49 protein-coding genes and 1 riboswitch (2 of these 50 only partly in view) are annotated in these 57671 nt (G+C 63.4%); of the genes, 28 read left to right on the top strand and 21 right to left on the bottom strand.

The features are described 5' to 3' along the window. The 7 genes from B9N93_RS01465 to B9N93_RS01495 all read left to right on the top strand — a co-directional run. Positions 1–77 carry the 3' portion of a paraquat-inducible protein A gene (locus B9N93_RS01465; protein ID WP_085210236.1) on the top strand. 571 nt of this gene lie to the left of the window's left edge, so the window shows 77 of its 648 coding nt (coding positions 572–648); the start codon falls outside the window, past its left edge; it ends in the stop codon at positions 75–77. Beyond that, positions 61–1761: a PqiB family protein gene (locus B9N93_RS01470; RefSeq protein WP_085210238.1), complete on the top strand. Its 1701-nt coding sequence runs from the start codon at positions 61–63 to the stop codon at positions 1759–1761. Before B9N93_RS01465 ends, B9N93_RS01470 begins: the two co-directional genes overlap by 17 nt. Next, positions 1758–2360 (top strand): PqiC family protein, encoded by a 603-nt coding sequence (locus B9N93_RS01475; RefSeq protein ID WP_125468787.1) that lies wholly within the window; start codon positions 1758–1760, stop codon positions 2358–2360. Before B9N93_RS01470 ends, B9N93_RS01475 begins: the two co-directional genes overlap by 4 nt. Before the next feature lie 385 nt (positions 2361–2745). Then, on the top strand, positions 2746–3285 hold the full coding sequence (gene fabA / locus B9N93_RS01480) for a 3-hydroxyacyl-[acyl-carrier-protein] dehydratase FabA (RefSeq protein ID WP_085210242.1): 540 nt from the start codon (positions 2746–2748) through the stop codon (positions 3283–3285). A 14-nt stretch (positions 3286–3299) separates the two neighbouring features. Then, positions 3300–4517: a beta-ketoacyl-ACP synthase I gene (fabB, locus tag B9N93_RS01485; RefSeq protein WP_085210244.1), complete on the top strand. Its 1218-nt coding sequence runs from the start codon at positions 3300–3302 to the stop codon at positions 4515–4517. Continuing rightward, a complete protein-coding gene (ttcA, locus tag B9N93_RS01490) occupies positions 4507–5382 on the top strand; it encodes a tRNA 2-thiocytidine(32) synthetase TtcA (protein WP_085210245.1) in 876 nt (291 codons plus the stop codon). Before fabB ends, ttcA begins: the two co-directional genes overlap by 11 nt. A gap of 993 nt (positions 5383–6375) precedes the next feature. After that, a complete protein-coding gene (locus tag B9N93_RS01495) occupies positions 6376–7275 on the top strand; it encodes a TIGR01777 family oxidoreductase (RefSeq protein ID WP_085210247.1) in 900 nt (299 codons plus the stop codon). Positions 7276–7358: 83 nt separating this feature from the next. Here B9N93_RS01495 and B9N93_RS01500 read toward each other — a convergent pair whose 3' ends face one another. The 4 genes from B9N93_RS01500 to B9N93_RS01515 all read right to left on the bottom strand — a co-directional run bounded on the left by B9N93_RS01500 (position 7359) and on the right by B9N93_RS01515 (position 12607). Next, positions 7359–8828, bottom strand: a complete 1470-nt coding sequence (locus tag B9N93_RS01500; RefSeq protein ID WP_085210249.1) for a phenylacetate--CoA ligase family protein — start codon at positions 8826–8828, stop codon at positions 7359–7361. A 109-nt stretch (positions 8829–8937) separates the two neighbouring features. Then, the gene (gene potA / locus B9N93_RS01505; RefSeq protein WP_085210251.1) at positions 8938–10023 is read right to left on the bottom strand and encodes a spermidine/putrescine ABC transporter ATP-binding protein PotA; all 1086 of its coding nucleotides are present in this window, start codon (positions 10021–10023) and stop codon (positions 8938–8940) included. Then, on the bottom strand, positions 10020–11213 hold the full coding sequence (locus B9N93_RS01510; protein ID WP_176225085.1) for a glycosyltransferase 61 family protein: 1194 nt from the start codon (positions 11211–11213) through the stop codon (positions 10020–10022). The genes potA and B9N93_RS01510 overlap by 4 nt, the downstream gene beginning before the upstream one ends. Positions 11214–11245: 32 nt before the next feature. Then, positions 11246–12607 carry a hypothetical protein gene (locus B9N93_RS01515; RefSeq protein ID WP_085210255.1) on the bottom strand — a complete coding sequence of 454 codons (1362 nt, stop codon included), beginning with the start codon at positions 12605–12607 and terminating at the stop codon, positions 11246–11248. 86 nt (positions 12608–12693) lie between these two features. Here B9N93_RS01515 and B9N93_RS01520 point away from each other — a divergent pair, with 86 nt between their 5' ends. The 4 genes from B9N93_RS01520 to B9N93_RS01535 all read left to right on the top strand — a co-directional run bounded on the left by B9N93_RS01520 (position 12694) and on the right by B9N93_RS01535 (position 15954). Next, entirely contained in the window at positions 12694–13281 is a 588-nt protein-coding gene (locus B9N93_RS01520) for a hypothetical protein (protein ID WP_176225086.1), read from the top strand. Next, on the top strand, positions 13278–13808 hold the full coding sequence (locus tag B9N93_RS01525) for a hypothetical protein (RefSeq protein ID WP_085210257.1): 531 nt from the start codon (positions 13278–13280) through the stop codon (positions 13806–13808). Before B9N93_RS01520 ends, B9N93_RS01525 begins: the two co-directional genes overlap by 4 nt. A gap of 134 nt (positions 13809–13942) precedes the next feature. Beyond that, positions 13943–14653 (top strand): response regulator, encoded by a 711-nt coding sequence (locus B9N93_RS01530; protein ID WP_439897111.1) that lies wholly within the window; start codon positions 13943–13945, stop codon positions 14651–14653. Then, positions 14650–15954, top strand: a complete 1305-nt coding sequence (locus B9N93_RS01535; RefSeq protein WP_085210261.1) for an ATP-binding protein — start codon at positions 14650–14652, stop codon at positions 15952–15954. The genes B9N93_RS01530 and B9N93_RS01535 overlap by 4 nt, the downstream gene beginning before the upstream one ends. A 71-nt stretch (positions 15955–16025) precedes the next feature. Here the strand turns inward: B9N93_RS01535 and B9N93_RS01540 are convergent, their stop codons facing one another. From B9N93_RS01540 to B9N93_RS01555, 6 genes are all read right to left on the bottom strand, one after another. Continuing rightward, positions 16026–16358, bottom strand: coding sequence for a DUF5615 family PIN-like protein (locus B9N93_RS01540; RefSeq protein ID WP_085210263.1), 333 nt, complete (start codon positions 16356–16358; stop codon positions 16026–16028). Further along, the gene (locus B9N93_RS01545; protein WP_085210265.1) at positions 16355–16579 is read right to left on the bottom strand and encodes a DUF433 domain-containing protein; all 225 of its coding nucleotides are present in this window, start codon (positions 16577–16579) and stop codon (positions 16355–16357) included. The genes B9N93_RS01540 and B9N93_RS01545 overlap by 4 nt, the downstream gene beginning before the upstream one ends. 178 nt (positions 16580–16757) lie before the next feature. Then, a complete protein-coding gene (locus tag B9N93_RS24365) occupies positions 16758–17087 on the bottom strand; it encodes a hypothetical protein (protein WP_125468788.1) in 330 nt (109 codons plus the stop codon). 163 nt (positions 17088–17250) lie between these two features. Then, the gene (locus B9N93_RS25210) at positions 17251–17571 is read right to left on the bottom strand and encodes a hypothetical protein (RefSeq protein WP_139826508.1); all 321 of its coding nucleotides are present in this window, start codon (positions 17569–17571) and stop codon (positions 17251–17253) included. 95 nt (positions 17572–17666) lie between these two features. Further along, positions 17667–21011, bottom strand: coding sequence for a FecR domain-containing protein (locus B9N93_RS01550; RefSeq protein ID WP_085210267.1), 3345 nt, complete (start codon positions 21009–21011; stop codon positions 17667–17669). Positions 21012–21025: 14 nt separating this feature from the next. Next, on the bottom strand, positions 21026–23293 hold the full coding sequence (locus tag B9N93_RS01555) for a CHASE2 domain-containing protein (protein ID WP_085210269.1): 2268 nt from the start codon (positions 23291–23293) through the stop codon (positions 21026–21028). Positions 23294–23671: 378 nt separating this feature from the next. Beyond that, a riboswitch (TPP riboswitch) is annotated at positions 23672–23774 on the top strand. Positions 23775–23852: 78 nt separating this feature from the next. Between B9N93_RS01555 and thiC the strand changes: the two genes are divergently transcribed. From thiC to B9N93_RS01570, 3 genes are all read left to right on the top strand, one after another. Beyond that, the gene (gene thiC / locus B9N93_RS01560) at positions 23853–25727 is read left to right on the top strand and encodes a phosphomethylpyrimidine synthase ThiC (protein WP_085210271.1); all 1875 of its coding nucleotides are present in this window, start codon (positions 23853–23855) and stop codon (positions 25725–25727) included. A gap of 140 nt (positions 25728–25867) precedes the next feature. Then, positions 25868–26554, top strand: coding sequence for an O-methyltransferase (locus B9N93_RS01565; protein ID WP_085210273.1), 687 nt, complete (start codon positions 25868–25870; stop codon positions 26552–26554). A 106-nt stretch (positions 26555–26660) separates the two neighbouring features. Further along, positions 26661–27182, top strand: a complete 522-nt coding sequence (locus B9N93_RS01570; protein WP_085210275.1) for a hypothetical protein — start codon at positions 26661–26663, stop codon at positions 27180–27182. 49 nt (positions 27183–27231) lie between these two features. On the opposite strand, the gene B9N93_RS25270 is transcribed toward B9N93_RS01570, so the two are convergent. Further along, positions 27232–27381, bottom strand: a complete 150-nt coding sequence (locus B9N93_RS25270) for a hypothetical protein (protein ID WP_176225087.1) — start codon at positions 27379–27381, stop codon at positions 27232–27234. A gap of 156 nt (positions 27382–27537) precedes the next feature. Between B9N93_RS25270 and B9N93_RS01575 the strand changes: the two genes are divergently transcribed. From B9N93_RS01575 to B9N93_RS01605, 7 genes are all read left to right on the top strand, one after another. Beyond that, positions 27538–28434 (top strand): LysR substrate-binding domain-containing protein, encoded by an 897-nt coding sequence (locus B9N93_RS01575; protein ID WP_085210277.1) that lies wholly within the window; start codon positions 27538–27540, stop codon positions 28432–28434. A 123-nt stretch (positions 28435–28557) separates the two neighbouring features. Next, positions 28558–29322, top strand: a complete 765-nt coding sequence (locus B9N93_RS01580) for a hypothetical protein (RefSeq protein WP_125468789.1) — start codon at positions 28558–28560, stop codon at positions 29320–29322. Between the two features lie 68 nt (positions 29323–29390). After that, positions 29391–29993 (top strand): DUF2238 domain-containing protein, encoded by a 603-nt coding sequence (locus B9N93_RS01585; protein ID WP_085210280.1) that lies wholly within the window; start codon positions 29391–29393, stop codon positions 29991–29993. A 102-nt stretch (positions 29994–30095) separates the two neighbouring features. Beyond that, on the top strand, positions 30096–31076 hold the full coding sequence (dusB, locus tag B9N93_RS01590; protein WP_085210282.1) for a tRNA dihydrouridine synthase DusB: 981 nt from the start codon (positions 30096–30098) through the stop codon (positions 31074–31076). Continuing rightward, positions 31073–31366 (top strand): helix-turn-helix domain-containing protein, encoded by a 294-nt coding sequence (locus B9N93_RS01595; RefSeq protein ID WP_085210284.1) that lies wholly within the window; start codon positions 31073–31075, stop codon positions 31364–31366. The genes dusB and B9N93_RS01595 overlap by 4 nt, the downstream gene beginning before the upstream one ends. 32 nt (positions 31367–31398) lie before the next feature. Continuing rightward, on the top strand, positions 31399–32961 hold the full coding sequence (purH, locus tag B9N93_RS01600) for a bifunctional phosphoribosylaminoimidazolecarboxamide formyltransferase/IMP cyclohydrolase (protein WP_085210286.1): 1563 nt from the start codon (positions 31399–31401) through the stop codon (positions 32959–32961). Positions 32962–33046: 85 nt separating this feature from the next. Continuing rightward, positions 33047–34282, top strand: coding sequence for a (Fe-S)-binding protein (locus B9N93_RS01605; RefSeq protein WP_085210288.1), 1236 nt, complete (start codon positions 33047–33049; stop codon positions 34280–34282). A 120-nt stretch (positions 34283–34402) separates the two neighbouring features. Here B9N93_RS01605 and B9N93_RS24370 read toward each other — a convergent pair whose 3' ends face one another. From B9N93_RS24370 to B9N93_RS01630, 3 genes are all read right to left on the bottom strand, one after another. After that, a complete protein-coding gene (locus B9N93_RS24370; protein WP_125468790.1) occupies positions 34403–38041 on the bottom strand; it encodes a beta strand repeat-containing protein in 3639 nt (1212 codons plus the stop codon). A 502-nt stretch (positions 38042–38543) separates the two neighbouring features. Then, complete coding sequence (gene speD, locus B9N93_RS01625; RefSeq protein ID WP_425515941.1) at positions 38544–39338, bottom strand: adenosylmethionine decarboxylase; 795 nt, start codon at positions 39336–39338, stop codon at positions 38544–38546. A 109-nt stretch (positions 39339–39447) separates the two neighbouring features. Next, a complete protein-coding gene (locus tag B9N93_RS01630) occupies positions 39448–39864 on the bottom strand; it encodes an OsmC family protein (protein WP_085210292.1) in 417 nt (138 codons plus the stop codon). A gap of 124 nt (positions 39865–39988) precedes the next feature. Between B9N93_RS01630 and crp the strand changes: the two genes are divergently transcribed. Next, entirely contained in the window at positions 39989–40645 is a 657-nt protein-coding gene (gene crp, locus B9N93_RS01635; protein WP_085210294.1) for a cAMP-activated global transcriptional regulator CRP, read from the top strand. Between the two features lie 279 nt (positions 40646–40924). Here the strand turns inward: crp and B9N93_RS01640 are convergent, their stop codons facing one another. From B9N93_RS01640 to B9N93_RS01665, 6 genes are read right to left on the bottom strand one after another with little or no spacing between them, the layout of a single operon-like run. Next, positions 40925–42034: a glycosyltransferase gene (locus B9N93_RS01640; RefSeq protein ID WP_085210296.1), complete on the bottom strand. Its 1110-nt coding sequence runs from the start codon at positions 42032–42034 to the stop codon at positions 40925–40927. Next, positions 42031–43080 (bottom strand): glycosyltransferase family 9 protein, encoded by a 1050-nt coding sequence (locus B9N93_RS01645; RefSeq protein WP_085210298.1) that lies wholly within the window; start codon positions 43078–43080, stop codon positions 42031–42033. Before B9N93_RS01645 ends, B9N93_RS01640 begins: the two co-directional genes overlap by 4 nt. After that, on the bottom strand, positions 43077–43760 hold the full coding sequence (locus B9N93_RS01650; RefSeq protein ID WP_085210300.1) for a sulfotransferase family 2 domain-containing protein: 684 nt from the start codon (positions 43758–43760) through the stop codon (positions 43077–43079). The genes B9N93_RS01645 and B9N93_RS01650 overlap by 4 nt, the downstream gene beginning before the upstream one ends. Before the next feature lie 6 nt (positions 43761–43766). After that, positions 43767–44918 carry a glycosyltransferase gene (locus tag B9N93_RS01655; protein ID WP_085210301.1) on the bottom strand — a complete coding sequence of 384 codons (1152 nt, stop codon included), beginning with the start codon at positions 44916–44918 and terminating at the stop codon, positions 43767–43769. Between the two features lie 14 nt (positions 44919–44932). Beyond that, positions 44933–45898, bottom strand: a complete 966-nt coding sequence (locus tag B9N93_RS01660; RefSeq protein ID WP_085210303.1) for a glycosyltransferase family 2 protein — start codon at positions 45896–45898, stop codon at positions 44933–44935. Further along, a complete protein-coding gene (locus tag B9N93_RS01665; protein ID WP_176225089.1) occupies positions 45885–47072 on the bottom strand; it encodes an O-antigen ligase family protein in 1188 nt (395 codons plus the stop codon). The genes B9N93_RS01660 and B9N93_RS01665 overlap by 14 nt, the downstream gene beginning before the upstream one ends. A gap of 225 nt (positions 47073–47297) precedes the next feature. Here B9N93_RS01665 and clpB point away from each other — a divergent pair, with 225 nt between their 5' ends. From clpB to B9N93_RS01680, 3 genes are all read left to right on the top strand, one after another. Continuing rightward, positions 47298–49880, top strand: coding sequence for an ATP-dependent chaperone ClpB (gene clpB, locus B9N93_RS01670; RefSeq protein ID WP_085210307.1), 2583 nt, complete (start codon positions 47298–47300; stop codon positions 49878–49880). Between the two features lie 818 nt (positions 49881–50698). Further along, complete coding sequence (locus B9N93_RS01675; protein WP_176225090.1) at positions 50699–52066, top strand: sigma-54 dependent transcriptional regulator; 1368 nt, start codon at positions 50699–50701, stop codon at positions 52064–52066. Positions 52067–52365: 299 nt separating this feature from the next. Next, positions 52366–53928, top strand: coding sequence for a hypothetical protein (locus B9N93_RS01680; RefSeq protein ID WP_085210311.1), 1563 nt, complete (start codon positions 52366–52368; stop codon positions 53926–53928). Positions 53929–53953: 25 nt separating this feature from the next. Here B9N93_RS01680 and B9N93_RS01685 read toward each other — a convergent pair whose 3' ends face one another. Continuing rightward, on the bottom strand, positions 53954–54433 hold the full coding sequence (locus B9N93_RS01685; RefSeq protein WP_085210313.1) for an MEKHLA domain-containing protein: 480 nt from the start codon (positions 54431–54433) through the stop codon (positions 53954–53956). Between the two features lie 383 nt (positions 54434–54816). Here B9N93_RS01685 and B9N93_RS01690 point away from each other — a divergent pair, with 383 nt between their 5' ends. From B9N93_RS01690 to B9N93_RS01700, 3 genes are all read left to right on the top strand, one after another. Beyond that, positions 54817–55641, top strand: coding sequence for a spermine/spermidine synthase domain-containing protein (locus B9N93_RS01690; protein ID WP_254899318.1), 825 nt, complete (start codon positions 54817–54819; stop codon positions 55639–55641). Positions 55642–55997: 356 nt separating this feature from the next. Continuing rightward, on the top strand, positions 55998–56795 hold the full coding sequence (locus B9N93_RS01695) for a hypothetical protein (RefSeq protein ID WP_085210315.1): 798 nt from the start codon (positions 55998–56000) through the stop codon (positions 56793–56795). An 80-nt stretch (positions 56796–56875) separates the two neighbouring features. Then, positions 56876–57671: the 5' portion of a tubulin-like doman-containing protein gene (locus tag B9N93_RS01700; RefSeq protein WP_085210317.1), read on the top strand. The gene runs 2414 nt beyond the window's last position; 796 of the gene's 3210 nt are visible here — the first part of the coding sequence; the start codon lies at positions 56876–56878; its stop codon lies off the right edge, out of view.

Raw genomic sequence — 57671 nt, forward strand, 5'->3', positions numbered from 1 at the left:
CCATGTTCGCGGCCATGAGCTTCGATCCCCGTTTGATTTGGGACGCCCTGGAACAATCCGATGAGCCAAAACCATAACGAATCTTCCCCTCCCTCCACCGATACCTCTCCCGAAGCCCTGGTCGAAGAATCCCGCAGCCTCCCCCTGGTGTGGTTGATCCCGCTGGTGGCGGGTTTGATCGGCTTGTGGCTGGCTTACAAGACCCTCAGCGAGCAGGGGCCGTTGATCTCCATCACTTTCAAGGAGGCCGTGGGCCTGGAGGCCGGCAAGACCAAGATCAAGTACAAGGATGTCGAGGTCGGCCTGTTGCAGACGGTGGAACTGAGCGGCGATTTGTCCAAGGTGGTCGCCACCGCCCGCATGAGCAAGACCGTGGCCTCGCACCTGGGCGCGGATAGCCGGTTCTGGGTGGTGAAGCCGCAATTGGGCCTGGGCGGGGTTTCCGGCCTGGATACCTTGATCGCGGGCAATTACGTCGCGGTGGAGTTCGGTTCCGGCCAGCCCGGCAAAGATTTCATCGGCCTGGAACACGCCCCCAAGATCAGCGCCGACACGCCGGGACGCTCGTTCATCCTGGTGTCCTACGACGCCGGTGCCTTGAAGGAAGGGGCGCCCATCTATTTCCGCAATATCCAGGTGGGTCGGGTGGTGGAAACCCGGTTGGCCGATAACAAGCAAAGCGTCCGTACCGAGATTTTCATCGACGCTCCATTCGATCAACTGATCCACGACAAGACCCGGTTCTGGCTGACCGACGCCATCGACATGTCGATGGACGCCCAGGGCTTCAACCTCAAGGTGGGTTCCTTGTTGTCCATGTTGGTCGGGGGCATCGCCTTCGATACCCCGGACGTGGCCGATCCCAACGGCCATGAAAGCGTGGCGGGCACCGAATTCACCCTGCATCCCAATTTCACCGACGTGGGCGAGGGTGCCCATAGCCATAAGCAGACCTTCCTGCTGTATTTCGACGATTCCGTCCGTGGCTTGCAGCGCGGTGCGCCGGTCGAGGTGCGGGGGATGCGGGTCGGGACCGTGACCGATGTGCATCTGGATTTGGATTTCCAGACCAAGAAATTCCGCATCCCGGTCACCATCGACCTCGACCCGGAGGATTTCGCCAGCGGCGAGGCGGTGAGGAAATATATGGCGGCCTACCAGGACCAGATCGCCCAAGGCCGGCGTCCGGTCATCGAAAGCCTGGTCGCCCAGGGCATGCGGGCGCGGCTCAAGACCGGGAGTTTCCTGACCGGGCAGCTATATGTGGATTTGGACCTCTATCCCGATGTTCCGCCCAAGACCTTGGTTTATGGCGGTCCCTACCCCGAGATTCCCACCCTGCCGTCCTTGAGCGACGAATTGCAGAAGTCCGCCATGGATATCATGGCGAGCCTCAAGAAGATACCGTTTGAGAAGATCGGCAACGAACTCCTGGGCACGGTCCAGGGGGCCAACCGGCTGACCAACGCCCCCGAATTGCAGCAGACCATCCGCGACCTGGACGCGGCCATGAAGCAGGTCCAGTCCTTGGCCAGGACGGCGGATACCCATGTCGCCGCCCTGGCCACCGGCATGGAGCAGAGCTTGGGTTCGGTCAAGAAGGCGCTGGGCCAACTCGAACCCGGCGCGCCGATGACCGTCAACCTCAACAAGGCGCTGGAGGAATTGTCCTCCGCCGCCCGTTCCCTGCGTAATCTCAGCGATTACCTCGACCGCCACCCCGAAGCCTTGTTGAAGGGCAAATCCGGAGCCACACCATGAGACGCAGCTTCCTGATCCTGGCCTACGCCGTTTTGTTGTCCGCCGCCGGTTGCGGCAGCACGCCGCCGACGCGGTTCTACACCCTCGCGCCCTTGCAGGCTTCCGGGGCGAAGGCCGAGGCCGCCGGCCTGGGCCTGGCGCTGGGCCTGGGTCCGGTGGAACTGCCCAAATCGATGGACCGGCCCCAGATCGTCACCCGCAGCGGCGCGAACGAATTGCAACTAGCCGAGTTCGACCGCTGGGCCGAGCCGGTCCAGGACAACGTGGTGCAGGTTTTGGCGGAGAACCTTTCGCTGCTGCTGCCTGGCCAGAAGGTGGTGATCTATCCCTGGAATCGTTCGCAGGAGATCGATTACCAAGTGGCGGTGCGGGTGGTCCGCTACGACCGGGCGGATTCGGGCGATGTGGTGTTGAAGGCGCGCTGGAGTGTGTCGAGTCCCACCAACGACAACGAGTTGCTGGCGCGGGAAGCCAGCTACACGGCGCACCCGGCGGGACCGGACTACCGGGCCACGGTGGAGGCGATGAACCACGCTTTGAACGATCTCAGCCGCGATGTGGCGGCGGCGGTGAAAGGCTTGCGTGGTGCTCCCTTGTGAGGATCGACCGTCCAGGCCGGGGCGTTGTCGGGCCGGACGTTCTGGGTGGGGGTGGATTTTAGGCGCGTAAGCGATGGCCGCGGCCTAAAAGCCGCTCCCACATGATTTTGGGATATTCTAGGGGAGGGGGGTTGCGCACGGCCTAGTGCCGTGTCATCAAGCGGGTTTTTTCCTGGTACAATAGAACGTTTAACAAAAACTCGCTAATAACAGCTGGGATTTACGGATTCTCCGCCCGCGTCGGTTCGGATTATTATATTGGTTCGGACGATGGGGAGGGTTTCCGCTGCGGCGGCATCGGCTGATCGTCAAGGAATGCGGGAGGCCGTCCGCGCCGGGGGATTCCGCACTATAACACGGTATAGAGGCAACATCGGGCAATATCATGATAAGCAAGGAACCAGAATTAAAGCAAAGGCAGCATAGCTACACCCGCGAGGAATTGATCCAATGCGGACGGGGAGAAATGTTCGGTCCCGGCAACGCCGAATTACCGCTCCCGCCCATGCTGATGTTCGACCGTATCACCCATATCAATTCCGAGGGCGGCCTTTACGAAAAAGGTTCGATCATCGCCGAATTGGATGTGCATCCCGACCTGTGGTTTTTCGATTGCCATTTCATGAACGATCCCGTGATGCCCGGTTGCCTGGGACTCGATGCCATGTGGCAGATGATCGGTTTCTATCTCGGTTGGATGGGGGGGAAGGGCCGGGGCCGGGCCTTGGGCGTGGGCGAGGTCAAATTCCGCGGCCAGGTGTTGCCCACGAACCGGCTGGTCGTCTACCGGATCAATTTGAAGCGGGTCATCATGCGCAAATTGGTCATGGGGATCGCCGACGCCGAATTGGAGTGCGATGGCAAGGTCATCTATGAAGCCTCCGATCTCAGGGTCGGCCTCTTCACCTCCACGGACGCCTTTTGACGAGGTTGCACGATATGAAGCGCGTAGTTGTAACGGGTATCGGGGTGGTTTCCAGCCTCGGGAACAATCGCTCGGAAGTGACCGACGCCTTGCGGCAGGGCCGGAGCGGTATCCGCTTCAGCGAGGAATACCGGGAAATGAAATTCCGCAGCCAGGTCCATGGCCCGATCAAGCTGGACCCGGACGAGTTGATCGACCGCAAAATCCGCCGGTTCATGGGCGATGGCGCGGCCTACAATTATCTCGCCATGCAGGAGGCCATCGCCGACGCCTGCCTGGAGGAATCCGAGGTCTCGAATCCCCGCACCGGCCTGGTGATGGGTTCCGGCGGGCCATCCACCTCCAATCTGCTGTTGGCTTGGGATAGCTACCGCGAGAAGGGCGTTAAGAAGGTCGGTCCCTACATGGTGCCGCGCACCATGTCCAACACCAATTCCGCCTGCCTCGCCACGCCGTTCAAGATCAAGGGCGTGAATTACTCCATCAGTTCGGCCTGCGCCACCAGCGCCCATTGCGTCGGCAACGCGGCCGAATTGATCCAACTGGGCAAGCAGGATGTGATGTTCGCCGGCGGCGGCGAAGAAGTACATTGGACCATGACCGTGTTGTTCGATGCCATGGGAGCCTTGTCCGCCAAGTACAACGACACGCCGGAAATCGCTTCCCGCGCTTATGATGCCGACCGCGATGGCTTTGTGATCTCGGGCGGGGCCGGGGTGCTGGTGCTGGAGGAACTGGAACACGCCAAGGCGCGTGGGGCCAAAATCTACGGCGAATTGATCGGCTATGGCGCGACCTCCGATGGCTATGACATGGTCCAGCCCTCCGGCGAAGGCGCGGTACGCTGCATGAGGCAGGCCATGGAAAGCGTGAGCGGCCCTATCGATTATATCAACGCCCATGGCACCAGCACCCCTATTGGCGATATCCGCGAATTGCAGGCCGTCAAGGAAGTGTTCGGGGTCGAAATCCCGCCGATCAGTTCCACCAAGTCCCTGTCCGGCCATGCGCTGGGCGCGGCGGGCGTCCACGAGGCGATTTATTCGCTGTTGATGATGGAGGGGCGTTTCATCTGCGCCTCGGCCAATATCGACACCCTCGACCCCGGCGCGGACGGCGTGCCCATCGTGCGGCAGCGGATCGACAATGCCCGCATCGATATCGCCATGTCCAACAGCTTCGGCTTCGGCGGCACCAATGCCAGCTTGGTGTTCCAACGCTATGGTGGATAGCGCGACGGCCGCGCTTGGCGAAAAGCAGCGCTACGAGTTCAACAAACTGCAAAAGCGCCTGCGCCGCCAGGTGGGCGAGGCGATAGCCGATTATCGGATGATCGAGGCGGGCGACAAAGTGATGGTCTGCCTGTCCGGGGGCAAGGATTCCTACACCTTGCTCGACATCTTGCTCAGCCTCCAGGCCAGCGCCCCGGTGCGCTTCGAGATCGTCGCCGTCAACCTGGACCAGAAACAACCCGGCTTTCCCGAGCGGGTCTTGCCCGAGTATCTGGAAAGCCGGGGAGTGCCCTTCGACATCATCGAGCAGGATACCTATAGCATCGTTAAGCGGGTGGTCCCCGAGGGCAAAACCACCTGCGGGCTATGCTCCCGGCTCAGGCGCGGCGTGCTGTACCGCTACGCCGCCGAGAACGGCATCACCAAGATCGCCTTGGGCCACCATCGCGACGATATCCTGGAAACCTTCTTCCTCAACCTGTTCTACGGCGGGGCGCTCAAGGCCATGCCGCCCAAACTCCTCAGCGACGACCGGCGGCACGTGGTGATCCGCCCCTTGGCCTATTGCAAGGAGCGGGATATCGCGGCTTATGCCGAGGTCCGGGATTTCCCCTTGATCCCCTGCAACCTGTGCGGTTCCCAGGAAAACCTCCAGCGCCAAGCCATGAAAGCCATGCTGGCCGAATGGGAAAAGCGCCATCCAGGGCGGGTGGAAACCATTTTCACGGCGCTGGGCAATGTGGCCCCTTCGCAACTGGCCGACCGCGCCTTGTTCGATTTCGCGGGTTTGGAGCGGCTGCGCGGGACGGCGGGCGGGCCCGCCGGGGAATCCGGTGTGGCGGGTTTGGAGGTGTTGTCCTTATAAGCCTGGATGCGTTCTCGGCGAGGATGCGGCGGGCGTGGCGGGCGAAAAATAAAAGCCCCTCTTGCATTTTTGGGAAATCTTCTTTATAAAGTCGCCGTGCTATCGGCACTACCAACTATAAATCTTAGAGCTTTGTAATTGAGGAGGATCTTATGAAAAAGTTGCTTTGCGTTGTTAGCGTTCTCATGATGTCTCTGGTTGTTGTTGGCTGCGGTAACTCCCCGGACGGCGACAAGCAGAAGCTGGAAGCCCCGGTTTCCATGAACTAAGTTATCCGGTAATTCAAGCCTGAAGATTCCCGTCCTTGAAAGCAGCTTTGTTTAAGCCAAGTAAAGCGGCGAAATCAAAATAACTTTTTCAGGCACCGAATCCTAGCCCAGATGATAATATCCTCTGGGCTTTTTTGTACCCGGATTAATTGGCCTGCGGCGTTTTGTCGCGTGGTTTTCATGGTTAAATTTGGCGGCGGTGGAGCCTGTTGACTTGACAGGGGCCGAGCGTAAGGTAAGAATAGTCGCCGCAATAGCGTTCGTTGCTATTTCAAAAGACACCCAATAGAACAAATTTTAAGTTAAGAAGGTAGGTTAAGAATGGGAGCCATACTAGATCTGGTTGAAAAAATGAGATCCCCCGTCGGTATCGTGGTCACCATCGTGATCATCGCCGTTGGCGTGTTCTTTGTTCGTTGGGTTTTCAACGACGAAGAAAAAAAGTAAGTATTTCGATTCGCGGTGGGTATAGGCTTCTCTCGAAAACGCTTTTCACCGTGTTATGAAAAGCCTATATCCGCCGTAATCGGCCAGTGAAAAGACTTTTCCTCTCCCCCACTCCCCACCCATAATCTGTTCCAGAACCCTGGTTCGCCTGAAATAAACAGGTTCCAGCGGTCTTCCTCCCGCCTGTACGCCAGCCTAGGACGCATTCCACGATGCCGTTCGGTTTTCCCTCTATCCTTGGGGCGGGTTTGCCACAACATTTTAGGTTGCAAAAGCCATGCGGATTTTCGTCACGGGCGGTACCGGCCTGATTGGTCGGGCGCTGTGCAAGGCGTTATCGGAAAATGGGCACTACCTTACCGTCCTCAGCCGCGATACCGCCGCCGCCAAGCTTAAATGCGGGCCGGGTGTGGAGCTCGTGGATAGCCTGGAGGTCTGGACGCCCGCTTCCCGGTTCGATGCGGTCATCAACCTGGCGGGCGAACCCATCGCCGACCGGCGTTGGTCCGAAAGCCGCAAGCGGGCTTTGTGGGAGAGCCGGGTCGATTTGACCCATCGGTTGGTGGAGGCCATGGGCCGGGCCGATCAGAAACCCGCCGTGTTGATCGGCGGCTCGGCCATAGGTGTTTATGGCAGTCGCGGCGACGAGACGCTGGACGAGGCTTCGACCTGCCAGGGCGAAGGCTTCAGCGAGCGCCTGTGTGCGGCCTGGGAAGCGGAAACGCTGAACGCCACGGCCCTGGGCGTCCGGGTTTGCCTACTGCGCACCGGCTTGGTGGTCGCTCCACGCGGCGGATTCCTCGCCAAGATGTTGCCCTTGTTCAAGTTCGGGCTGGGCGGGCGGATCGGCGATGGCGGGCAATGGATGTCCTGGGTCCATCTCGACGACCATATCGCTTTGACCCGCTACCTCATCGATTCCCCGCAACTCGTCGGCGTCTTCAACGCCACCGCGCCCCGGCCTGTCACCAATGCTGAATTCACGGCCCGTCTCGCGGCGGCGTTGAAGCGGCCCGCTTTATTGCCGGTTCCGGCGGGGCCGCTCCGGTTGGGTTTGGGAGAAATGGCGGAATTGCTCCTGGGCGGTCAGCGGGTCGTGCCCAAGCGGGCGCGGGAAGCGGGATTCGAGTTCCGCTTTGAAACCCTGGAGTCGGCCTTGCGCGATGTTTTGGGATAATCTGGGTTTGGCATTTCCATATGCCGCCAAAACCGGCTGATAAACCCCACACCGGGGCGCGGTCCTGGGTTTTCATCCCACCGTTAGCGCCGGGTATAGCGGTGTTTCACGCCCACCGGGAAATACTCGGCATCCCCGAACGGTCTGAGTTCCATCCGGGGCGTTTGCCGTTCCGGCGGGGTGTAATTGGCGAATTCGCTGTTCAGCCTGAGCAATTGCGCCCGGATCGATTCCGCCAGCCGCGCCGCTTTCCCCATATCGGCGGCGATGCCCGGTAATAATTCCACCGCCACCCTCAATTCGCTGTCGCCCGCCGGGGTTTCCCGCACTTCCAGCACGAATTTCCCCGTTGCGAAAGCCTGGATATCCGGTTGCTCCAGGCCCACGGCGATATTTTCCGGGTAGATATTGGCCCCGTAATACGACACCGTGAAATCGGCCCGGCCAAACACATAGGCGAAGGGCAGGGCGCGGGTGGGCCGGGCCGGGTCCAGCCCGTAATCCGCCAGCTTCGCGCCATGGTCGGCCAGGAACGCCAGCAATTCGGCATGGCCGACGAGTCCACCCTTGTCGGCGATGTGGTAGCGGAACAGCGGCAGGCCGTTGTCGCCGGAAACCACCAGGGTGCCCTCGTGCAACTCGAAATAACGGCTGAGGGGGTCGTATTGCACCAGGGTCGGCAGGCGCGACTCGCCGAACAATTCGCGGGCGGCCTGGGGGTGTTGGGCCAGGAAGCGGCGGATGGCGATGCTCAAGGGCGTTTCGTTGCCCAGGACGCCGCCGTCGGCGGTGCCGTAGAGCGAGGCCGAGTCGTAGCACATCGCGGTCGAGCCGGTCCTTTGTCCCACCAGGCTGCGCCATTCCTCGCTGAACACCTCGCCCGCGAACACCAGTTTGATGCGGTGTTGTGGCCAATCGATGCCTTCGGCCAGTCCGGCGTCGATCACATCCTTGACGAAGGGCGGATAGCCCAGCAACACCGTCTGTTCGAAATGCGGGGCGAGTTCGCGCACCACGCGGAAGATTTCTGCCTTATTGTTGCCTGGGGTCGCCACCAATAGCGGATAGCCCTTTTGCCCCAGATGCCAGAGGCAGGACGCGGTGTAGAGTCCGCCCACCCAATTCCCCAATGCGAAGCAGACCACCGCCAGGGTGGAGCGTTCGTGCGCTTGGAAACTGTCGCGGAACACTTGTTCGAAGCGCAGGGCGATGTCGAATTCGTGCCGGACCGAACGCGGCCAAAACGTGGGTTGGCCGGTGGAACCCGAGGATACCGCCACCCGGTCGCAATCCAACAGGCTCCCGCCCCGGCAGCGTTCCGGCAGGGGGTAAGCGTGCATGTAGTTGGGTTTGTCGGTGAGCGGCAGGCGGGCGAAGTCCTCGTAGGTGGCCACGTTTTCGGGCGCGAGGCCATGCCCGGCCAGGAAGTGGCGGTAGGCCGGGACTGTTGCCGCGGTGGCGCGGAACCAGTCGATGAGGGCGGTTTGACCGTCTAGGGCCGCGTGTTGGGCGAGGCGGTCGTCCAGGGAAGTGTCGAGGAAAGGGTTCGGCATGGCGGTGTCCTGGGTGTGGAATGACTGGGAAATTGTCCAACGCGCACCGGGCTTGCGGAAGGCTTTTTGACCGTGGACCTGGATTGCCCGATCCTGCGGATGTTTGATCCTATGCCCCGGCGGGCAACACCGTCTCCGACCCTTCCGCCCAAGCCACCGCCACCCGCTGTCCGACCCTGTAATCCTGGTCCGCCCCGCCGCAGAACCCGCTCGCCAGCACGGTCTTGCCGCCGTCCAGTTCGACCACCGTATCCAGGCCCATGCCTTTATAGGTCTGCGCGGTGATGGTGCCCCGCAAGCGGTCCGGCGCGGCGGCTTCCGGTTCCAGCCGCAGATGTTCCGGCCTGAGCAGCACATGGATTTTATCGCCCACCGTCCAGGGCCGCCCGGAGCCGAACACGCGGTCCAAGCCTTCGACCCGCGCCGCGATCCGGCCCGGCTCCGGCAGCGCGGTGACGACCGCGTCGAGCCGGTTGCTCTCGCCGACGAACCCGGCCACGAACAGGCTGGCGGGATGTTGGTAAATCTCGCGGGGCGTGCCGATTTGCTCGATCATCCCATTCCGCATCACCGCCACCCGGTCGGACATGGACAAGGCTTCTTCCTGGTCGTGGGTGACGAACAGGAAGGTCAGGCCCAGCCGGGCTTGCAGGGCTTTGAGTTCGCGCTGCATCGCCTTGCGCAGCCGGTGGTCCAGGGCGCTCAAGGGTTCGTCCAGCAACAGCACGCGGGGCTGGTTGACCAGGGCGCGGGCCAGGGCCACCCGCTGTTGCTGCCCGCCGGACAACTGGTGCGGTTTACGTCCGGCCAAATCCTCCAACCGGACGCCGGCCAGGGCTTCCGCCACCCGCAGGGGGATTTCGGCGCGGGGCGTTTTGGCCATCCGCAGTCCGAACGCCACGTTGTCGAACACCGTCATATGCGGGAACAGGGCGTAGCTCTGGAATACGGTATTGACCGGGCGGCGGTGGGGCGGCCAGGTATTGACGCAGTTGCCGTCGAGCCGCACTTCCCCGGCGTCGGGCGTCTCGAACCCGGCCAGCAACCGCAAGGCCGTGGTCTTGCCGCAGCCGGAAGGACCGAGCAAGGTCAGGAATTCGCCCTCGTTCACGGCGAGGTCCAGGCCGGGCAGGATGGTTTTGCCGTCGTAGCGTTTGACGACGGCTTGGAAGTGGACAATGGGCGGTGGGTTCATCGGATTGGCGGAGTGGGCGCGTCGATGGCCGGGGCGAGGGCGGCGAAGCCGCAAGCGGCGAGGCAGGCCAGGATTCGCTCGCGTGAACCGGGCACGGCTAGGCGTGGACTTTGAGCGAAGCTTACCAGCCATTCCCGGATATCGTCCGCGCAGGCCGCCTGATACTGGGCGCTGTCCCAGTACCGCCGGAGCGGGATGCCCAGCCATTCCAGGCGGTCCAGCAACAAGGCTTCGTCCAGGACGGTGAGGGCCCGGCTATCGGCGATCCTGCCCGTCGCATCCAGGCCATAAATCAGCTGGGCTCCGCAATCCAGGTATTCGAGGCTTTGGGCGCGGGCTTGGACGAAAACCTCGGCCAGCCTGGAACTCGGGCGGCGGCACAGGACGCTGACCCGGCCCAGCGCCCGCCCGAGGAGTTGGGTGCCGTGCAAGGCCGAGCCTTCCGCGAAGATCACATGCTCGGCGACGGCGTAGCGCCTGAGTTGCTGGGCCAGGGCCACCCTTTCCGGGCGGAACACCGCCACGCCCGCCGCCGCCAGGGCGGTTTCAAGATAGCGCTCCCCGGCGAAGCGGGCGCTTTGGCCCGCCCTGGAGACGTATAGCCGGCCCCGCCGGCCCGGACGGCCCAGGCGCTTCCGGGTGAGTGTATCCAACAGGTCGAGGTAATCGGGCGCGGGGCCGATCCGGCCCAGTTGTTCGGCTTGGGGAGCGACGCGGAGGCGGGCAGCCAGGGTCGGTTTGACCAAGACCCGCGTCCGCTCCGGGGCGACGCCGAACCAAGCCAGGATTTCCCGGAAAAAGCCGGGGGCCGTGGCCAGCGAGGTGATTTTGCGCGGCGGATTGGCCGCGAAGGCGAACACGGCGTCCGGCCATTCCGCCAGCGTTGGCAGGATACGCAAGGAGAACTCGGCGAGCTGATGGCCGAAATGGGGGACGATGGGACCGGCCCAGGCGACCGGCTCGGCCAGGATATCCTCGATGGGCAGTATGATGGGCGGATGGTCGCAGGGCTGGCCCTTGCGGCAATGCCGCGCCGTGGTCTGGCGCTCCCAATCCGGCCACACCGGCCCGCCCTCGTGCGGCGAGCCGCCGCCCAGCAGGCGGGTATAGGGCATGATCGGCACATCGTCGAAGTATTGCAGGCGCAGTGTCATGGAAACGGGGGGCGTGGTCGTTGGCAGGCGCATCATAACGGTTCGGCACCGGACCGGCATCATCGGTCCTAGGACGGACGGCGTAGGCGTTCCGCCGCCCAGCGGTACGCCAGGGCCGTCGCCAGGACCGCGCCGCACAGGATCGCGATCAAGCACAGCGCTTTTTGGAAGGCATAATCCACCACCGCTTGGGCTTCGGTGCGGGCCTTTGCGCCCAGGCGGTCGAAACCCGCCGCCAGCCGCTCGAACCGGGCCGGGTCGGTGCTGTGGCCGAAGGCGTCGAGCAAGCCGGTCAGGCGTTCCGCTGCCTGTTCGATCCGCGCCGCCGCTGCCGTGTAGTCGGCGATGTGGAAGGGTTCCGCATCGGGCCGGGGCGGGCCGGTATCGGCGGTCAGTTGGGCGGCCACCGTGCCGAAGGTCCGCAAAGTTTGGTCGGTGGTGGCGGCCATGCGCGTTCCCGCCGTGAACGCCTGCCGGGTTGTGGAAGCCAGGGCAGTGAGGCCGCGTTGCTGGTCAGCCAGGGCGGCGAGGATTTGCGCCCGTTCGTGGCCGACGACCTCGGGCAGGCGCTCGGTGGTTTGGCTGAAGCGGTCGGCGGCGGCCGCGAGCCGGGTCGAGGCGGCGATGGCTTCCCGCAGTTCCGGCAAGCCCGCCGTTTGCAGGGCCAGCAGTTCGGTTTGCTGGCGCACCAGGTTCGGTAGCCGCTGGGCCAGGAACAAGGCCCGTTCGGCGAACAGCCGGGTTTGGGCCAACTCGCGGGTGGCGGGGTCGAGTCCCGACAATGGATCGATATCGAGCAACCTGAACACGCTGGGGAAGCGCGATGCGTCGGTGGGGCGGCTGGCTTTGGCGATCATGCTGGAAAATCCCAGGGCGCGTACCGTGCGGAAGGCTTCCGGCGTCGGGTTGTCGCGGTGCCAGGCGGCGATGGCCTTGTGGAGTTCGGCGAGTTGTTCGGGGGCCAGGACGCCCGCGGCGATTTGCCAGATTTGCTTTTCGCCTTCGCGGCAGGCGTTGAGCAGGGGCCGGGCCGACTCGTGGTATTCGCCGGGTATCCAATGGGTTTCCACCGTCATGCGGGTCAGGGCGACCAGGGCGGCCATGTCCAACAGGTCGGCGAAGGCGTTCTGGCCGGTGGCGACGGCCTGGATGTTGTCGGTATATTGCAATTGCAGGGTGCGCAATTCGATGGGATCGAGCTTCTGCCCGTTGCGTCGCAGCGACTCGCTGGCGCTCAGCATCGAGGCCAGGAAGTCGTCGGAGAAGCGCATCAATTGCTGTTGCAGTTCCACCGGATCGGCGGTGCCGCCGTCCTTGTGCGGCAGGATGCGGGAAATGGCCCGCTCGGGCAGGGTCAGCGTGGTTTGGAGCAGGGTGCAGCCGGAGCAGGCGACGAGCGCCAGCAAGGCCAGCGCGGCGGATGGACCCACGGCAACCGGGCGGGGGCCACGCGGTCCAATAATCATGGGCGGTGGGCCGCGGCGTATGGCCGGGTCCGCCACGGGATGGGAGGGCGATGCGAGTGGTCAAGTTGATCGGGATACTGGCCCTGGCGTGGAGCCTGGGCGGAACCGCCTGGGCCCGCGGCGGTGGTGGAGGCCATGGCGGCGGAGGACATTGGGGTGGCGGTCATGATGGCGGGGGACACTGGGGCGGTGGATATCGCGGTGGCGGCTATGGGGGCCATGGCTATTATGGCGGTCATCCGTTCCGTGGTTATTCCAGCTTCGGGTTTTACTTCGGGCCGGGCTGGGGCTGGCCGTATTATTATCCCTATTACGCCGGTCCCCCGGCGATAGTCACGGTGCCCGCCGAGCCGCCGGTCTATATCGAGCGCGGCGATGCCGGGAGCGCCGGCCCGCGCCCATGGTATTACTGCCCGGACCCGCCGGGCTATGCGCCCTATGTCAAAGATTGCCCAGCGGGTTGGCAGGCGGTCGCGCCCGCGCCCACGGGGCAGGCGCCGGGTTATTGGTACCGCTGCGCCGATCCGCGTGGAAGTTATCCTTATATCCGCGATTGCCCTTCCGGTTGGCGCAAGGCCATCCCGGAACCCGCCGCCACGAACCCCGCCCCCAATCCCAACCCGATGGAGCCACCATGAACCCGTCGTTCCGCTTCCTGCCCGGTATCGCCGCCCTCTTGTTGAATGCCTGCGCCACCCCGCCCAGCGGTCCCAGCGTCTTGGTGCTGCCGGGCACGGGCAAGGGTTTCGAGCAATTCCGGGGCGACGATTACCAGTGCCGCCAATTCGCCTTGTTCCAGACCGGCGGCAAGACCGCAGCCCAGGCCGCGTTGGCGAGCGGCGTCGGGGCGGCGGTGATAGGTACGGCGGTGGGGGCCGCCGCGGGCGCGGCCATCGGCGGCGGACAGGGGGCGGCGGTCGGTTCCGGCGTGGGGCTGGCGACGGGCACCCTGGCCGGGACCGGCACGGCCCAGGCCGCCGGGGACGATGCCCAGGAGCGCTACGATATCGGCTATATCCAATGCATGTATGCCAAGGGCCATCGCGTGCCCGTGCCCGGCCATCTCCTGTACGAGGACCGCCAAAGCAATTATCCGCCGCCGCCCCCGCCCGATACCGCGCCCACCGACCCGGTGGAAGTCCAGCCGCCGCCGCCTTCCCGTTGATCCCCGCTTAAAATCCCCGGTTTCCGCTGGCCGTTGCTTCCCGGCGCGGCTGGGGTTCAACGCTTGCTTTGGATATTTCCATCCTCCAAAGCGAGCTTTGGACTCCACAATGCTGGCGGCAGCCTACGAATAACGTGAAAACGTCCTACATCCGCCATGACAACATCAAGAGGAATCCCGCCATGCGCCTGTTATTGGCCGAAGACGATCCCATGATCGGCAAGAGCGTCCAGATCGGACTCAAGAAAGAAGCCTACGCGGTGGACTGGGTGCGGGACGGCATCGCCGCCGAACTGGCCCTGGGCAACGATGTGTACGATTTGCTGTTGCTGGATTTGGGCCTGCCGCGCAAGAGCGGCCTGGAGGTGCTGGCGGGCCTCAGGGCCAAGAAGAACACCCTCCCGGTCTTGATCCTCACCGCCCGCGACGCCGTGGCCGACCGGGTCAAGGGCTTGGACGGCGGGGCCGATGATTATCTGGTCAAGCCCTTCGACCTGGACGAACTCACCGCCCGCATCCGGGCCTTGCTGCGCCGGAGGGATGGACGCGCCGAGCCGGTGATCGAGCATGGCGCTTTGCGGGTGAATCCGGTCAGCCACGAAGTGAGCCTGGACGGCCAGCCCATCGCGCTTTCGGCCCGCGAATTCGCCTTGCTCAGCGCCTTGTTGGAACGGCCTGGGGTGCCCTTGTCGCGGAAGCAATTGGAGGACCGCATCTACGGTTGGGGCGAGGAAATCGAGAGCAATGCGGTGGAAGTCTATATCCACGCCCTGCGCCGCAAGCTGGGGCCGGATTGGGTGCGGAACGTGCGCGGCGTGGGCTATTTGTTGCCGAACCAGCCATGAAGTCGATCCGCCGCAAACTCATCGCCACCTTGTTGGGCGTGATCACCAGCGCCTTGCTGCTGGGGGCTTCGGCGATCTATTTCACGGCCCGCGAGGAGGCGGGGGCTTTGTTCGATTATCACTTGCGCCAAATCGCCCTATCGCTGCGCAACCCGGCCTTCGGCGCGGTGTGGATGCCGCCGGTGGACGCCGACGAGGAGGAATTCGATTTCGTCATCCAGGTGTGGGACGCGACCGGGGTGCGCTTGTATTACTCGCAGCCGCATGTGGAATTGCCCGGCTTCATGGCTGGCGGCTACGCCACGGTAGAGACCCGCGAGGGCGCGTGGCGGGTGTTCGCCATCCGTTCGCGCAGCCAGGTGATCCAGGTGGCCCAACCGATGCGGGTGCGCAACCACATGGCATTGGAAGCGGCGTTGCGGGTGTTGTTGCCCTTGCTGTTGTTGTTGCCGGTGTTGAGCGTGGCGATTTGGGTGTTGGTGAGCCGGGGTTTGGAGCCGTTGAACCGGCTGGCCCGCGCCGTCGCCACCCGCACGCCCAAGGCGCTGGACCCCTTGCCCGAGGCCCAAGCCCCGCAGGAAGCCCGGCCCTTGGTGCGTTCGCTCAACGATTTGCTGGTGCGGCTGGGCGATGCCTTGGCGGCGCAACAAGCCTTCATCGCCGACGCCGCCCACGAACTGCGCACGCCCATCGCCGCCTTGCAACTCCAGGCGCAATTGGTCGAGCGGGCCGAGACCGAGGAGGACCGCCGCGCCGCGCTGGACGATCTCAAGGCCGGGGTGGGGCGGGCGGGGCGGGCGGTGCAGCAACTCCTGACCCTGGCCCGCCAAGACCCGGACCTCGCGGCCAGGCCGTTCGAGCCGGTGTTGCTGGGCGAACTGGCGCGGCAGGTGGTGGCGGAGCATCTGCCCTTGGCGGAGGCCAAGCATATCGATCTGGGCGTGGTCGCCACCGACGATGGTTTGAAGGTGCAGGGCGATCCCGCCGCCTTGCGGGTGTTGGTGGCGAACCTGGTCGAGAACGGCTTGCGCTATACCCCGGAGGGCGGGCGGGTGGATTTGTCGGTGTGGCGGGCGGGGGGGCAACCCCTCTTGGAGGTGCGCGATACCGGACCCGGCATTCCCGAAGCGGACCGGGCGCGGGTGTTCGACCGTTTCTACCGGGGGGAGGCGACCCACGAGCCGGGCACCGGGCTGGGCTTGTCCATCGTCAAGACCATCGCCGACCGGCATGGGGCGCGGGTGGGTTTGGAGAACGGGGCGGGCGGGGGCTTGCGGGTGCGGGTGGTGTTCGCTGCCTGAGGTTGGGGCGCGATTGCGCGGCGTCCCGTAGGGTGGGTCGGTATTCCCCGGCCCACCGTGATGTTCTCGGCTTACAGAATCACCGAATAAGTCAGGCCATCGTCGATGGCAAGCCGTTCTATTTCGGCGTGTTTGTTACGCAGCATCAACTCTATTTGACGCACCGAACAATTTCCGCGCCGAATCCACACTACTTTGGGTGGAGCGCCGAAAATCAAACTTCTTTCGTGGAAATCGGAATCCTTGCTGACCAGGATGTAGCCATGGGTTTTGGCATATTCCCAAATGACAGGGTCGGGTTCGCTGCCGAGGCCGATACGATCCACATGGGCCGAGTCCGGGAAAACATCGGCGAGCCTCGGCACCAAGCGGGGCGATAGATTTTCGTCGAACAACAACTTCATGCGTTGACGACCAGTTGTTTCCGTTCGCGGTCGGCGGCATAGCTCAGGCAGGCATGGATATCGTCGAGGGTGAGGTAATCGAATTCGTCGATGATTTCCTGCGGGGTCATGCCGGAAGCCAGATAGTCCAGCACATCGTATACGGTGATCCGCAAACCACGGATGCAGGGTTTGCCGCCCCGTTTGTCGGCCTCGATGGTGATGATGTCGCGGTAATTCATGGCGGGCCTTCCCAGGCTGTAGGTTGGGGTGTGAAGTATACACGGAGTCCGGTGCGGCCCACGTACAAGCCCCGATTAGCGAAGCCCGGTAGACACCGGGTTGGCGACAGTGGCATCCGGTGGTTGGCGGGCGATAAAAAACCCGCCACGGTGGGCGGGTTTTATTGTGGGATGGGGCTTAAAAGCAGGCACCTGAGCAAATGTTGTTGGGGCTGGTGCAGGTATACATCGGTATGCTATTTACAATTTTACAGCTTTTGAGGTTTCCCGAAGCATCTGCGCAACGTTTTGTGCAAGCGGCGGCGGCTTCCGCTTCCTGATTGATCTTCAATTGTGTACCAGCAGCGCGGCCAAGGCTCTGCGGTTGGCCTTCCGGGGTTGTGGCGTCCGCCGACTGCGTTGCGGTCGTGGCTTGCGGTTCCGCCGTCTGGGCGGAAAGGGTGGCTAGCGCCAGCGTGGCACCAAGTAGCGCGGAAACGAGGCCATGGCGTAAAGCGCGGGTCAACATGGGTGTTCTCCTGTCGTGGTGGGGGATCGGAGCGTGGGTGGCGCTTCCCCGGCGGAGGGTGGAAGCGTGGCGATTGTATCCCAGGTTGGCGACAGTGGCATCCGGTGGTTGGCGGGCGATAAAAAACCCGCCATGGTGGGCGGGTTTTATTGGGGGGCGGGGCTTAAAAGCAGGCACCCGAGCAAATAGTGGTCGGATTGGCGCAGGTGTACTTGGGGATGCTGTTCACGATTTTGCAGGTTTGGAGATTTCCAGAAGCGTCCATGCATGATTTGCTGCAAGCACCAGCAGTCGCATCTGTCGAGGGAGCTTTAGTGGTGGTGCTGATTGAATCGGTGACGGTTTGAGTTGTAGTGGATTCGGATGTGGTAGTTTCAGGTGTAGTGACCGCGGTTTCCTGGGCCGGGAGTTCGGCGGTGGCGAACATCAGGACCGATCCCAGCAAGGCTGGGATCAAGCCGAAAGGGAGAATTCGGTTACGCATGTTGTTGTTCTCCTAGGTCGTGTGATTATCGTTGTGAGAGTGGCGGTTTCACCGCGACCCTGCTGTATTGATCGCCGACCTTGGCCCCGCTTGGTTCAGAGCGCCAGCGTGAAGCGGGCGAACACGGTGAACTCGGGCGGGAAAGGCAGGAACGCCGGGATGCCGCCGACTTGCGGTGGCCTACGGTCCTGCAATCCCTCGTAGTGGTAGTTGCGGTCCAAGAGGTTTTGGAACTGGATTTCGGCCAAGCCCCAGCGGTTGGGTAAACGATAGCCCAGTCCTAGGTCCAGAAATGGCACATCCTCGCTTTGCCAGCCCCCCGGCAAGTCCACGTCCTGGTGGAAATAACTAGCCTTGAAATTCGTATAGAACCCAGAAGGATCGAAATACGATAGGGTCAAGGGCAGGGTTTGGGTGCGGGTATTCAATGCACCGAAGCCGCTAGAATTGTCGAATTGTTCACGGAAATATTCAAGACTTGTGGTCCAGCGGGGATGCGGGGTCCACAGGAGATAAGCTCGATATTGGGTTTCCCGCCAATTTACTTCGTCAACGCCTCTTGGTACGGCGAGTTCCCGTCGGGAGAATTCCACGCCGCCCAAAACATCGAGATTGAAACGCTGATCCAGTCCCAGTCCCCAACGGGTAGCGTCGGTTCCGTTGGGGTCGTCGAAGAATTGGTTGAAGCCGGCAATCTGGGTGGGTTCCAGGGTTTGGCTGGTTAGCAGATTGCGTTTCATGGTGCGGAATGCCGCCATGCGTAGCACGGTATCGGGCGAGATGTTCCACAACAGGCCGAATTTCGGATTAACTTGGGTAGTGGTCGGTGCCGATCCATTGTCCAGGGCATCGACGCTGAGTCCCAGCGTCCAGTTCATTTGTTGGGGATAGCGGACATGGGTATAGAGATAGCCATTGCCTTGCGAAGTGCTATTGGTGAGGCCGGTGGAGACAGAAGAGTCGAGTTGATAGTAACCGCCACCCAGGATAGCTTTCACATTTTCATAGCGCTGGATGTATTGCGCCTCGCCGGTATCGCCATGATATTGATAGCGTGCATCAAGGCTGCGGTCGATCAACAGTCGGTCAGTGGCTGTCCGGTCCAGATGAATATAGGACGCCAGGAAATCGCCATGCTCGGAAGGATTGGCGTGCAGGCCGAAGCGGTAAGTATCGGTTTCGGAAGCTTGCCCATAGTTGTCGATGACAAGTTGCTGGAACGCATCCGGCGCGAAGCGCGAATCCAAATCCCCCCGGTCCACCTCCTGATGCCGATACTCCGCCTGCAAATTCAGCCAAGGCGTCACCCGCCCCTGGACGAAGGCGTTGTAGAGGTTGGAATTGATATTGTTGTTGGGCCTAAAGCCTTCGGTCTGGTAATGGAACTGCCCCAGGCTATAGGAAAAATCGTCCCACAACCCGGTATGCACCACCTCGTCGCTATAGGTGTCGTTGCTGCCCACCATCCCCGACGCCAACAGGCTGAAACGGTTGCGCTGGAACAGCGGGTTGAACTCCTGTAGCGAAAGGTCCGCCGGACCCAAACCCCCCAGCAGGAACACCGAGCTTTCCGCCAACAAAGGCTGCACCGGCGTGATATTGATCGGCTGCAACAACTGCGATTGCAGCAACTCGCTGACCCGCGCGATATCGCTGCGCGGCAGGGCGAAATAGCTGTCCGACAACAGCCGATGCGAAGTGTAGTCGGTGGGGTCGTCCTCCAAGGCCTTCCAACCTTCGATCCAGGCGCGGGGCTGGAACCCCAGTTGCCCGTAAATCCGCCCCAGGGCCGCGCCCCGCGCCGCCAAATCCTCGTCCAAGGCCAGCTTGGAACGGTACACCGCCCGGTTGCCGTTCAACTGCATCGACCGCTGCAAATCGTGCAGCGCCTCCACCGGACGGTTCACCGTCTGCTTCATGATCGCGTTGTAATACCAAGGCGTCGGATCGTTCGGGTCGAAGCGCTCGGCCAACTCGAATTGCTTCTCCGCCACCTTGCCGCGCTTCTGCTCGTAATACGCCTTGCCCAGATAGCTGCGGATCAAGGAATCGCCGGGATCGAGACTGGCGGCGATTTCCATATCCGCCGTGCCCTCCGCCAAATCGCCCTCCCGGATCAGCGCCAAACCCCGCCCCAGCCGCGCCATGGGATCGGCGGGATTCAAGCGGGCGGCTTCCTCGAAGCTGGACTTCCCCGCGTCCAGATCGCCGCGCCGCAATTCCGCGAAACCGCGCACCACCCAGGGCCGGGATTGCCCCCCGTCCAGGCGGGTGGCGAGTTCCGCCGCGGCCTGGGCCTCGGTCCAGCGGTCCAGCGAAGCCAACAGCGTGGCCCGGCGCGACTGCACCAAGGCGTTGTCGGGACTGGTCGCGGCGGCGCGGTCGGCGGCGGCCAGGGCGGCTTCCAGGTCGAACCCGGCTTGCAAGGCATAGGACCGCGCCAACCAGCCATAGGTGGATTGGGCGTCGGCGGCCAGGGCGGTGTCGGCCAGCTTGAGCGCCTCGGCCTTGTGGTTGCGGGCCAGGGCGATGACCGAACGCAACGCGGTGAAACTGGCCGGTACCGGCTTGCCCCTGGGCGTGGACAACAGCGGCTCGGCCTCGTCCACCCGCCCGACGCTCAGCAACACACCGGCCAGGGCGGCGGTGGTGTCGGCGTCGCGCTGGGCGGGCGGGATTTGCTGCAACCGGGCCAGGGCGTCGGCGACCCGGCCCTCGGCATAACTCCGCGCCGCCTCGGCCAGGGCGGGCTGGCGGGTGTGCGCCAGGCTGGCGGTGTCCAACAAGGGCGGGAAATACAACGCCCACTCCACCGCGTCCTCGGGATGGGCGACCAGGCCAAACTCGGGCGCGTGCCCGGCGCGGGCGACGGCGCTCTGGCCATCCTTGACCGTCACCTTGCCCTGCGGGTTGGACGCTTCCACCTCGCCTTCGATCACCATCACCTCGCCCCGGTCCGGCCCGGCGCTGACCAGGAACTCGGTGCCCCGGATGGCGGCGTTGATGAAATGGCTGTGGATATCCAACTGCCGGGGCGTGCGGCTGCGGGCGAACAGCGTGCCCGCGATCAATTCCACCCAGGATGGTTTCTCGGCCTCGACCGTGCGGAAAACCAGGGTGCTGCGCTGGTCCAGGGTCATATAGGTCTGGTTGGCGAGTTGCAGGGAGGCGCGGCTTTGGGCCTGGGTGCGGATTTTGTCACCGGCGCAGAAACGCTGGTCCACCACCACCGGCTGCCAATGTCCGGTGTCGGTATGGGCCTCGACCTGGCCCTCGGCGGAGGCCAGCCGCGCCGCCCAGTTTGGGCAGGTCTGGGCCTCGGCCCAGGGCGCGAACGTCCAGGCCAAGACCAGCCAGAACAAAGGCGTAGCCCGGCGTGGGGCCGGGCCGTCGGGTTTGGCCGGGCGGTGCCGCCGGGCCGGTGGGAGGATACGGGCCATGTTGAGAGTCCTGCTTATTTCTTTTGATTGAACAATTCCGCCGGTGGAGGTTTCTCGACCGCGATGCCGGGAGTATCGCTTGCTTGGGGCGGTTCCGCTAGATAACCCTGGCAGGTCTTGTAATAAAAGCGCGTCGGTCCATCGTCGGGGAATTGTAGATTCAACAGGGTGAATGCCGCATGGGCTTCCTGCCAACGATCTTCGTTGAATAAAGCCAGCGCATCGGCGAAACGCTGGCGCAATTCGGGACAGGGGCCGGACTCCGGGTCGGTAATCAATTCCGCCACCGAGATCGGCTTGGATTTCCCAGCCAACAGGAACGCGCCCAGGGACCGGGTGCCCGCGTCCGGCAAATCCTCCAGGGTCCGCTCCGACACCAGGCTGTGGGTGCCCAGCAGCTTGTTCAGCCCTTCCAAACGGGCGGCGATGTTCACCGTGTCGCCGACGGCACGGATTTCGCCGCGTTCGGCGGTGCCGACATAGCCGATGCGCAGTTCGCCGTAATGGATGCCAAGGCGGACCGGGAACACCAGTTCGTGGTTTTTCTCGAAGCGGCGCACGGCGCGGCGGATTTCGCTGGCGGCGGCCAGGGCGTTGGCGCGGGCTTCTACCGCGCCGGGGTCGTCGTCGCGGGCGATCCAGATCGCCAGCATGGCATCGCCCACCACGTCCGACACCCAGCCGCCATGGCGGGTGACTGGCTCGAACAAGGCGGCGTAATAGGCGTTCATCAGCCGGGCCAGGGCCATGGGTTCCAGGGTTTCGGCCAGGGCGGTGTAGCGCCCGGCGTCGGTGGCGAGGCAGATGCCCTGGGCCATGCGGCCATAATTGGGCAGGGTCGCGCTGTCCTCGTGGCGGCTCAGTTGGCTGAACACATCCACCGGGATGAAGCGGTGGATCACCGATTGCATGGTGCGTTCGCGCTCGGCCCGGCGCACATAGTTGAGCCAACCCCAGGTCAATAGCGCGATGGGCAATTGCAATCCCAGCGGCGCGACCAGCGGTAGCCAATCCCCCCGCAGCCCGAACAAGGTGCTGGCGGCGGCGAGATACAGCCCGCCCAGTCCCAGGATCAGCGCGAACCCCTGCGCCGCGCTCCGCCGCATCGCGCACAAACCCAAAACCCCACCCCACAGCAGCAGCCACAAGCCCTCGCCGACCGGGGAGAAGGCCGGGCGCACCCATTTGTCCTCCAATAGGTTCGCCAGCGCGGTTGCCGCCAGTTCCACCGAGCTGATGGCCGAGAACGGCGTGTAGAACAGCCCCTCGGTGGATTCCGGCTGGAAATCCTCCAGATAGCCCACCAGGACGATCTTGCCCGCCAGCGTGGCCAGGGTGGATTCCGGCGGGTCGCCCACCCAATCCTGGTAGGACAGGATGGGGAAGCTATGCGAAGGACCGTAATGATTGAAATAACGCACCTCCCCGCCCGCCAGCACCCCGGCCCAGGACCGCAGCAAGCGCCGGGTGGCGGCGGGGAAGCGGCTGTTCAGCAGGGCTTGTTCCAGGTCGGTCCCGAGTTCGGGGCGGGCGCGGAACTGTTCGATCAGCAGGCGGAGGGTGGGCTCGAATTCCTTGGGGCGGGTTTGGCAGGGCGGGGCTTGGGCGGCGATCCGGGCCAGTTCGGGATCGGCGGACCCGAGCCAAGCGCCCAGTTCGGCGCAATGGGTGCGTTGGATATAGGCCAGCATCAACAGCGTGGGCAAGGTGGCCCGCCGCTCCTCGTCGCCGAAGAAGGTGAGGAAGGCGCTGGACGCGCTGAGGGTATCGCGGGGCAGCAGGAAGGGCGCGGTGGCGAGCGCCGCGTCGGCCAGTTCGGGGGTGGGTTCCACCAAGGATTCGACATACAGCCCCGAGCGCAATTGGCGCGGCTTGACATAATCGGTCAGCACCGTCCGGCCCAGGTCGCGCATGGCTTCGGCCATGGTCCGGTCGGCCCCCGGATCGGCGGAGGCATTGGCGAAGAAGATATTGAAAGCCAGCAATTCGGCCTGGCCGCGCTGGGCGTTGCGGAGGATATTGGCGTGCAGGTGGCGCGGCCAATTATGGGGGTCGTCGGGGGCTTGCAGGCGCTGGGCGGATTCGTGGTCGATGCCGAGGATGGCGACCTCGCCCGGTGGACTGGCGGGACCGCGCAGCGCGTACAGGAGTCCCAGCCCGATGCCTTCTTCCAGCGGTCCCCGCAGCGGCGACAGGCTGAATAGCGCCCCGCCCAGGGCGGTCAGCAAGGGGAGCCAGCCCAATTGGAATTTCGGTCGGGTCCGCCGCTCGCGCCCGGTCATGGCGGCATGGCCCCCGCGGGCGATGGACGCCGTCCTGGCGGCGTATGCGTGGATGGCACGGTGGTCTCAGCCTCTGACGAAACGATAGGTGAGGATGGGCGCGGTTGTATCCGTATGTAGCCTGGGCCGGGCGTTGACCGGAGTTACTCCGCGGATTTACTCATTGATTTTATTGGATTCCGTGGGGAAGTGGCTGTTGCGGGCGGCAGGGTAGTATAGTTTCCCGCCAGGGTAAACCGATAGTGGCGGTGTGATGTATCGCTCTGTATCTCCGTTGCCATGGAGGCCGTGGTCCCGGCCCGGAGGGCCCTGGCCGCCTTGGCATGGCGATTCCTCCGCCTTGCCAAATCGCCCCCCATGTTTTAGCTTAGCCGATACCCGTAAGGCTAGGGGTGCTCCGCCGTGTACCGGGCGGGGCTGAGACACACCCTTCGAACCTGAACCGGCTAATACCGGCGTAGGGAAGCCAGTCACAGGGCCGGGGTTGCCAGTCCCCGCCAGCCCGTCCCCGACCGCTTCTCCTGCGTCCCCCGTCCCTCGATCCAGGAGAATGCCCGCGATGAACGCTCTCGCACACGAACTTCCGCATCTGGCCGTCGCCGCCAAACGCGCCTCCATCCAGCCCTTCGCCGCCTCGGAAAAGGTCTACGTCCAGGGCAGCCGCCCGGATGTCCGCGTGCCCATGCGCAAGATCGTCCAGTCCGACACGCCCACCGGCTTCGGCGCGGAACAGAATCCGCCGCTGCATGTCTACGACACCTCCGGTCCCTATACCGACCCGGAGGTCCAAATCGACCTGCGGCAGGGGCTCCCGGCGCTGCGGGCGGGCTGGATCGCCGAGCGCGGCGATACCGAGGCATTGTCCGGGCCGAGTTCCGCCTATGGCCGCCAGCGCCAGTCGGATCAAGCGCTGGCCGGACTCCGCTTCGAGCATATCCAGCCGCCGCGCCGGGCCAAGCCGGGGGCCAACGTGACCCAGATGCACTATGCCCGGCGGGGCATCGTCACCCCGGAAATGGAATTCATCGCCATCCGCGAGAACCAAAAGCTGGAAGCTTTGGCCGAAATGTACCGGTTCCAGCACCCAGGGGAAGCTTTCGGCGCGGCCACCCCCAAGCTCATCACGCCCGAATTCGTGCGCGACGAGGTGGCGCGGGGCCGGGCCATCATTCCCGCCAATATCAACCACCCGGAATCCGAGCCGATGATTATCGGGCGCAATTTCCTGGTGAAGATCAATTGCAACCTGGGTAATTCCGCCGTGACTTCCTCCATCGAGGAGGAAGTCGAAAAGATGCTGTGGTCGATCCGCTGGGGCGGCGATACCGTGATGGACCTTTCCACCGGCAAGAATATCCACGAAACCCGCGAATGGATCATCCGCAATTCCCCGGTGCCCATCGGCACGGTGCCGATCTACCAGGCGCTGGAAAAGGTCAATGGCAAGGCCGAGGAACTGACCTGGGAAATCTTCCGCGATACCTTGATCGAGCAGGCCGAGCAGGGCGTCGATTACTTCACCATTCACGCCGGTATCCGTTTGCCGTTCATCCCGCTGACCGCCAAGCGCGTCACCGGCATCGTCAGCCGCGGCGGTTCCATCATGGCGAAATGGTGTTTGGCGCATCATAAGGAAAGCTTCCTCTACACCCATTTCGAGGACATCTGCGAAATCATGAAGGCGTATGACGTGAGCTTCAGCCTGGGCGATGGCCTGCGGCCCGGCTCCATCGCCGACGCCAACGACGAGGCCCAGTTCGCCGAACTCAAGACCCTGGGCGAACTCACCGAGATCGCCTGGAAGCACGATGTCCAAGTCATGATCGAAGGGCCGGGCCATGTGCCGATGCACATGATCAAGGAGAACATGGATAAGCAGCTTGAGTTGTGCCACGAAGCGCCGTTCTACACCCTCGGCCCGCTGACCACGGATATCGCGCCCGGCTACGACCACATCACTTCCGCCATCGGCGCGGCTATGATCGGCTGGTTCGGCACCGCGATGCTGTGTTACGTGACGCCCAAGGAGCATCTCGGCCTCCCCAACAAGCAGGACGTGCGCGACGGCATCGTGGCCTACAAGATCGCCGCCCACGCCGCCGACCTGGGCAAGGGCCATCCGGGGGCGCAGTCCCGCGACAACGCGCTGTCGAAAGCCCGCTTTGAGTTCCGCTGGGCCGACCAATTCAACCTGAGCCTCGACCCGGAGAAGGCGGTCGAATTCCACGACGAGACCCTGCCGCAGGAAGGCGCGAAGCTGGCGCATTTCTGCTCGATGTGCGGGCCGCATTTCTGCTCGATGAAGATCACCCAGGACGTGCGCGAATACGCCAAGACCCATGGCGTGGACGAGGCCGAGGCCTTGGCGGCGGGAATGGAAGAGAAGGCCGGGGAGTTCGTGAAGGCGGGGGCGGAGATTTACCGGAAGGCTTGATTTTCCTCCATGCCTGGATTTCGGCAGGGACGCCGGAGTCCGTCGGCAATAGGTTGTTGTCTGCCCCGTGGCCGGGTCCAAGGCCCGGATCGTGGTATCTTCAAGTCCTCGTCAGCTTCATGGTCAAACAGGAGGTTCCCATGGACGACACCCCCCAAATCCCTTCGCGACCGGCCTTGATCGCTCCCGTCCACCGGGAGATCGAGGCCTATCTCGCCGATCTCGCCCAACCCACCGACACCCCGACCCTGATCGGGATGGAAAGCCTTGCCGTCCGCCAGAGCTTCCCCATCGTGGGACGCTTGTGCGGGGTGTTCCTCAAGACCCTCGCGCTCGCCATCGGTGCCCGCCGGGTGTTCGAGTTCGGCAGCGGCTTCGGCTACTCGACCCATTGGTTCGCCACGGCGGTGGGACCGGAAGGCCGGGTGGTCTGCGCCGACAGCGATCCCGCCAACCTGCCTTTGGCCAAGCATTTCCTCAAGGAGGCGGGGCTGTGGGAGCGGGTGGAATTCCGCATCGGGCAGGCCCAGGGCGTGTTCCGCTCGGTCGGTGGGGAATTCGATATCTGCTACAACGACGCCGACAAGTGCGATTATCCCGATATCTGGCGCATGGCCCGCGAGCGGGTGCGGCCCGGCGGGTGCTATATCGCCGACAACGTGCTATGGCATGGCCGGGTGGCGCGGGAATGCCTGCCCGATGCGGTGCCCGGCTGGACCGAGGCCATCCGCGAGCATAACCGCCTGATCTTCACCGATCCCGGTTTCGACGCCTTCGTCAATCCCACCCGCGACGGCATGGTGGTGGCGCGGCGCAAAACCGGATGATCGGTCCGGCGGCGCTATACTCGGAGGGACCGCCCGCCGGTTCGCGGGCGGGTTCGAACCAGTCCGGCCAGCCATCCATCCGCGCCAGGGCGCGAGGGGTTCCAAGATGCTACAGCCAAGACCACCGGGGCAGCGGTCCGCGCCGTATGGCGGCGACAGGGATGGCGAACGCACCGATTATCTCAAGGACCGCGAAGCCGATTTCCTGCTGATCGAATTCGGCAAGCTCCAGGATGAAATCCTCAGCGCCACCCAGGAAAAATGGCGCTTGGAGCATACCGTCATCTTGCTCAATATCCTGCTGCTGGCCTTCGGCTATATCGCGCCGGCCCAGGTCGATCCGCATTATTTCGCCCTGCCGTTCGCCATCACCTTGCTGGGCGGGATGCGGACCTTGATGCTGTGGCTGCACTTGAAGCGGGCGGGGAATTATCTGACCAAGGTCGAGGAGGTGTTCGGCGTCCACCCCAAGCTGGGCTGGGAACTGCGCCTGGAAAAGCTCGACGAATCCCGGCCCTATACCCTGAGTTTGGTGGGGATGACCGTGGTGTTCTGGATGGGGTTGTTGGCGCTGACCTTGATCCTGGCGGTCGGCTACCACCTGGGGTATTGGCAGCCGGGCGCATGATCGGTGTTTGGCCTTGCTTGCGCTCCAGCCTTTGGGGTGCGCCGGGGCGTTAGTGGCCTTCGAGGCGCAGGGGCAGCCTGGGTTCGGTGCCCTGGGGTTCCATTTGCGCCAGCCGCTTGGCGTGGTGGGCGCAATAGGCCACCGAGCCGCCGGCGGTGGCGAGCAGCATCAGGGTCAAGCCGATTTCGACGGGGGTCATGGGTTTCTCCTTGGATCGCGCTGGGGGAAGGCGGCGCATTGTGGCGGAACCTGGGGCATCCATAAAATCGTTTGTTCTTATGCTAATCATTGAGCATGGCTATGTTCCCTGGGCTAGAATGGCCCGGCGCTCCCTTCCTCCGCCCGATGGCCTCCCATGAACCTCCGCGACCTGAAATATCTGGTGGCGGTCGCCGACCTGAACCATTTCAGCTTGGCGGCCGAGCGTTGCTGCGTCAGCCAGCCGACCCTCAGCACCCAGCTCAAGAAATTGGAGGACGAACTTGGGGTGGCGCTGTTCGAGCGCAATAACCGTTCGGTGCGCACCACCGAGGCGGGTGGGCGCATCATCGCCGTGGCCCGGCGGGTCTTGGCCGAGGTCGAAGCGATGGAGGAGATCGCCGCCGGGACCCGCGACCCCTACGCCGGGACGTTCCGGCTGGGCGGATTCCCCACCTTGGCCAGCTACGTGTTCCCGGCGGCGGTGCCCGCCATCGTCCAAGCCTTGCCCAAGCTGAAACTGCTGTTGATCGAGGAGAAGACCGATGCCCTGGTCGAGCAATTGCGCGCCGGGCGTTGCGATGCGGCGCTGTTGGCCTTGCCGGTGAACGATCCGGCCCTGGTGTCGATGCGCTTGTTCGACGATCCCTTTTTGTTGGCGGTGTCGCCGGAGCATCCGCTGGCGGCGCGAGAGCGGGTCGATTTGCGGGATTTGGCCGATTTGCGGTTGCTGCTGCTGGACGAGGGCCATTGCCTGCGCGACCAGGCTTTGAACCTGTGCTATCGCCATGGTGGCCATGAGGAGGTGGATTTCCGCGCCACCAGCCTGGAAACCCTGCGGATGATGGTGCGGGCCGGGACCGGCATCACCTTGATGCCGTGGACGGCGGCGCGGGAGGACCATACCGGCATCCGCTACCTGCCGTTCGCCGAGCCGCAACCGCGGCGGTTGATCGGCCTGGTCTGGCGCAAGACCACGGCCCGTGGTCCCTTGATCGGCAAGCTCATCGAGCTATTGCGGGAAATTTCCCGCGCCTGGGCCGCGCCGGGTTAGGAACCGGGCGGGTCTGGATTCAGGGCGCTGCGCTCCGCTCTGTAGATAGTGTATAAAATAGCGGTTGCGGTTCCTCCGCGGGGGCTGGATTTCTTTCAACCTAAGAACATAAAGGTATGATTCATGGCGAATATCATTGGTCAAGTGCTAGGCTCGATTCGTGGCTTGTTTGGCGGCTCGCCCGGCGTGCCGCCCGCCCCGGCCCCGGTGGCGGCTGAGGCCCAGCCCGAAGCCGCCCAGCTTACCGGCGTCGCGAAATATCTGGCCCAGTTGGCCGCGGAGGAAGCGGCGGCCCAGGGGCCAGTGGTCGTGGAGTTCGATACCGGTGTCGGCAGGTATGTGGCGGCCCTGGCCGAGAATCCCAGCCCGGCGCAGGGCACCGGGGTGCAACGGTATTTGGCGAATCTGGCCGTCGAAACGGCGGTTTCCGGCGAGACCGAGGCAGACCGCGCCGCCGCCGCCGCCTACCGGGCCAGGGCGGGTGGCAAGACCGGGGTCGCGAATTATCTAGGCGGTCTGGGCTTGCCGGAAATACCGGTGGTCGTCAAGAAAACCCGCGTGGAGCAATATCTGGCCAATCTGGCTGCGTCCAGCGCTCCGGCTCCCGCAGCGGCGGAAGCCGCCCCGGTCCCCGCCGAAGCACCGGAGGCGGTGGCGGAACCCGAAGCGGCGGTCGCCGCCGAAACGCCCGCCGCCAGCGACTGGGTCGATCTTGCCGCCGGGGCCAAGCAATGCCAAGCCAGCACGCTGAAAGGCACCCAATGCCGTAATACCAGCGGCCTGGAGCGGATACAGCGCACCATCGAGGGCAAGGTCTACCAGTTCCTCGCCTGCGCCCACCATATCGGCGAATCCTTCAAGCCCTACGGCGGCGTGCTGGGCGGTTAAGCCCCTGTCCGCGCTGTTCCCCATCCGGGTCGGCGCGGGTTCCCCGTCCCATCCGAACCGGGGATGCCATGCCCGCTTACTGGACCCCCGTTTTCCTCGCCGCCTGCGCCGGTTCCGCCATCGCGCCTTACGATCTGGTGACATGGTGCTTGGAAGTCCCGCCCGCGCTGGCGATCTTCCTGGCGCTCCGGGCCACGCGCCGCCGGTTCCCGTTGACCCCGTTGGCCTATGCCGCGCTGTTGATCCTGTGCGGTTTGATCCTGCTCGGGGCGCATTATTCTTTCGCGCGGGTGCCGGGTTTCGACGCGCTGGGCGGGGGGCGCAATGATTTCGACAAGCTGGCCCATTTCTTCCAGGGTTTCGCGCCCGCCCTCGCGTTCCGCGAGTTGTTGATCCGGGGCGGGGTGTGGACGTGGCGGGCGGGGCTGGATTATCTGGTCCCCGCGCTGTGCTTGGCGCTTTCCGCCGCCTATGAGTTGGTGGAATGGGGCGTGGCTTGGGTCTTGGGCGGACGGGCCGAGGCTTTCCTGGCGATCCAGGGCGATGCCTGGGATGCCCAATCGGATATGGCCGCTGCGCTATTGGGGGCGGTGCTGGCGGTCGCGCTGCTGGGCCGTCGCCACGATAGGCAAATCGCCCGTTTGGCGCGGGGGAACTGCTATCCTTCATGAGCGAACCGCCGCTGCCGGACCGGGAGATTGCGGTTGGACTCTTGGCTTCCCCCGCCGGTTCCGGCTAGACTTCCCGCCCCTGCCCGACCCTCCCGAACCCCAATGCACATCGGCCCTTACCGACTTTCCAACCGCTTGATCCTGGCCCCGATGGCTGGGGTCACCGATAGGCCGTTCCGCCGTCTGTGTCGGCGCTACGGGGCCGCGTTGGCCGTGTCCGAGATGGTCTCGGCCAATCCCGCGTTGCGCGACGACCCTAGGACTTTGCTCCGCACCGACCATGTCGGCGAACCCGGACCCTATTCGGTGCAAATCCTGGGCAACGACCCGGCGGCAATGGCCGAAGCCGCCCGTATCAACGTGGACCGTGGTGCCCAGATCATCGACATCAATATGGGTTGTCCCGCCAAGAAGGTCTGCAACAAAGCCGCCGGTTCCGCCCTGCTCCAGGACGAAACCCTGGTCGGGCGCATCCTGGAGGCGGTGGTCGGCGCGGTGGCCGTGCCCGTGACCCTGAAGATACGTACCGGTTGGCACCCCGAACACCGCAACGCCCCGGCCATCGCCCGGATCGCCCAGGATTCGGGCATCCAGGCCATCGCCGTGCATGGGCGCACCCGCGCCTGCGCCTTCGCCGGGGAGGCCGAATACCGAACGATCCGGCAGGTCAAGCAGTCGGTGGGCATTCCGGTCATCGCCAACGGCGATATCGACAGCCCCGACAAAGCCGCCGCCGTCCTGGCCGAGACCGGGGCCGACGCCATCATGATAGGCCGGGCCGCTTTGGGCCGTCCCTGGCTGTTCCGGGCCATCGCGGCCCGCCTCGATGGGTTGCGTCCGGTGGATGCGCCCGTTCCCGCCGAGGTTCATGCGGTGATGGTGGAACACCTACGGGAGCTCTACGCCCTGCATGGCGAATATCGGGGCTTGCGGATCGCCCGCAAGCATGTCGCTTGGTATCTCCGATACCTACCGTGCCCGCCGGGTTTCCTGGCCTTGTTCAACGGCCTGGATAGCGCCGCCCGGCAACTCGCCCTGATCGATACCTTGTTCGACCCGCACCGGGCAGGAGTGGCCGCATGACGGTGGACCCCGCAAACATCCCGCCCGCGCCGGACGCGGCCATCCCGCCTGGGCCGGGGACCGCCCCGATCTTGAGCGAACAGGTGCGTTTGGCCCTGCGCCATTATTTCGCCGGGCTGGATGGCCACGCCGCGACCGGACTCTACGCCATGGTCATCAGCGAGGTCGAAAAGCCCTTGATCGAAACCGTGCTGGAACATTGCGGCCATAACCAAAGCCGTGCCGCCCAGGTCTTGGGGCTGAGCCGCAGCACCCTACGCAAGAAGATGAACCAATACGGCATCGAATAAGCTTCCTTCCATCCTCCAACCTTGCTACCGCCATGAACAATCCCGTAACCCGAGCCCTCATCAGCGTTTCCGACAAAACCGGCGTGGTGGATTTCTGCCGCGAACTGGCCGCGCTGGGCATAGCAATCCTGTCTTCGGGCGGCACCGCACGCCTGTTGCTGGACAGCGGCATCGCCGCCATCGAGGTCTCCCAGCACACCGGCTTCCCCGAGATGATGGGCGGGCGCATCAAGACCCTGCATCCCAAAATCCACGGCGGCATCCTGGGGCGGCGCGGGGTGGACGAGGCGGTGATGGCCGAGCATGGCATCGGTCCCATCGATCTGGTGGTGGTGAACCTCTATCCGTTCGAGGCCACCGTGGCCCAGCCCGGCTGTCCCTTGGCGGAGGCCATCGAGAATATCGATATCGGCGGCCCGGCCATGATCCGGGGCGCGGCCAAGAACCACGAGGCCGTGGGTGTGGTGGTCGATCCCTTGGATTATCCGCTGGTGCTGGGCGAACTGAAGGCAAACGGCGGCGCCTTGTCCGCCGCCACCCGGTTCCGGCTGGCGATCAAGAGTTTCCGCCATACCGCAGCCTATGACGCCTCCATCTCGACCTACCTGGGCAAGATCGAAGGCGGCGAACCCTTCCCCGATCCGCTGGTGACGCGGTTCCGTCATGGACAGGCCTTGCGCTATGGCGAAAATCCCCACCAACGCGCGGCCTTCTATGTCGATCCGGGTGCGGCGCCCGGCACCGTCGCCACCGCCCGGCAAATCCAGGGCAAGGAACTGTCCTATAACAACATCGCCGACGCCGACGCAGCCCTGGAATGCGTCAAGCAGTTCGCCGAGTCGCCCGCCTGCGTCATCGTCAAGCACGCCAATCCCTGCGGCGTGGCCGAGGGACAAAGCTTGCTGGAAGCCTATGACCGCGCCTACGCCACCGACCCGACCTCGGCCTTCGGCGGCATCATCGCCTTCAACCGCGAGTTGGACGCCGCTACCGCCCGCGCCATCGTCGAGCGGCAATTCGTCGAGGTGATCCTGGCCCCGAGCATCGATGCCGCAGCCCTGCCGATCCTGGCGGCCAAGGCCAATGTGCGGGTGCTGGAAACCGGCGCTTGGCCCGCCGAACCCAAGCCGGAATGGGACTATAAACGGGTGGCCGGGGGCTTGCTGGTGCAGGACAAGGACTGGGGCCGCATCGACCGGGCCGGACTCCAGGTGGTGACCCGCCGCGCCCCCACCGAAGCCGAGATCGGCGATTTGCTGTTCGCTTGGACCGTCGCCAAGTTCGTGAAATCCAACGCCATCGTCTACGCCAAGGACCGCCAGACCGTGGGCGTGGGCGCGGGACAGATGAGCCGGGTCTATTCGGCCCGCATCGCCGCCATCAAGGCCCAGGATGTGGGTTTGCGGGTCGCGGGTTCGGTGGTGGCGTCCGACGCCTTCTTCCCGTTCCGCGACGGGGTGGATTCGGCGGCGGAGGCGGGCGTGACCGCCGTGATCCAGCCCGGCGGTTCGGTGCGCGACGCCGAGGTGATCGCCGCCGCCGACGAGCATGGCTTGGCGATGGTGTTCACCGGCATGAGGCATTTCCGCCACTGAGTTCCCGCGCCTTCCAAGCTCCCACGGTCTTGTGGGAGCGTCCCGGCCCCGCCGTCTTTCCCTCACAAACTCCCGAGGTTCCCCCTTGAACCGCCCCGATCTCGCCGCCGATACCGACCTCTGCGTCAAATGCGGCTTGTGCTTGCCGCATTGCCCCACCTACCTCCAGACCCAGGACGAGAACGAATCGCCCAGGGGCCGTTTGTCCCTGATCCAGGGCTGGGCGCGGGGTGCGCTCGAAGCCACGCCGGAACTGGCTCGCCATGTCGATCACTGCCTGCTGTGCCGGGCCTGCGAAGCGGCCTGTCCGGCTTACGTGCCCTATGGCGGCATCGTGGACCGTTTCCGGGGCGAGGTCGGCGAACTCGGCAAATCCAGCGCCGCCAAGCTCAAAACCGCCGCCTTGCGCAAACTCTTGACCGGGGTCGGTGTGCGCCACCGCGCCGAGGCGTTGATGGCGGGCGCACTGGGCGGGCCTTTGTTGCGGGGCGGCGGTTTCCTGTTGGAAGCCGTCGGCTTGGGCGAGGTGGCGGCGGGCCTGCCCGGAACCGCCACGGCGACCGATTGGATCGGCATCCATCCCGCCACCGGCCCGGCGGAAACCGGGCGTGCCGATGTGTTCCTGGGTTGCACGGCCAACCTGCTGGACGCCGAAACCGTGTCCGCCACGCTGCGCCTGCTCAACCGGCTGGGCGTCCGGGTGCGGGTGCCGGAAGCGCAGGCGTGTTGCGGGGCTTTGCACGGCCATGGCGGGGACGCGCAGGCGGCATCGGCGCTGATGGAACGCAATCTGGCCGCGTTCGATGGCGAAGACGCCATCGTCGGCTTCGCCAGCGGTTGCGGGGCGATGCTGCGCGATTACCGCGAGCGGGCGGCGACGGAAACGGCGGCGCGGTGGGCGGGCCGGGTCCGGGATGTCGGCGAATTCCTGGCCGGGTTGCCCTGGCCGGACGATTGGGTGCTCGCGCCCTTGGAAGCCAAGGTCGTGGTGCATGCGCCCTGCACCCTCAAGAATGTATTGAAGGCCGACCGCCACCCCGCCGCGCTGCTGCGGCGGATTCCGGGGCTGGAAGTGGTGCCGCTGCCGGTCCAGGTGCGTTGTTGCGGGGCGGCGGGGAGTTATTCCTTGGAGCATCCTGCGATGGCGGGGGCGCTGCGCGACGAGGTGCTGGACCGAGTGGCCGCCGAGCGGCCCGCTTTCCTGGCGACTTCCAATCCGGGTTGCGCCATGCACCTGCGGGCGGGCTTGAAGCGGCGCGGATTGGGTGGGGTCGAGGTGTTGCACCCGGTGGCTTTGTTGGCAAGGTGCTTGCCGGGATAGCGCGGCTCGTTCCGTGAAAGCAAAAGGCCGGAGGGCGCGTTGCGCGTCCTCCGGCCTTTTTTGTTGGGATTTGGGTTGAGCCACCGCCGGGCACGGGGCCGTGCCCGGCGGGTGGGTTGCTTAGACCACGATGTTGGCGCTGGCGAACAAAGCTGCCCCCGTGACGCCGGCGATGGTGCCGACCAAGGTGACATCGTTACTGGTCAAGTCGCTGCTGTCGGAATCGAGCGAGGTATCGACATACCAGATACTGGTGCCGCTAGTGGCGTTCACGGTGAGGACCACGTAGCGCTCCACGCTGGCATCCCCGATGTTGTCCTGGAAGGGGGTGGTCTGCGTACCGAGGCTGGTGTCGCCGATCAGGGCGGCGACACCAGCCCCAGTGGTGATGGCGGCCCCGGTGTCGTCCACCCGCAGCACGTTCCCCACCGTCGAAGTGCTTTGCACCGTCAGCGGGGTGGTGTCGGTATCAGCCTTCACGGCGGTCAGGCTGATGGTGGTGCTGCTGCCGAAGAAGAGGTTGAAGTCGAGCTTGTCGCCACCGGCGATGGAACCGGCGGTGAAGTTGCTGATAGCGTCCTGGCCGTTATTGACCGCGGTGTCTTCGAAGACCACCGTGTCGGAACCACCGGCATTGATGGACAGGGTGATGGTATCGTTGCCTCCCTTGCCCCGCAGGCTGTCGTTCAGAGCGTCGGAGCCGGCGCTCAAGGCGTTGCTCGCGCTGTTGCCGATGATGATGTTCGCCATGTCGTTGCCCGTGATGCCGATGGCGGCGGTGCCAGTCAGGTTGAAGTTCTCGACGCCCGAGCCCGAGTTGAATGTACCGCTACCGCTGTTCAGGGTGATGTTGAGGGTATCGGTACCCGAAGTGCCAGTATCGCTCACCGAATCGCTCAACGAGTCAACGCTATAGGTGTCGCTGCCATTGCCGCCGTCCATCGTGTCGTTGCCGGACCCGCCATCCAGGCTGTCGTTGTCGTTCCCGCCAAGCAGACTGTCGTTATTGGCCCCTCCGAGCAGGGTATCGGCACCGGCCCCGCCGTCCAGGGTATCAGTACCGCTGCCGCCGTCCAGGCTGTCGTTGCCGGCTCCGCCATCCAGGCTGTCGTTGCCGTTGTTGCCGGACAGCGAGTCGTTGCCGTTGTTGCCGGTCAAGGTGTTTGCGCTGTTGTTGCCGGTGAGGACGTTGTTTAGGGAGTTGCCGGTTCCTGCGTTGCTACCTGTCCCGGTCAGGGTCAGATTCTCGATGCCGCTGGTATCGGTCAGGGTGAAACCGACCGATGCGAACACAATATCCGTGCCCGAACCCACGACGGTTTCCCCGCCGACGGTCTTGGCTTCGGAAACGGTGGCTGCGGAGTTGGTGACATAGTAGGTGTCGTTGCCGACACCGCCGTTCAAGGTGTCGGCACCGGTGCTGGAGTTGGCGGCGGTGCTGGCGGCATCGTACAAGACGTCGTTGCCACTGCTGCCCACTAAGATGTTGGCACCGGCATTGCCGGTGATAGTGTTGTTCAGCAAATTGCCGGTGCCGTTGATGTTGGCGCTGCCGCCCAGAGTCAGGTTTTCGATGGTGGTGATACTGGACAGGTTGAAGGTGCCGCTAGTCAAGGTTGCGATCACAGTGTCCACATCGGCGGTGCTGGTACCGCTATCGGAAATGGTATCGGATGCGCTATCGACCAGATAAGTGTCGCTGCCCGTGCCGCCATTGAGGCTATCGTTGCCCACGCCGCCGTCGAGGGTATCGTTGCCCGCGCCGCCGTTGAGTGTGTCTTTGCCATCGCCGCCGACCAGGCTGTTGTTGCCGTTGTTGCCGGTGATCAGGTTGTCGAGCGAATTGCCGGTAGCGTTGACGTCGCCGTTACCGGTCAAAGTGAGGTTCTCGACATTGCTGGCATCGGTGAGGGTATAGCTGCCGGTGGTTTGGCTGATGCTGATGGTGTCCTTGCTGGTCGCGTTGTTCCCGGAATCACTAATAACGTCCAGATTATCGTACACATTGTAGGTGTCGTTGCCACCGGCCCCATCGAGGCTGTCGACGACGCCATCGTCGCCGCCACCGTCCAGGATATTCGCTCCGGCGCTGCCGACGATGGTGTTTGCCGCCGCGTTGCCGGTGCCGTTGATCGCGGTGGTGCCGGTCAGGGTCAGTTTTTCGATGGCCGACAGGGAGGCCAGGCTGTAGGTGATACCCGTTTGGATTTCGTCGATGCCGTCGGTGGTACCGTTGGACTCGGTGATGACATCGGTGGAGACGTCCACGACATAGACATCGTTGCCGGTACCGCCCACCATCGTGTCCTTGCCGCCTTTGCCGTCCAAGGTGTCGTTGCCTGTGCCGCCGGTTAGGCTGTTGGTTGCCGCGTTGCCGACGATGCTGTTGTTCAGCGTGTTGCCCGTGACGCCGATGGCGGCGGAACCGGTCAGGATGAGGTTCTCGATGCCCGTTCCCAGCGAGTAGGTGCCGGTGCCGCTGCTGATAGCGGCGTTGATGGTGTCGATTTCCGAGGTCGAACTGCCGGAGTCGCTTACCGAATCACTTAGCGAATCGATGGTGTAGGTGTCGTTACCGTTCTCACCGTTCAGGGTGTCTTGGCCAGTGCCACCATCCAGGGTGTCGTCGCCGTTTCCGCCGAGCAGGGAATCGTTGCCCGCGCCGCCGACCAAGGAGTCGTTGCCACCCAGACCGGATAGGGTATTGGCACCGCCGTTGCCGGTGATGGTGTTGTCCAGGGAGTTGCCGGTGCCGCCAACGCCTGATGTCGCCGTGGCGGAGCTGAGGTTAAGGACTTCGACGCCGTTGCCGAGCGTGAAGGTGCCGGTGAAGCTGCTTTCGGCATTGACGGTATCGATGGCACCGTCGGTGCCGGTATCGGTGACGGAGTCGCTCGCGCTATCCACTTTATAGGTATCCGCGCCGTCGCCGCCATCCATGGTGTCGTTGCCGGTGCCGCCGTCGAGGGAGTCGTTGTCGTTCCCGCCGTTGAGGGAATCGCTGCCCGCGTTGCCGATCAGCGTGTCTTTACCATCGCTCCCGGATAGGGTGTTGGCCCCGGAATTGCCGACGATGGAGTTGGCCAGCGTGTTGCCGGTGCCGTTGACGCCCGTTGTCGCCGTGGCGGTACTCAGGTTCAGGGTTTCGAGGCCGGTGCCGAGCGTGAAGGTGCCGGTGAAACTGCTCACTACGTTGACGACATCGTTGGTACTGCCAGTGGTGCCGCTGTCGCTGACGGTTGAGGATTCTGCCGCAGTACTCACGACGTAGATATCGTTGCCGTTTTCGCCATTCATGGTGTCGGTGCCGCCGCCGCCATCCAGGCTGTCGTTGCCTTCACCGCCCAGGAGTTTGTCGTTACCGGCCCCGCCTTTCAGGGTGTCGTTGCCACCCAGGCCCATCAATTGGTCGTCGCCGATACCGCCCGTGAGCGTGTTGGCGGCATTATCGAAGGTTGTGGCACCGGCGGTGTTGGAGATGTTGTCGCCGATGATCAGCTTGCTCTCGTCGTTGAAGCGGATATTGCCCAGCACGTCGGCGGTGGAGGTGGTCAACTGCGAAAGGTTGACGTTTTGTAGGATTACCGTTTTGCCGCCGAAGGTCATTTCGACATTGCTGCCGCTTTGTACGAACGTGACTTCCGCGGCGGAAATTTCAACGCCGGGAGAGGCGAGGTCGAAGATGAAGATATCGGTGCTTGGATTGAACGTGGAGCTTAGGTTGCCGGCGGAAGTCGTACTCCAAAAATACTTAGCCATGTTCTTTAACCTCTATATATATGTGGATAAAACGATAGAGCGGTCAATCAGGGCGCTCCCGGCTTTGGCGATGGGAGGCAGTTAGGATAGGAGGGCGGTGTCCGATATCCTTGGTAAGGTTGGGCAAACTCCGTTCTGGCCGGATGATCCGATGGTAATCCAGGCGGGAGGTGGTTACGGAATGATCGTGCCGCGCCTTGGCGTGTCGTCCGGGACATGCACGAACAAAGCCAAGCTCTACAAGCCACGGACTCCGGGCCGGGCGTGGAATTCCGCCGGGGCGGCAGCGGGACGGGGGATGGTTTACGTATCAAAGTGACAGAAAAGGTCACTCGATAGGGCCGCGCACGGTGCGGTGGATTATGGCAAAGCGCCCCCGACCGGGCCAAACCAATCCGACAAAAGGCGAATCCGCCAGGTGGAAAGGGGCCGGGGCGTGTTTTCACCGCCCACGAAAAAGCCGGGTCCGGCGTCGGTACCGGACCCGGCTATCGGTCATGCCTCAACGGCGCAGTTTGTAGTTGCGCCCGTAGAAGATTTCCGCCATCTCGCGCTGCAATTGCTTCTGGATGGCGGTGCGCTCTTCGAGGGTCAAGGCGTCCTTGTCGGTGTCGAACAGGTAGTTGTCGAGGTGGAAGTCCTTCAGGATCATCTTGGTGTGGAAGATTTTCTCCTGGTAGACGTTGACGTCGATCATCTGGTAGCGCTCGGCGGTTACATCCGAGATGTAGTTCTGGATCGAGGTGATCTCGTGGTCGATGTAGTGCTTCTGGCCGCTGATATCGCGGGTGAAACCGCGCACGCGGTAGTCCATGATGACGATATCGGATTCGAAGCTGTGGATCAGGTAGTTCAGCGCCTTCAGGGGCGAGATGCGGCCACAGGTGGAGACATCGATATCGGCTCGGAAGGTGCTAATGCCGCCGTAGGGATGGCTTTCCGGGTAGGTGTGGACCGTGATGTGGCTTTTGTTGAGGTGCGCGACCACGGAGTCGGGCATGGGTCCGGGGGCTTCGAGGTTGGTGATGGTGTCCGGCACATGCCCCTCGGAAATCAGCATGGTGACGCTCGCGCCTTGCGGCTCGTAGTCCTGGCGGGCGATGTTGAGGATTTCCGCGCCGATGATCGCATTCACATCGGTCAAAATCTGGGTCAACCGCTTGGCGTTGTACATCTCGTCGATGTATTCGATATAGCGACGCTGCTGTTGCTCGGTCTTGGCGTAGCAGATGTCGTAGATATTGAAACTCAACGACTTGGTCAGATTGTTGAAGCCGTGCAATTGCAATTTATCGATTTCCATCGAGCTAACGCTACCCCCTGTCTGGGTTGGGACCGCCGGTTGTCAGCGGTGGATGGTGGATGGGAGGGCCGGGGCGGGAACCGCGGCGGGCGGCGAGGACGTTTTAACCCTCGGCGATTTCGTAATCATGGGTGATGGCGGCGGTCTTGCCCAGCATGATGGAGGCAGAACAGTATTTCTCCGCCGAGAGTTCCACGGCCCGCGCCACCGCCTTGTCGGTCAGGCCGTGGCCTTTGACCACGAAATGGATGTGTATCTTGGTGAAGACTTTGGGGTCGGTGTCGGCGCGTTCGGCTTCGAGTTGGACTTCGCAGTCGCGCACTTCGTGCCGACCTTTGCGGAGGATATGGACCACGTCGAAGGCGGTACAGCCGCCCATGCCGATCAAGAGTGTTTCCATCGGGCGGGCGGCCAGGTTCTTGCCGCCCGATTCCGGCGGCCCGTCCATCGCCACCACATGGCCGCTGCCGGATTCTCCCAGGAACAGCGCGTTTTCGACCCATTTGACCCGAGCCTTCATCGGAAGAACCCCACCGGAAAAAATAGCGGCATAATGTATCACACCCCGCCAGCATCGGGGGAATAGAATTCGCCCTAGACTTCCGCGCTAGGCCAAGGTTTTTATGTCATCGCGAGCATCCATCATGCCCATACCTTCCGTGAGCCCGCCCGCCGACGAGGCTTTGCAGCGGCTCTTGCAACACTGCCACCGCCGCCGTTATCCCAGCAAGGCCACCATCATCAAGCCCGGCGATGCCGGCGACACGCTGTATTACATCGTCGAAGGCTCCTGCACGGTCAGCATGCACAACAAGGAAACCGGCGAGGATATCGTCCTGGCCTATCTCAACCGGGGCGAATTCCTCGGCGAAATAGGCGTGTTCATGGGAAGCATGGTGCGCGATGTGACGGTACGTACCCGCGAGGCCAGCCAGCTGGCCGAAATCGGCTATCAACGCCTGCACCACCTCCTGACCGCCGATCTGGCGGAACATGCTATCGCCATCCTGTCTTCGTTGGGGCGGCAGGTTTCGACGCGCCTGCTCGATACCAGCCGCAAGGTGCGGAGCCTCGCGCTGTTGGATGTATCGGGGCGGATCGCCCATGCCTTGATCGAACTCTCCAAGCAGCCCGACGCCATGACCCATCCCGACGGGATGCAAATCCGCGTCACCCGCCAGGAACTCGGGCGTTTGGTGGGTTGTTCCAGGGAAATGGCGGGACGGGTGCTGAAGAATCTGGAGGAGCAGGGTTTGGTGACGGTGAAGGGCAAGACTATAGTGGTCTTGGGTGCCCGGTAGGTGGGCCATGGGCGGGTTTTCCCACGGCCCGGCGCGACGATCACTCCTTGGCGGCGCGGGCGATCAATGCGCTAAGCATCAGGCTCAGGGCCAATACCAGGAAAATCGCTTGTCCTACGATCATGGCAACCTCCATGTGAGTAGCCGGGGTTTCAAACGCACCGGGAAATGCCTTCCCGGTTCAAACCCTGACTTCCGCCGATTCCCCAAGGTTCCCAGCGGAGAACGCTCCCCATGCCGGTTTTTGTCGTGGGCGGGATCAATCGGGAGGGGGGGCTGTCATCGGCGGATTGAACCATCGTTCCCGCCTTGATCCAGTGCTTCCCGGTAGACGGCGTAATTCCCCGCCACCATCCGCTCCACCGAAAACCGCTCCACCGCCAAGCGCCGCCCGGCCTCGCCGAATTCCCGGCGGCGATCTGGATGGTCCAGCAAATCCAGCAGATATCCGCTCAGGGCCGCGCTATCGCCCGGCTCGATCAAATAGCCATTCACGCCGGGATGGACGATCTCGGGCATCCCGCCCGCCCGCGCCGCGACCAGGGGCACGCCGCAGGCGGCGGTTTCCAGCAGCGCCACGCCCAGGCCTTCCATCCAGGCCGGATGCGCCACCACATCCAGGCAGGGAATGACCCGGTGCATGTCGATGCGGTAGCCCGCGAACATCACCTTGCTCTCCAAACCCCGCGTTTGCACCATGCGCCGCAATTCCGGCTCCAATGGCCCTTTGCCGAACAGCAGCACCCGGATAGCGGGATGCCGGGCCAAAACCGCGGGCAGGGCGTCGAACAGCACTTCGTGGCCTTTGCGCGGAATCATCTGGGCGACGACGCCGATCAGGACGCAATCCTCGGTCAAGCCTAATTCGCGCCGGAACGCGCCGCGCTCGCCGCCGGGTTGGTAGTGTCCGGTATCGACCGCGCTGGGCACGCAGACCAGTTGGGCCTCCGGCACGCCATGGGCCAGCATTACCTGGCGGATGCCCTCGGAAATGGTGACGATGCGCCGGAACAGCGGGAACCGGAACTTAAGGTCGATCCAATGCGGGGGATTGTCCACCCGGCGGCTATGGACCATGGGGATGTTTTCCAACTTCCCGGCCAGGGCCGTCAGGAAACCGCCGATGCGGCTGTGGACATGCAGGAGGTCGGGCTTTTCCTCGCGGATGAGGCGGCGCAAACGGCCCGTCCACGCCAGGTCGAGGTCGCCCCCGAACGGCAGCGTCCGCACCCGGACGGCGGGATTCCGCACCGCCCGGCTGAGTTCCGAGCCTTCCCGGCACACCAGCACCGGCTCGCCCGGTAGTGCCGCCAGCCCTTCCAGCAAATGGACGACTTGCCGCCCGCCGCCGTAGAGATGGCGGCCGAGATCGATGTGGATGGTTTTCATGCGGCGGTTTCCAGGAGTGGGGCGAGGGCGGCCAATACCGCGGCGGGGCTGTGCAGCCTCATGCAATCGTAGGTGCCGCCACAGGTCGGGCGGCGGCGGCAGGGCGAGCAATCCAGGGCTTGGTACAGCACCCGCGCCGTGGGACTGCCGGTGTCGAGATAGGGCCGGGTCGAGCCGAACAAGGCCAGGGTCGGTGTTTTGAGGGCGATGCCGAGATGGGTCAGGCCGGTATCGACCCCGACGAGGCCACGGGCGTTTTCGATCAAGGCCGCGCACAATCCCAGGCTGGTCTGGCCCACCAGGTCGGTCAGCGCATCGCCCGCCAGGGCGCGGAGCGCGGCGGCGTGGGCGCGGTCGGCGGGACCGCCCAGCATCAGCACCGGCCAGCCGCGTTCCGCCTGGATTTTCTGCGCCAATTCGGCCCAGCGTTCATCGAACCAGTGTTTTTGGGGCCGGGTGGTGAACGGGGCGATGACCGCGTAAGCGCCCGTGATCCCGGCGTCGGCCTTGATCGCGGCGGCTTCGGCCCGGTCGGCGGCGCTCACGGCGATATCCAGGGCGAAATTATCCGCACCCAGGAACCCGGCCAGTTTGCGGTATTCTTTGCCGATCAGGGGGCTTGCCACGTTCCGGTCCAGCACCTCGGTCATCAAGAGGCCGCTGCCTTCCCGCGAACCCAGGCCGATGCGGCGCTGGCCGCCCGCGGCATAGGCCCACACCCCGCTTTTCAGCAAGCCTTGCAGGTCCAGCACCCAGTCGTAGCGCTCGGCGCGGAGTTCGCGCACCAAACCGGCCACCTCACGCAAGAGTTGCCGGTATTCGCCATTCTGCCGCAATTCCCGCCAACGGCGGCGCGGCCACAGGTGTAGCTGGTCCAGCCGGGGATTGTGGCGCAGTAAATCGGCCTGGGGTGCGTCGGTCAGCCAGGCGAGGCGGGCGTCCGGGTAGGCGAGCCGCAGGGCCGGGATCAGGCCCGAGGCCAGGATGACATCGCCGATGGCGCTGAGCCGGACGATGAGGATGCTCCGGGGCGGGGACTGGCTCATGGATCGAAATGGAAGGCTTGGGGGTCGTCGTAGCGGTAGCCGAACAGGGCGAGGTCGGCTTGGTAATGATCCGCCACCCATTGCGCCGTGGTGTCGGTGTAGTAGCTCCGGTAGTCCCGCCCACGGTCGGTGGCTTGGCGGGCGTGCAGCAACTTGGGGCAGGCGATGCCGATGCGGCGGCAGGCTTCGGCGAAATCCTCGGCCAGGTATTCGTAGCGCCCGACGAAATCCGCCAGATTGCGTCCGCGCAGGTCGATCAGGTAATCGCTTTGGCGTTCGGTGGACATATCGGCGTGGTATTGCGGCGGGCGTTCGGGGTCGAGCTTCCAGCGCAGGAAGCTTTCGAAGCTATCGACATGGGTGATGAGTTGGGGCCGTTCGCGGCGGATGTGGTGATAGGAACTGACCTGCAAATCCCAAGGGTTCCGCACGAAGGCGAACTTAAACAACCGCTCGAACACCTCGCGCGGCAGCATTTCCTGGGCCGCGATCAACTTGGCATGGCGCGGGAATTTGGCCCCGATCCTATGGCCGGTGAGGGCGCTCAGGCGGCTGCACAGGAATTGCGGAATCCGGTAGGGGTCGGCCCATTTGTAGCGCCACAAGGAATCGCGGACGCTGGTGCCGCCGGTCTTGGCGATGTGGACGAACAGGAAGTTGTATTTGAGGGAGAGCAGCATAGGGGCTTAGGCGGCGTTGGCGGTTGCGGGGGTATTTTCTTCGCGGGGGGCGAATCCCAGGATTTCCAAATAGCGCCGGGCGCTATGCTCGGCGTTGTATTCGGCCACGGCCGCTTTCAATGAATCCGGCGCGGTGGGATGGTCCAGGGCGTAAAGCATGGCGTCGGCCAATTGGTCCACGTCACCCACCGGTACCAGCGGCCCGTAGCGCCCGCCGCCCAGGATTTCCGCCGAACCGCTGGGGCAATCGGTCGAGACCACCGGCGTGCCCAGGGCCATGGCCTCGGTCAGCACGTTGCACGAACCTTCCCAGCGCGAGGACAGCACGAACAAATCGGCCTTGGCCAGATGGGCATAAGGGTTCCGCACGTGGCCGGGCAGGGCGACCGAAGTTTCCAAGCCCAGTTCCCGCACCCGCCGTTCCAGATCGCCGCGCAGCTTGCCCTCGCCCAGGACCATCAGGCGGCATTCCCGCTGCGCCCGCACTTGCCCGAACGCCTGGATTAAGGTGTCGAAATCCTTCTGCCGGGTCAACCGCCCCGCGCCCAGGATCAGCGGGCAGGTTTTATCGGCGAACCAGGGATGTTCGACCGGTTCGGCGGCTTTGTCGGCCATGTCCGGGGTGATGACCGGATTGCGCACCACCACCACCCGCGAGGCCGGTAGCCCGGTCAGCCGCACCGTGTCCTCGGCCACGCCGGTCGAAACCGCGACCACCCGGTCCACCCTGGGATAAACCCAGCGCATGGGCTGGGTCCGCAGCCAGCGTTGCCAGGCCGGTTTGCCTTCTTGGGCGGCGGAAAGATTGGTGCCCAGCCGTCCCACCAAGCGGGTTTCCACCCCGCTCAGCGCCTTGGCCAGCACGGCGGCGCGGATGGCGCGGTCCTTGGCGGCGAGCAGGGCGGCGGGCCGTTCGGTTTTGAGGTAGCGGACCAGGGCGGGCACGGCCAGGGTGGTATGGCCCACCCCCAAATCGAACAAGCGCAGCCCCGAGCCTTCGATCCGCACCAAATCCGGCACGGGCTGGCGCAGGATCGCCAGCAGGTCCACGGCGATGCCCTGCCGCAGGATGGCCGGCAACAGGTTGAGGACCATCCGTTCCACGCCACCTGCGCCGGAAAACGAAATCAGTACCGCGAGACGTTGTTCGGGAGTCATGAGTTTGGGGGGTATCAATGATGTTGGGAATGTTCGATATCCGCCATCAGGGTCCAAAAATCCAAGGTGGCGGAAGCCTGGATTTCGGTGCGTAAACGCAAGGCTTCCGGGAGCCGGATTAAAGCTCCGGCCAAACCCGCGAAATAAACCCAATTGAAAGTCACTAAACGGCTGGCAGAACGCCAAAGATAACCCGGCAGCAAGCGTAACCATATATCCCGCGCCGGGAGATGCAACCATTCCAACAGAAAATGATTGCGAATGCGGACGGCGCGGATATATTTGGCGGCGATATTGGTTTTGATCGAACCCGAACCGCTGTCATGGACCACCCGGCTGCGGGGTTCCAACAGGCTGATCCAACCCCGCCGCCACGCCCTCAGACCCAGATCGAAATCCTCCGAATAAAACGGCTTGAAAATCGGCAGGAAACCACCCAGCGCGGTGAACATGGATTTCCGCAGCATCATCGAACCCCCGGAAGCGAATAGGGTTTTCCAGGGGTGGTTGAAAATAGCGGGCGGTGCCCATTGCATGGCCCGGAACCGCCCGCTTTGGAGGTGATAACAGCGCCAGGAAACCTCGTTGCAGCCGCCTTGCTTATCCAAAACCAGTGGCGTCACCGAGAATATCTCGGGCCGCTCGAAATGTCCGACCAAAGGCGCGAGGAAATCCTGGGCGGGGGAAACATCGGAATTGAGGAAAACCAGCACTTCGGTTGGAGCCGCCGCGACGCCGGAATGGATGGCTTCGGCGAAACCCTGGTTGACCGGATGCTCGATCAGCGTCACCTGGGGGAATTCGCTGCGGACCAGGGCCGCGCTGTCATCCCGCGAGCCATCGTCCACCACGATGACGGCAGCGGTTCCAGGATAATCCGCCGCCGCCCGCAGCACGGCGGGCAGGTTGGCCTTGAGCAAGGCGGACCCGTTGAAATTGGGAATAATCAGGCTGATCGGCGGGAAATCAAGGGCGCTCATGGAGAGTATGTTTTCTGAAGTAATAAAGGCTGGCCCCTAACAACAGGCCGAATGGATAAAGCTGGTGCCGGGAAAATAAGGGCAGGGTGAGGAAACTTTGCACCAGTTCGGCGCTGGCGACACTGATGAGCATGATGCCGAATCTTGTCCCGGCTTGATCTCGGCAGCGCCAGGTGGTTGTGGCTAGCTTCCAGAAGAATGAGGCATAGGCCAGCGTGACCAGGGTCAATCCCAGAAGTCCATGGCTATAGAGGACTTCCAGGAAATAATTATGGGGAAAGGTAAAATCCTCTTTGCCGTGATAGCTGGAAATCGGCTGGTAATTCCAGAAATACGCCCCGAAACCATGGCCGAAAGCCCATTCCAAAGAGGGGCTGCGTAATTGCATGGCCCAGGTTTCCCGCCAAATAATCATCCGTTCTTCCTTGAGGAAGTTGGCGGCGAGGTCGTCCACCCTGGCGGCGAAACCGAATAATCCCGAGAAATATAATCCCAAGGGTAATAACACGATGGACCCCAAGGCGATGAATTGGCAACGCCGTGATAGGAAGGGCAAACTTGCCAGGGCGCTGGCGAGCAAGGCCAGATAACCGGGCCGGGATTGGGTTTTTAGCAACAGCCAGAAATCCACCACCAAGGCCAGTATGCATAACCAGCGCAATCGGCTCTGGATCGTCGCCGCGAAATAAAATAACAGGGGCAGGGTCGTGACCGAAAACAGGGCCAGATAATGCAGGTTGGAATATAGCCCGGCGTGGTTGAGCTTAAGCGGATAGGCCAGGGCATGGGCCAGCACCGCGACCAGCAGGAACGCCGCCGCGATGGCCGCATGGGGCGGCGGACGGCCCCACGCCAGCCGTTCCGGCAATAGGCGTAGGGCGAACACCAACAGCGTCGCCCCGAACAGCGCGGTATGGGCGCTGCCCCAGAGTTTGTCGCCCGCCATCGCCAATCCCTGCCCCAGCAGGAGCGTCCCCAGGCCGACCACCGCCAGGATATCCCGGTCCAGTCGCGGCGGGCGGGTGAAGGCCAGGATGCCCAGCGTGGCGTAGCCGCACAGGTAGAGGCAGGGTTTGTAACTGCCGCGTCCGAGCAGCAGGGAAAGCGCGAAGCCATAAACCGACAGCAGCAGCAAAAGTGGAAACAGGTCGCCGTTCAATCGTGGGAGGCGCAAGGCCATTGGTCACCGGAACTGTGGTTGCTTGACGCCGGGAAGGCGGTCGCCTGGGAGGCTTGGGAGCGCGAGGCCGCGGCCATTATAAAAGACCCGCAAAGCCCGCACCAAGCGGGCCGGGCGGCACCATTCCGGGGCGCGGTGGCGGGGCGCTGGCTTGAAAATGGCCGGTTTAAGCCTCATTTAAGCGGCATCACTGAATCATATCCCGGCAGGTAATCTTTTATGCGAATGGACAAATTGACCGGCAAATTCCAGGCCGCACTGGCGGAGGCGCAAAGCCTGGCCTTGGGCAAGGATCAGCAATTCATCGAACCCCTCCACGCCATGGTCGCCCTCATCGACCAGGACGGCGGCACGGTGCGGCCCTTATTGGCGCAATGCGGCATCAACGTCAATCCGCTACGCACCGCTTTGGGTCAGGCGTTGGACCGGCTGCCCAAGGTCGAGGGCGTGGGCGGCGATGTGCAGATTTCCAACGATTTGCTGCGCCTCTTGAACCTCACCGACAAACTGGCCCAAAAGCGCGGCGACCAATTCATCACCAGCGAATTATTCTTGCTGGCGGCGCTGGAGGATCGCGGGCAGTTGGGCGATGCGTTGCGCAAATCCGGCCTCAACCGCGAGGTGTTGGAACAGGCCATCGAGAAACTGCGCGGTGGTCAGAAGGCCAACGATGCCAATGTCGAGGAGCAGCGCCAAGCCTTGCAGAAATACACCATCGACCTCACCGCCCGCGCCGAGCAGGGCAAGCTCGATCCGGTGATCGGGCGCGACGACGAAATCCGCCGCACCGTCCAGGTCTTGCAGCGGCGCACCAAGAACAACCCGGTCTTGATCGGCGAACCCGGCGTGGGCAAGACCGCCATCGTCGAAGGTTTGGCCCAGCGCATCGTCAACGGCGAGGTGCCGGAAGGCGTCAAGGGCAAGCGCCTCTTGGCCCTGGACATGGCGGCTTTGATCGCCGGGACCAAGTACCGTGGCGAATTCGAGGAGCGCATGAAGGCGGTATTGACGGATATCGCCAAGCAGGAAGGCAAGCTCATCCTGTTCATCGACGAACTGCATACCATGGTCGGCGCGGGCAAGGCCGAAGGCGCGATGGATGCCGGCAATATGCTGAAACCGGCCCTGGCCCGCGGCGAGTTGCACTGTATTGGAGCGACTACGTTGGATGAGTACCGCCAATACATCGAGAAAGACGCGGCTTTGGAGCGCCGTTTCCAAAAAGTGTTGGTAAACGAGCCGAATGTCGAGGATACCATCGCGATTTTGCGCGGTTTGAAAGAAAAATATGAAGTGCATCACGGTGTCACGATCACCGATCCGGCTATCGTAGCGGCGGCGATGCTCTCGCACCGATACATCACCGACCGCAACCTGCCGGACAAGGCCATCGATTTGGTGGATGAGGCCGCCAGCCGTATCCGCATGGAGATCGATTCCAAGCCGGAGGAAATGGACCGGCTGGAGCGGCGCTTGATCCAGTTCAAGATCGAGCGCGAAGCCTTGAAGAAGGAAGCCGACGAGGCTTCGCGCCGCCGCCTGGAAGAGTTGCAGGAGCGCATCGGCGAGATGGAGCGCGAGTACGCCGAGTTGGAGGAAATCTGGAAGGCCGAGAAAGCCACCTTGCAGGGCAGCACGGCGATCAAGGAAAAGCTGGAAAAGACCAAGTTGGACCTGGAGGCCGCAAGGCGGGCGGGCGACCTGGGACGGATGTCGGAATTGCAGTACGGGGAAATTCCCCGCTTGCAGAAGGAACTGGACGCGGCGGCGCAGGTCGGAGCCCAGGAGGCCAAATTGGTGCGTAACAAAGTCACCGATGAGGAAATCGCCGAGGTGGTGTCGAAATGGACCGGCATCCCGGTGTCCAAGATGTTGGAAGGCGAGCGGGAAAAACTGCTGCACATGGAAGCCCAACTCGGTCGGCGGGTGGTGGGGCAGGGCGAGGCCATCAAGGCCGTGTCCGACGCCATCCGCCGCTCCCGCGCCGGGCTGGCCGATCCGCGCCGACCCAATGGTTCCTTCCTGTTCCTGGGGCCGACCGGCGTGGGCAAGACCGAATTGTGCAAGGCGCTGGCCGAGTTCCTGTTCGATACCGAGGAGGCCATGGTCCGCATCGACATGTCGGAATTCATGGAGAAGCACGCGGTGGCGCGATTGATCGGCGCGCCTCCGGGCTATGTGGGCTACGAGGAGGGCGGTTATCTCACCGAGGCGGTGCGGCGGCGGCCCTATTCGGTGATCCTCTTGGACGAGGTGGAGAAAGCCCATCCCGATGTGTTCAATGTGCTGCTGCAAGTATTGGACGATGGCCGCTTGACCGATGGACATGGCCGCACGGTGGATTTCCGTAATACCGTAATTGTGATGACCTCTAACCTGGGTTCCGACCGTATCCAGGAGTTGGCGGGCGAAGAGAATTACCAGTCTATGAAGGCGGCGGTGATGGAAGTGGTGTCGCGCTACTTCCGCCCGGAATTCATCAACCGCGTGGACGAGGTGGTAGTGTTCCATCCCCTGGCGCGGGAGCAAATCCGCGCCATCTGCCGCATCCAGATGGGCTATCTGGAACGGCGTCTGGCCGAGCGCGATATCACACTGGCGGTCGGCGAGGCCGCGCTGGACCGGTTGGGCGAGGCCGGTTTCGATCCGGTCTACGGGGCGCGGCCCTTGAAGCGGGCGATCCAGCAGCAATTGGAAAACCCTTTGGCCCAGAGCATCCTGGCGGGCCGGGTGGGTCCGGGCGATGTGGTCCGGGTGGACGCGGCGGACGGCGACGGGATCGTGTTCCATACAGGAGGGTGATTCAGTCCCTACCGGGACGGTCTGGGGCTGGAGCCGCTCCGTCCGCCGCGGTGGAGCGGCGTTTTGCTAGTCCCCATGCATGGGCCATGATTCGTCTTGCTTCTGCCGCATAGGCTCCAAGGCATGACGGAAAAGTGCCAGGTAGGTGGAAATACCGATTCTTCGGAAGTCCGCGCGGTATAAATTAAGCCCCAGTTACAGGGGGGTTACGTCGGTATGGAGAGTTTTGTGCTGTTCAATCGATGTTTATTGCCACTATTGGACCATTGATGGTGTCACGGTATTTTTGGGCTACTACCGCCGCATTTTTGCACCAAAGTTTGTCTTATAGTGCAAGCATATCATGGGGCGCATGCCACTTATCCGGGCGGTCCGCATCTGGCTTATTTCCGGGCCTCGATGGGGTTTGGTTGGAGCAAAGGCCCATCTTTCAAGGGCTGCATGGGATTCCAACAGTGGTTGACGCACCGCCCACCGCAGGGATGAGTGACTCTAGTTGAAAGCATATGCCTCAAATTTTATGCTGGGCAGGGTAGGCAGATTTCAAATAATCTTTTACACTGTTAGCTAATGGAGAAATATGTTAAGGAAGAAACAGGTTCTATTCCCGCTTTGATTGAAAGGGAGGAACCACCTGCCCCCTGCTTGTTAAGGCGCTGTGTGCGGATACGCCGCAAAGCCGTTAGGGAGCGGTATCCAGGGGACCGCGTTTGGAATGATGGATTCGGGAGCGTTCCCGAGAAATAGGGTGGCCGGGGTGGCCACCATAAGAAAACTTAATGTTCAACTCAGTGCTAGCTAACATAGGAGAGCAATACATGGATACGCGCAAACTTTTGTGCTTCGATCCCACGGGAACCGATAACGGCGTACTGGACGCGTTGCGTGCCAGGGGCTGGGATATCATCACCGTGACCCGGCTCGACGAGGCCAAGAATCTTATCGATGCCCACGGTTTCCACTTGGGCATGGTCTTGTTCGGTTCCCGCGAACAAGCCGATATTTCACCCATCCAGTCGCTATTGGCGATGCGTTATCCCATGGAATGGATCGCGCTGCTGCCGCCGCAAGCTCTGCATAACCGCGAGGTTTGCCAGTTGATCGCCCAGGGCTTCTACGATTACCACACGCTGCCGCTCGATCCCGAGCGCCTGCAATTCACCCTCGGCCACGCCTACGGCATGGCCTTGGTGATGAAGCGCCTGCGTGCCCAGACCCCGAGCCACGGCGACGAGGGCATCATCGGTTGCAGCCCCAAATTCACCAAGCTGTTCGCTGATATCGAACGGGCGGCCGGCCTGGATGTTCCGGTCTTGGTCCGGGGCGAGAACGGTTCGGGCAAGGAAATCGCCGCCCGCGCCATCCACCGCCGTTCCATGCGTGGCGATAGGCCGTTCATCGTGGTGAGCTGTGGCGCCTTGCCCTCCAACCTGATGATGTCCGAGTTGTTCGGTTTCGAGAAAGGCGCGTTCGCCGGTGCCTACCGCACCAAGGAAGGCAGCATCGAGGCCGCTTCCGGCGGCACCCTGTTCCTCGACGAAGTGGGCGAATTGCCCGCCGACCTCCAGGAGGTCATGCTGCGCTTCCTGCGCGAGAAGACCATCCGCCGCGTGGGGGGCGACCGCGATATTCCGGTCGATGTCCGCATCATCGCCGCTTCCCATACCGATCTGGCGAAAGCCGTCGCCGATGGGCATTTCCTGGAAGAACTGTACCAAGCCTTGAGTCCGTTCGTGGTCAACGTGCCTTCCCTGCGCGAACGCCGCGACGATATCGAACTGCTGGCCAAGTACTACCTAGACCTGTTCGTCAACGAGAAGTACCGCCATATCAGCGGCTACACGCCCGAGGCAGTCACTTCCATGCAGCGCTATGAATGGCCCGGCAATATCCGCGAGTTGATCAACCGCGTCCGCCGCGCCATGGTCATGTGCGAGGACCGCTGGATCACCCCGCAAGACCTGGGGCTGAACGTGGTCGAGCCCGGCACCACCAAGTTCCAGGGCAATGTGATGACCTTGGACGAAGCCAAGGCCGAGGCCGAGAAGGAGATCATCCAGGTCACCCTGCGGGCGACCGAGAACAATATTTCGCGGGCGGCCCGGCAACTGGCCGTGTCGCGCATGACGCTCTATCGCCTGATGGACAAGCACCGCATCCGCAACACCGCCGCCGGCCGGGGTTGATCTTCCCTTGGAGCCATCGCCTCTACGCGGTGGCTCGCTCCGGGGCTGTGGCCCCTTCCGTTCCGGCCCGTCTCGCTGAAGAGGGGCCGGGGCGCGATTCCCTTCCTCTTCTTATCGATAGCGCGATCCCGAGTCTATCCTGGGTGGCGGTTTGGCCGTCCCAGATTGGCCCTGGTATTGAGCGCTATTTCACAAACCGCCGGTCTGGTCCGGGCGCGGCTTTGTCAGAATGTGCCGACAAGGCTAAACTTTGGACGTTTTTCTTCCCTTAAACCCCACGATAGTCGGTTCTACCCGCCATGCTGCTTCAGGAAATACCGGCCCTGCCCTTCGCCCTGGATGTCCAATCGGCCACCGCTTGGTTGGATCAACTACCGCTGGGCAATATCCGCGAGTGTTGCCAGCGGTTCCTGCCGGTGCAGCAGGCTTTGAACGTCTATCCCATGCCTTTGCAATTGCGTTTCGAGTTGCTGGAGCGCTGCCATCCGATGGTCCAGGGCTTGGAGCGGGGTTTGCTGCCCCATTTCATCGACGCCGATTTTCCCATGGAGGAAAAGGCCCGCAAGATCGCCAGCCTCGCGGCCCGCTTCCATCTTGAGGCCGCGCTCGGTTATCGGCAACTGGTGGAGGCTGCGGCGTTCCAGGAGGCGTTCGACGCGCCGTGCCGTTTATTCATCTATCGCCGCTGCCTGGAACACCTGCTGCAAAGCATGTTGCGCTCGGCCCAGGTCTACGAGGCGCCGTCGTCCTCGGTGCTGTCCTCGTTCCGCAGGCTATACCGCCACGCGGTGGCGGCGGAAGTGCTGGACGCCGCCGCCGAACTGGAGGGCAGGCCGCCGGTGGTGTTGCGCGATTTGTTCCTGCGCTTTTTCTTGTTCGGCTTGGCGGTACCGCGCGGCCTGCCGCAGGACGAGACGCAGCGCTTGTTCGACGGGCTGGCGCTCCCGGCCAAACAGGGTTCGCCGGTTGCGGACGAGGCTGGTTTGCGTTCGGCGTTCTGCTTCGATCCCGAGGAGTTGGATATTTTGGTGCCGGTCGCGCCGGGCGTGCCTGCGCCGGCGGGATTGCCTTGCGTGTCGGCGGAACGGGTCTTGTCGGTCTTGCGCGAGACCCTGCGGGTGCCGGTCGCGCCCGAAACCCATCCCCTGCGGCGGGTTTTGCCGCGGCTCGGGGATCGCCTGCCCTGTCTGGAGGTCGCCGGGGGCCGTCGGGTCTCGCTCGCCACCGGGTTCAAGGCCGTGGTGCCGATGCTCAAGGATATCGAGTTCCGCCGTTCCAAGCCCGGCCGCCGCACGGAAACCTGGGCGGGCAACGAATTGGAACTCGCGCCGCTGGACAGCACCAAGCTCCACATCGCGCCGCGCTTCACCGGGCGTACCCTGGCCGAGGCCGTGGTGGCCAGCGAGACGGCGGAGAAAAACCGCATGGTCGAGGTGGTGCCTTCGGCGCTGCCGGGTTTCTATCTGTTGGATTCGGGGCGGTGGATGCTGCGGGCGGGTTCGTTGATCGGACTCAATTCCGACGACGAATGGGTGCAACTCGGCGTCCTGCGTAGCGGACAAATCCGCGATGGCCGGTTCTGGCATAGCTTCGAGCTTTTGGGAGCCAATCCGCGCTTGATCCGGGCCAGGAACGAGCGTTTGAAGGACGGGGCCCGCAACGCGGTGTGGCTGGAGGCGTCCGAACCGGACGGGCAGGTCGGCTTGCTCACCGAGCCGTGCAAATGGCGGGGCGGGGACGGGGTGATGCTGGATTTCCCCGGCGGCAAGCGCCGGGTGTGCATCGTCAAACTGGTGGAGGCTTCGCCGTCGTTCTACCGCTATACGCTGGCCGAGTCCGGGGCGGAAGAAGCGATGGCCTAGCCGCCGGGCGACCGCCGCCGGGATTTCACAAGAACTTCCAATGCTTGAAGCAGGCCGCCTGGCCGCAGATCACGCCGCGCGGATCGAGCAGGTTCCACACCGTGGCCGCCTCGATCAGGAAGCGCCGTCCATGCCGTCCGATGCGGACTCCCTGATAATCGTCGATGTAACCCCGCTCGGCCACCCGCGCCAACAGTTCCGCCCGCGCCTCCTGGTTGATCCTCTCGGCGGAGAGCCGCGAAGGCAGCGCGGTGAATTCTTCCCAGTCCATGGCGAACAGGGCCAGCGCGGTCTGGTTGGCGTAGTTGAAGAGGGGGTCGGGGGCGGTGTCGTGGGAGACCACCACGAAGGGCGCGGCGAACAGGTGGCGGGCGGCTTCCTCGTGGGTCAGGCGGGGATCGAGCAAGGGGCGGCCCGTCCAATGGCGGTGGCTGTCGCGTAAAAGGGCGACATGCTCGGCCAGATAGTGGTTGTCTTCGCTGGGATAGGGTGGGGGAGCGGTCATGGCTGGGGGTCCGGGAGGGTTGGGCGCTGGCATCCGGGGATGCGGGTCGGCCCAGGATTATAGCCATTACCGGACGGGACGGAGCCGGACTGGGAAAAAAATGGACACCGGAGGCGGAACGCTTGAGGATAGCTCGGAAGGGTGCGATTAACGGTGGGAAGTCAGGAAGATCAAAGAGGAGGTTTGGCCGGCCCGCGGTGTCCCAGTCGAAGAGGCTATGCGACGATCTACGGTGCAGTTAGCGTGCCGAAAGCCGATTTTGCCTTGAAAACAAGGGTTTATTCCCGCTGGTCGCCGGTGGGCGCAGCGCGGGTTCGGGGAAATACCACAGTCTTTGCGCCGTATGGCCTAGCGGACGCCCATGGGACGGAATTGAAAGGAGGATGATGATGTTCGGTTTCCGCAAGGGGGCACAGGACGCGGAGCCCGTGCGTAGGTATGGCGGGACGCTGGTGTATTGCGGGCGCGATACGGAAGGCTTGATCGAGGTGGTCGATGGCTATGGGGTGCGCGCCCTGCATTTCGGCACGCCGCCCCGGCAGAGCGCCATGGCCTTGGCCGAGCCGGAGCGGCTGGAACTGTCCTACATCCGGGCCATGCTAGCGGGATTGATGTTCGTGCCCGCGCCGCGCCGGGTGTTGGCGCTGGGCCTCGGGGGCGGGTCGCTCGCCAAGTTCCTGGCGCGGAACTTCCCGGACTGCCGGATCGAGGTGGTGGAGTTCCGCGCCGCCGTGGTGGAGGTGGCGCACCGCTATTTCGGGTTGCCGGAAGCACCGAACCTCGCCATCCATATCGGCGACGCCCGCGAGTTCGTGCGTCGGCAGGCTGTGGCCGGGGCATCCGTTTACGACCACATCTTCGTCGATATCTACGATGACCGGGGCTTGTCGGCCTCGGTCAACGAACGCGATTTCTTCGCCGCCTGCGCCCGGTTGCTGGAGCCTTCCGGGGTGTTTTCCCTCAACCTGTGGGGTAGCGACCGCGATTCGTACCGCGAGGCCGTGGACCTGCTCCGCCAATATTACGGTAGTCATACGCTGCGCCTGCCGGTTATAGGCCGGGGCAATGTCATCGGCTTCGGCTTCGGCCCGGACGTGCCCAAGCCCGACTTGGAGCGGCTCCGGCCCGTCTCCCGTGAGTTGGAGGCGCGGTTGGGGGTGGAATTTCCCCGGCTGTTGCGGTCGATGGTGCCGGTGGGCTGGCGTTGAGCGGCCCGGTTTCCCGCGTTCCCTCCGCCCGCGCAAACTGAAGGTTTGCGCTCCAGGGCTTTCTGGCAATCGTAGAGCCATTCCGAAAACAGGCCATCGTTCCCGCCATACGGTCCGCCCTGGCGCGGACCCCGCTTGCCGGCGTCCGGATATTCCAATCCCCGAACAATTCCGCCCGTGACATACCGGGTTTGGGGATAGGCTAAACTCCGCGCTACATTCCGGTAAAGGTTTGGAACTTCTATAGGACTGGATTCGGAATATAATCCCCGCTAGCTGATGGGTAGGCGTCCGGTGCGGGACTGTTCCATCGGGCCGGGCAAAAGTTGGGGACCAAAATCCGGGAAACCAGAAAAATGCTATACGGGCTATACGAATTACTGCTGCAAGCGCTCAACGAATTCCATGGGCTGAGCGCGGATTTTTATCGCTGGGTGGTCGTCGCGGTGATATTGGCGTGTTTGGTCGAAGCCTTGTTCTGGCTGTGCGGGCGCTTGGTGTTGCGGGATTGGCGGCCGGGGTGGATTTTGGGGGGCGTGGCCGGGTTGTGGTTCCCGCTGACGTGCCTGATCTTCTTGTCGCTGCCCGCCACCGCCTATCTCAAGCCCGCCGCCGAAACCATCCTCAAGACCTGGCAAACCGGCTTCACCCACGATGACGCCTGGAACCAAGAATCCTTCCGCCAGCAATACTGGGCGGTCCAAGCCCTCAAAACCCCCGACGGCCAGCCCTTGGAAAACTTCTCGGGCTATCCTGCCCCGGAACAGGGCGGAACCAAAATCCCCGCCAGCCACCGCGAATCCCAATCCGTCATCGCCACCATCGACTCCAACCGCGTGGCCGAGCATTTCCAGACCCGGCTGCCCTTGCTCGCCCAATTGCTATGGGCGGACGAGCGGCCTTTGCCCGAGGTTTTGCGTGGCGACATGGAGAAATTCTTCCGCGACAACCCCGACACGGCCTACGATCATTTCAAGGCGGTGCAACTGGCCGGGACCGAAATGCAACGCCTGCTCGAACAGAAGATCGGGCGGATCGTGCTGATGGCCCGCCTGGGCTTGGCCGGATTGCTGTTGCTGCTGTGGCTGCCCTTGTCCGCGCTGGCCGTGTACGACGCCTGGAAGCGCTTGGAACCCACCACCTTGAAAGCATGAGGCGATCCTTTCCCGGCCTTGGGCTTGGCCCCGGCCATTGACGACGCTTGGAAAAAACTCGAACCCATCACAGGAAAACCATGAGCAACAATCATCTCATCATCGGTCTGGGCGGTACCGGCGGCAAGGTCATCAAGGCGTTCCGCAAAGGGGTGTACGAAGAATTCCGCAATGTCGAGCCTATCGGCCCGGACGGCAAGCACCATGTGGTGCATATCGGCTATCTATATGTCGATTCCAGCGCCAACGACCTCGCCGCCAGCGAGCGCTGGCGCACCCAGGGCGATATCGGTGCCTTGATCGCCCTCAACGAGCGCCACCGGCTCTCCATCGCCCACAATGACTTGCAAACCCGCTTGCGCGACCGCGAGCATTTCCCGGTCACCCACCGCTATATCGGCAACCCCCAGTTGTGGACTGATATTTTCAGCCAGATGAACGTGCAGCAGGCGGCGGGCGGGCAGATGCGGCGCTTGGGCGAAGCCTTGTTCGAGCCGCAATGCCAAGCTTTCGTGGATCGGGTGAAAACCCTGTGCAACGAGTTGTCGGGCACCAGCGGGGTCCAGGGCGTAAGTTTTCATGTGTGCTGCGGCCTGGCTGGCGGTACCGGATCGGGGGCGTTCCTGCACGTTATCGCCCAGTTGCGCCGCCATTTCCCCAATTCCAGGGAGTTCCCGATCTTCCTCTATCTCTTGTTGCCCGAGCCCAATTCCGAATGGGCCAGCAATGGCGAGCGCACCAATTATTACGCCAACGGCTATGCCGCCTTGCAGGAACTCAACGCCTACCTGCTGTCCGATCCCAAGGACGGTCCCAACAAGGGCGGACCGCTGTTCACCCCCTACGACCTCACCGCCAATACCGGCCCGGCCCATC

The organism is Methylomagnum ishizawai, from assembly GCF_900155475.1.
In the GTDB taxonomy this organism is placed as follows: domain Bacteria; phylum Pseudomonadota; class Gammaproteobacteria; order Methylococcales; family Methylococcaceae; genus Methylomagnum; species Methylomagnum ishizawai_A.

What these genes read in the sequence shown, in the direction of transcription:
- B9N93_RS01470 (WP_085210238.1), top strand. Translation starts at nt 61, where the DNA reads ATGAGCCAAAACCATAACGAATCTTCCCCTCCCTCCACCGATACCTCT.
- B9N93_RS01475 (WP_125468787.1), top strand. Translation starts at nt 1,758, where the DNA reads ATGAGACGCAGCTTCCTGATCCTGGCCTACGCCGTTTTGTTGTCCGCC.
- fabA (WP_085210242.1), top strand. Translation starts at nt 2,746, where the DNA reads ATGATAAGCAAGGAACCAGAATTAAAGCAAAGGCAGCATAGCTACACC.
- fabB (WP_085210244.1), top strand. Translation starts at nt 3,300, where the DNA reads ATGAAGCGCGTAGTTGTAACGGGTATCGGGGTGGTTTCCAGCCTCGGG.
- ttcA (WP_085210245.1), top strand. Translation starts at nt 4,507, where the DNA reads ATGGTGGATAGCGCGACGGCCGCGCTTGGCGAAAAGCAGCGCTACGAG.
- B9N93_RS01495 (WP_085210247.1), top strand. Translation starts at nt 6,376, where the DNA reads ATGCGGATTTTCGTCACGGGCGGTACCGGCCTGATTGGTCGGGCGCTG.
- B9N93_RS01500 (WP_085210249.1), bottom strand. Translation starts at nt 8,828, where the DNA reads ATGCCGAACCCTTTCCTCGACACTTCCCTGGACGACCGCCTCGCCCAA.
- potA (WP_085210251.1), bottom strand. Translation starts at nt 10,023, where the DNA reads ATGAACCCACCGCCCATTGTCCACTTCCAAGCCGTCGTCAAACGCTAC.
- B9N93_RS01510 (WP_176225085.1), bottom strand. Translation starts at nt 11,213, where the DNA reads ATGATGCGCCTGCCAACGACCACGCCCCCCGTTTCCATGACACTGCGC.
- B9N93_RS01520 (WP_176225086.1), top strand. Translation starts at nt 12,694, where the DNA reads ATGCGAGTGGTCAAGTTGATCGGGATACTGGCCCTGGCGTGGAGCCTG.
- B9N93_RS01525 (WP_085210257.1), top strand. Translation starts at nt 13,278, where the DNA reads ATGAACCCGTCGTTCCGCTTCCTGCCCGGTATCGCCGCCCTCTTGTTG.
- B9N93_RS01535 (WP_085210261.1), top strand. Translation starts at nt 14,650, where the DNA reads ATGAAGTCGATCCGCCGCAAACTCATCGCCACCTTGTTGGGCGTGATC.
- B9N93_RS01540 (WP_085210263.1), bottom strand. Translation starts at nt 16,358, where the DNA reads ATGAAGTTGTTGTTCGACGAAAATCTATCGCCCCGCTTGGTGCCGAGG.
- B9N93_RS01545 (WP_085210265.1), bottom strand. Translation starts at nt 16,579, where the DNA reads ATGAATTACCGCGACATCATCACCATCGAGGCCGACAAACGGGGCGGC.
- B9N93_RS24365 (WP_125468788.1), bottom strand. Translation starts at nt 17,087, where the DNA reads ATGTTGACCCGCGCTTTACGCCATGGCCTCGTTTCCGCGCTACTTGGT.
- B9N93_RS25210 (WP_139826508.1), bottom strand. Translation starts at nt 17,571, where the DNA reads ATGCGTAACCGAATTCTCCCTTTCGGCTTGATCCCAGCCTTGCTGGGA.
- B9N93_RS01550 (WP_085210267.1), bottom strand. Translation starts at nt 21,011, where the DNA reads ATGGCCCGTATCCTCCCACCGGCCCGGCGGCACCGCCCGGCCAAACCC.
- B9N93_RS01555 (WP_085210269.1), bottom strand. Translation starts at nt 23,293, where the DNA reads ATGACCGGGCGCGAGCGGCGGACCCGACCGAAATTCCAATTGGGCTGG.
- thiC (WP_085210271.1), top strand. Translation starts at nt 23,853, where the DNA reads ATGAACGCTCTCGCACACGAACTTCCGCATCTGGCCGTCGCCGCCAAA.
- B9N93_RS01565 (WP_085210273.1), top strand. Translation starts at nt 25,868, where the DNA reads ATGGACGACACCCCCCAAATCCCTTCGCGACCGGCCTTGATCGCTCCC.
- B9N93_RS01570 (WP_085210275.1), top strand. Translation starts at nt 26,661, where the DNA reads ATGCTACAGCCAAGACCACCGGGGCAGCGGTCCGCGCCGTATGGCGGC.
- B9N93_RS25270 (WP_176225087.1), bottom strand. Translation starts at nt 27,381, where the DNA reads ATGACCCCCGTCGAAATCGGCTTGACCCTGATGCTGCTCGCCACCGCC.
- B9N93_RS01575 (WP_085210277.1), top strand. Translation starts at nt 27,538, where the DNA reads ATGAACCTCCGCGACCTGAAATATCTGGTGGCGGTCGCCGACCTGAAC.
- B9N93_RS01580 (WP_125468789.1), top strand. Translation starts at nt 28,558, where the DNA reads ATGGCGAATATCATTGGTCAAGTGCTAGGCTCGATTCGTGGCTTGTTT.
- B9N93_RS01585 (WP_085210280.1), top strand. Translation starts at nt 29,391, where the DNA reads ATGCCCGCTTACTGGACCCCCGTTTTCCTCGCCGCCTGCGCCGGTTCC.
- dusB (WP_085210282.1), top strand. Translation starts at nt 30,096, where the DNA reads ATGCACATCGGCCCTTACCGACTTTCCAACCGCTTGATCCTGGCCCCG.
- B9N93_RS01595 (WP_085210284.1), top strand. Translation starts at nt 31,073, where the DNA reads ATGACGGTGGACCCCGCAAACATCCCGCCCGCGCCGGACGCGGCCATC.
- purH (WP_085210286.1), top strand. Translation starts at nt 31,399, where the DNA reads ATGAACAATCCCGTAACCCGAGCCCTCATCAGCGTTTCCGACAAAACC.
- B9N93_RS24370 (WP_125468790.1), bottom strand. Translation starts at nt 38,041, where the DNA reads ATGGCTAAGTATTTTTGGAGTACGACTTCCGCCGGCAACCTAAGCTCC.
- B9N93_RS01630 (WP_085210292.1), bottom strand. Translation starts at nt 39,864, where the DNA reads ATGAAGGCTCGGGTCAAATGGGTCGAAAACGCGCTGTTCCTGGGAGAA.
- crp (WP_085210294.1), top strand. Translation starts at nt 39,989, where the DNA reads ATGCCCATACCTTCCGTGAGCCCGCCCGCCGACGAGGCTTTGCAGCGG.
- B9N93_RS01640 (WP_085210296.1), bottom strand. Translation starts at nt 42,034, where the DNA reads ATGAAAACCATCCACATCGATCTCGGCCGCCATCTCTACGGCGGCGGG.
- B9N93_RS01645 (WP_085210298.1), bottom strand. Translation starts at nt 43,080, where the DNA reads ATGAGCCAGTCCCCGCCCCGGAGCATCCTCATCGTCCGGCTCAGCGCC.
- B9N93_RS01650 (WP_085210300.1), bottom strand. Translation starts at nt 43,760, where the DNA reads ATGCTGCTCTCCCTCAAATACAACTTCCTGTTCGTCCACATCGCCAAG.
- B9N93_RS01655 (WP_085210301.1), bottom strand. Translation starts at nt 44,918, where the DNA reads ATGACTCCCGAACAACGTCTCGCGGTACTGATTTCGTTTTCCGGCGCA.
- B9N93_RS01660 (WP_085210303.1), bottom strand. Translation starts at nt 45,898, where the DNA reads ATGAGCGCCCTTGATTTCCCGCCGATCAGCCTGATTATTCCCAATTTC.
- clpB (WP_085210307.1), top strand. Translation starts at nt 47,298, where the DNA reads ATGCGAATGGACAAATTGACCGGCAAATTCCAGGCCGCACTGGCGGAG.
- B9N93_RS01675 (WP_176225090.1), top strand. Translation starts at nt 50,699, where the DNA reads ATGGATACGCGCAAACTTTTGTGCTTCGATCCCACGGGAACCGATAAC.
- B9N93_RS01680 (WP_085210311.1), top strand. Translation starts at nt 52,366, where the DNA reads ATGCTGCTTCAGGAAATACCGGCCCTGCCCTTCGCCCTGGATGTCCAA.
- B9N93_RS01685 (WP_085210313.1), bottom strand. Translation starts at nt 54,433, where the DNA reads ATGACCGCTCCCCCACCCTATCCCAGCGAAGACAACCACTATCTGGCC.
- B9N93_RS01690 (WP_254899318.1), top strand. Translation starts at nt 54,817, where the DNA reads ATGATGATGTTCGGTTTCCGCAAGGGGGCACAGGACGCGGAGCCCGTG.
- B9N93_RS01695 (WP_085210315.1), top strand. Translation starts at nt 55,998, where the DNA reads ATGCTATACGGGCTATACGAATTACTGCTGCAAGCGCTCAACGAATTC.